This window comes from Caballeronia udeis, from assembly GCF_044909315.1.
GTDB lineage: Bacteria > Pseudomonadota > Gammaproteobacteria > Burkholderiales > Burkholderiaceae > Caballeronia > Caballeronia udeis_A.
Genome location: NZ_JBIYEB010000004.1, coordinates 1 through 57,671 on the forward strand (window position 1 = coordinate 1; position 57,671 = coordinate 57,671).

At 59.6% G+C, this 57,671-nt stretch carries 50 protein-coding genes and 3 pseudogenes (1 of these 53 running past the window's edge); 21 read left to right on the plus strand and 32 right to left on the minus strand.

Annotated features, from left to right (window positions below; genetic code table 11):
- A pseudogene (locus tag ABH944_RS07450) lies at positions 1-117 on the plus strand (IS701 family transposase); the annotation flags it as partial.
- 1,893 nt (positions 118-2,010) lie between these two features.
- On the opposite strand, the pseudogene ABH944_RS07455 reads toward ABH944_RS07450, so the two are convergent.
- Positions 2,011-2,157: pseudogene (locus tag ABH944_RS07455) on the minus strand (IS3 family transposase); the annotation flags it as partial.
- 584 nt (positions 2,158-2,741) lie between these two features.
- Between ABH944_RS07455 and speB the strand changes: the two are divergent.
- The 7 genes from speB (at position 2,742) to ABH944_RS07490 (ending at position 8,612) form a co-directional block, all read left to right on the plus strand.
- Positions 2,742-3,704 carry an agmatinase gene (gene speB, locus ABH944_RS07460; protein WP_404605985.1) on the plus strand — a complete coding sequence of 321 codons (963 nt, stop codon included), beginning with the start codon at positions 2,742-2,744 and terminating at the stop codon, positions 3,702-3,704.
- A 66-nt stretch (positions 3,705-3,770) separates the two neighbouring features.
- Positions 3,771-4,553, plus strand: a complete 783-nt coding sequence (locus ABH944_RS07465) for a transporter substrate-binding domain-containing protein (protein ID WP_404605984.1) — start codon at positions 3,771-3,773, stop codon at positions 4,551-4,553.
- Between the two features lie 91 nt (positions 4,554-4,644).
- Positions 4,645-5,334, plus strand: a complete 690-nt coding sequence (locus tag ABH944_RS07470) for an ABC transporter permease (protein WP_404605982.1) — start codon at positions 4,645-4,647, stop codon at positions 5,332-5,334.
- Between the two features lie 16 nt (positions 5,335-5,350).
- A complete protein-coding gene (locus ABH944_RS07475; protein ID WP_404605981.1) occupies positions 5,351-6,112 on the plus strand; it encodes an ABC transporter permease in 762 nt (253 codons plus the stop codon).
- Entirely contained in the window at positions 6,093-6,857 is a 765-nt protein-coding gene (locus tag ABH944_RS07480; protein ID WP_404605980.1) for an ABC transporter ATP-binding protein, read from the plus strand. Before ABH944_RS07475 ends, ABH944_RS07480 begins: the two co-directional genes overlap by 20 nt.
- 63 nt (positions 6,858-6,920) lie before the next feature.
- Entirely contained in the window at positions 6,921-7,619 is a 699-nt protein-coding gene (locus tag ABH944_RS07485; protein WP_404605978.1) for a DUF2848 domain-containing protein, read from the plus strand.
- A 60-nt stretch (positions 7,620-7,679) separates the two neighbouring features.
- A complete protein-coding gene (locus ABH944_RS07490; protein ID WP_404605976.1) occupies positions 7,680-8,612 on the plus strand; it encodes a 2-hydroxyacid dehydrogenase in 933 nt (310 codons plus the stop codon).
- 98 nt (positions 8,613-8,710) lie between these two features.
- On the opposite strand, the gene ABH944_RS07495 is transcribed toward ABH944_RS07490, so the two are convergent.
- From ABH944_RS07495 to ABH944_RS07505, 3 genes are all read right to left on the minus strand, one after another.
- On the minus strand, positions 8,711-9,631 hold the full coding sequence (locus tag ABH944_RS07495) for a LysR family transcriptional regulator (RefSeq protein ID WP_404605975.1): 921 nt from the start codon (positions 9,629-9,631) through the stop codon (positions 8,711-8,713).
- 663 nt (positions 9,632-10,294) lie between these two features.
- Complete coding sequence (locus tag ABH944_RS07500; RefSeq protein ID WP_404605974.1) at positions 10,295-11,386, minus strand: alkene reductase; 1,092 nt, start codon at positions 11,384-11,386, stop codon at positions 10,295-10,297.
- A gap of 568 nt (positions 11,387-11,954) precedes the next feature.
- Complete coding sequence (locus ABH944_RS07505) at positions 11,955-13,067, minus strand: NADH:flavin oxidoreductase/NADH oxidase (RefSeq protein ID WP_404605973.1); 1,113 nt, start codon at positions 13,065-13,067, stop codon at positions 11,955-11,957.
- A 1,012-nt stretch (positions 13,068-14,079) separates the two neighbouring features.
- Here ABH944_RS07505 and ABH944_RS07510 point away from each other — a divergent pair.
- Together ABH944_RS07510 and ABH944_RS07515 are read left to right on the plus strand one after the other, a co-directional pair.
- Entirely contained in the window at positions 14,080-15,219 is a 1,140-nt protein-coding gene (locus ABH944_RS07510; protein ID WP_404605971.1) for a hypothetical protein, read from the plus strand.
- 809 nt (positions 15,220-16,028) lie between these two features.
- On the plus strand, positions 16,029-20,096 hold the full coding sequence (locus ABH944_RS07515; RefSeq protein WP_404605969.1) for an autotransporter outer membrane beta-barrel domain-containing protein: 4,068 nt from the start codon (positions 16,029-16,031) through the stop codon (positions 20,094-20,096).
- A 530-nt stretch (positions 20,097-20,626) separates the two neighbouring features.
- Here ABH944_RS07515 and ABH944_RS07520 read toward each other — a convergent pair.
- Complete coding sequence (locus ABH944_RS07520) at positions 20,627-21,151, minus strand: hypothetical protein (RefSeq protein WP_404605968.1); 525 nt, start codon at positions 21,149-21,151, stop codon at positions 20,627-20,629.
- A 532-nt stretch (positions 21,152-21,683) separates the two neighbouring features.
- Between ABH944_RS07520 and ABH944_RS07525 the strand changes: the two genes are divergently transcribed.
- Positions 21,684-22,124 carry a transposase gene (locus ABH944_RS07525; protein ID WP_404605966.1) on the plus strand — a complete coding sequence of 147 codons (441 nt, stop codon included), beginning with the start codon at positions 21,684-21,686 and terminating at the stop codon, positions 22,122-22,124.
- A 532-nt stretch (positions 22,125-22,656) separates the two neighbouring features.
- Here ABH944_RS07525 and ABH944_RS07530 read toward each other — a convergent pair.
- Positions 22,657-23,580, minus strand: coding sequence for a class I SAM-dependent methyltransferase (locus ABH944_RS07530; protein ID WP_404605964.1), 924 nt, complete (start codon positions 23,578-23,580; stop codon positions 22,657-22,659).
- 468 nt (positions 23,581-24,048) lie between these two features.
- On the opposite strand from ABH944_RS07530, the gene ABH944_RS07535 reads away from it, so the two are divergent.
- Positions 24,049-25,332 (plus strand): sensor histidine kinase, encoded by a 1,284-nt coding sequence (locus ABH944_RS07535; protein WP_404659338.1) that lies wholly within the window; start codon positions 24,049-24,051, stop codon positions 25,330-25,332.
- A gap of 127 nt (positions 25,333-25,459) precedes the next feature.
- On the opposite strand, the gene ABH944_RS07540 is transcribed toward ABH944_RS07535, so the two are convergent.
- From ABH944_RS07540 to ABH944_RS07580, 9 genes and pseudogenes are all read right to left on the minus strand, one after another.
- The gene (locus tag ABH944_RS07540) at positions 25,460-26,185 is read right to left on the minus strand and encodes an MlaA family lipoprotein (RefSeq protein ID WP_404605960.1); all 726 of its coding nucleotides are present in this window, start codon (positions 26,183-26,185) and stop codon (positions 25,460-25,462) included.
- A gap of 314 nt (positions 26,186-26,499) precedes the next feature.
- On the minus strand, positions 26,500-27,816 hold the full coding sequence (locus ABH944_RS07545; RefSeq protein WP_404605958.1) for an ATP-binding protein: 1,317 nt from the start codon (positions 27,814-27,816) through the stop codon (positions 26,500-26,502).
- Complete coding sequence (locus ABH944_RS07550; protein ID WP_404605956.1) at positions 27,792-28,454, minus strand: response regulator transcription factor; 663 nt, start codon at positions 28,452-28,454, stop codon at positions 27,792-27,794. Before ABH944_RS07550 ends, ABH944_RS07545 begins: the two co-directional genes overlap by 25 nt.
- A 525-nt stretch (positions 28,455-28,979) precedes the next feature.
- The gene (locus ABH944_RS07555) at positions 28,980-29,408 is read right to left on the minus strand and encodes a hypothetical protein (protein WP_404605954.1); all 429 of its coding nucleotides are present in this window, start codon (positions 29,406-29,408) and stop codon (positions 28,980-28,982) included.
- 222 nt (positions 29,409-29,630) lie between these two features.
- Positions 29,631-32,741, minus strand: coding sequence for an efflux RND transporter permease subunit (locus ABH944_RS07560; protein ID WP_404605952.1), 3,111 nt, complete (start codon positions 32,739-32,741; stop codon positions 29,631-29,633).
- Positions 32,738-33,385, minus strand: coding sequence for an efflux RND transporter periplasmic adaptor subunit (locus ABH944_RS07565; RefSeq protein ID WP_404606011.1), 648 nt, complete (start codon positions 33,383-33,385; stop codon positions 32,738-32,740). The genes ABH944_RS07560 and ABH944_RS07565 overlap by 4 nt, the downstream gene beginning before the upstream one ends.
- Positions 33,386-33,462: 77 nt before the next feature.
- Positions 33,463-33,954: pseudogene (locus tag ABH944_RS44635) on the minus strand (efflux RND transporter periplasmic adaptor subunit); the annotation flags it as partial.
- On the minus strand, positions 33,951-35,450 hold the full coding sequence (locus ABH944_RS07575) for an efflux transporter outer membrane subunit (protein WP_404605951.1): 1,500 nt from the start codon (positions 35,448-35,450) through the stop codon (positions 33,951-33,953). The gene ABH944_RS07575 and the pseudogene ABH944_RS44635, both read right to left, overlap by 4 nt.
- Positions 35,451-35,532: 82 nt before the next feature.
- Positions 35,533-36,231, minus strand: coding sequence for a winged helix-turn-helix domain-containing protein (locus tag ABH944_RS07580; RefSeq protein WP_404605950.1), 699 nt, complete (start codon positions 36,229-36,231; stop codon positions 35,533-35,535).
- Between the two features lie 152 nt (positions 36,232-36,383).
- Between ABH944_RS07580 and ABH944_RS07585 the strand changes: the two genes are divergently transcribed.
- From ABH944_RS07585 to ABH944_RS07595, 3 genes are all read left to right on the plus strand, one after another.
- Positions 36,384-37,067 carry a response regulator transcription factor gene (locus tag ABH944_RS07585; RefSeq protein WP_404605948.1) on the plus strand — a complete coding sequence of 228 codons (684 nt, stop codon included), beginning with the start codon at positions 36,384-36,386 and terminating at the stop codon, positions 37,065-37,067.
- Positions 37,054-38,466, plus strand: a complete 1,413-nt coding sequence (locus ABH944_RS07590; protein WP_404605946.1) for a sensor histidine kinase — start codon at positions 37,054-37,056, stop codon at positions 38,464-38,466. The genes ABH944_RS07585 and ABH944_RS07590 overlap by 14 nt, the downstream gene beginning before the upstream one ends.
- A gap of 287 nt (positions 38,467-38,753) precedes the next feature.
- On the plus strand, positions 38,754-39,035 hold the full coding sequence (locus tag ABH944_RS07595; protein WP_404605944.1) for a hypothetical protein: 282 nt from the start codon (positions 38,754-38,756) through the stop codon (positions 39,033-39,035).
- A 205-nt stretch (positions 39,036-39,240) separates the two neighbouring features.
- On the opposite strand, the gene ABH944_RS07600 is transcribed toward ABH944_RS07595, so the two are convergent.
- Complete coding sequence (locus ABH944_RS07600) at positions 39,241-39,915, minus strand: COG4705 family protein (protein ID WP_404659340.1); 675 nt, start codon at positions 39,913-39,915, stop codon at positions 39,241-39,243.
- A 458-nt stretch (positions 39,916-40,373) separates the two neighbouring features.
- Between ABH944_RS07600 and ABH944_RS07605 the strand changes: the two genes are divergently transcribed.
- From ABH944_RS07605 to ABH944_RS07625, 5 genes are all read left to right on the plus strand, one after another.
- Positions 40,374-41,198 carry a MipA/OmpV family protein gene (locus ABH944_RS07605; RefSeq protein ID WP_404605940.1) on the plus strand — a complete coding sequence of 275 codons (825 nt, stop codon included), beginning with the start codon at positions 40,374-40,376 and terminating at the stop codon, positions 41,196-41,198.
- Positions 41,199-41,208: 10 nt separating this feature from the next.
- Positions 41,209-41,892: a response regulator transcription factor gene (locus ABH944_RS07610; RefSeq protein WP_404605938.1), complete on the plus strand. Its 684-nt coding sequence runs from the start codon at positions 41,209-41,211 to the stop codon at positions 41,890-41,892.
- A 41-nt stretch (positions 41,893-41,933) separates the two neighbouring features.
- Positions 41,934-42,188 carry a response regulator transcription factor gene (locus ABH944_RS07615; protein WP_404605936.1) on the plus strand — a complete coding sequence of 85 codons (255 nt, stop codon included), beginning with the start codon at positions 41,934-41,936 and terminating at the stop codon, positions 42,186-42,188.
- Between the two features lie 441 nt (positions 42,189-42,629).
- Entirely contained in the window at positions 42,630-43,265 is a 636-nt protein-coding gene (locus tag ABH944_RS07620) for a YbhB/YbcL family Raf kinase inhibitor-like protein (RefSeq protein ID WP_404605934.1), read from the plus strand.
- 22 nt (positions 43,266-43,287) lie between these two features.
- Positions 43,288-44,178 (plus strand): AraC family transcriptional regulator, encoded by an 891-nt coding sequence (locus ABH944_RS07625; protein WP_404605932.1) that lies wholly within the window; start codon positions 43,288-43,290, stop codon positions 44,176-44,178.
- Positions 44,179-44,199: 21 nt separating this feature from the next.
- On the opposite strand, the gene ABH944_RS07630 is transcribed toward ABH944_RS07625, so the two are convergent.
- From ABH944_RS07630 to ABH944_RS07685, 12 genes are all read right to left on the minus strand, one after another.
- Positions 44,200-44,334 (minus strand): hypothetical protein, encoded by a 135-nt coding sequence (locus ABH944_RS07630; protein WP_404605930.1) that lies wholly within the window; start codon positions 44,332-44,334, stop codon positions 44,200-44,202.
- A 96-nt stretch (positions 44,335-44,430) separates the two neighbouring features.
- Positions 44,431-44,790, minus strand: coding sequence for a hypothetical protein (locus tag ABH944_RS07635; protein WP_404605928.1), 360 nt, complete (start codon positions 44,788-44,790; stop codon positions 44,431-44,433).
- 38 nt (positions 44,791-44,828) lie between these two features.
- Positions 44,829-45,617, minus strand: coding sequence for a hypothetical protein (locus tag ABH944_RS07640; RefSeq protein WP_404605926.1), 789 nt, complete (start codon positions 45,615-45,617; stop codon positions 44,829-44,831).
- A gap of 45 nt (positions 45,618-45,662) precedes the next feature.
- Positions 45,663-46,367: a lytic transglycosylase domain-containing protein gene (locus tag ABH944_RS07645; RefSeq protein WP_404605924.1), complete on the minus strand. Its 705-nt coding sequence runs from the start codon at positions 46,365-46,367 to the stop codon at positions 45,663-45,665.
- A gap of 17 nt (positions 46,368-46,384) precedes the next feature.
- Positions 46,385-47,803 (minus strand): OmpA family protein, encoded by a 1,419-nt coding sequence (locus ABH944_RS07650; RefSeq protein WP_404605922.1) that lies wholly within the window; start codon positions 47,801-47,803, stop codon positions 46,385-46,387.
- A gap of 13 nt (positions 47,804-47,816) precedes the next feature.
- Complete coding sequence (locus ABH944_RS07655) at positions 47,817-48,263, minus strand: hypothetical protein (RefSeq protein WP_404605920.1); 447 nt, start codon at positions 48,261-48,263, stop codon at positions 47,817-47,819.
- A 51-nt stretch (positions 48,264-48,314) separates the two neighbouring features.
- Entirely contained in the window at positions 48,315-49,025 is a 711-nt protein-coding gene (locus ABH944_RS07660; RefSeq protein WP_404605918.1) for a TadE family protein, read from the minus strand.
- Complete coding sequence (locus tag ABH944_RS07665) at positions 49,022-49,363, minus strand: DUF192 domain-containing protein (RefSeq protein ID WP_404605916.1); 342 nt, start codon at positions 49,361-49,363, stop codon at positions 49,022-49,024. Before ABH944_RS07665 ends, ABH944_RS07660 begins: the two co-directional genes overlap by 4 nt.
- An 11-nt stretch (positions 49,364-49,374) precedes the next feature.
- A complete protein-coding gene (locus ABH944_RS07670) occupies positions 49,375-50,256 on the minus strand; it encodes a type II secretion system F family protein (RefSeq protein ID WP_404605914.1) in 882 nt (293 codons plus the stop codon).
- A gap of 4 nt (positions 50,257-50,260) precedes the next feature.
- Positions 50,261-51,109 (minus strand): type II secretion system F family protein, encoded by an 849-nt coding sequence (locus ABH944_RS07675; RefSeq protein ID WP_404605912.1) that lies wholly within the window; start codon positions 51,107-51,109, stop codon positions 50,261-50,263.
- Between the two features lie 16 nt (positions 51,110-51,125).
- Positions 51,126-53,066, minus strand: a complete 1,941-nt coding sequence (locus tag ABH944_RS07680) for a TadA family conjugal transfer-associated ATPase (protein ID WP_404605910.1) — start codon at positions 53,064-53,066, stop codon at positions 51,126-51,128.
- Positions 53,067-53,094: 28 nt separating this feature from the next.
- Positions 53,095-54,447 carry a type II and III secretion system protein family protein gene (locus ABH944_RS07685; RefSeq protein ID WP_404605908.1) on the minus strand — a complete coding sequence of 451 codons (1,353 nt, stop codon included), beginning with the start codon at positions 54,445-54,447 and terminating at the stop codon, positions 53,095-53,097.
- Here ABH944_RS07685 and ABH944_RS07690 point away from each other — a divergent pair.
- A complete protein-coding gene (locus ABH944_RS07690; protein WP_404605906.1) occupies positions 54,425-54,673 on the plus strand; it encodes a hypothetical protein in 249 nt (82 codons plus the stop codon). The two genes, ABH944_RS07685 and ABH944_RS07690, sit on opposite strands and share 23 nt — an antisense overlap.
- Positions 54,674-54,878: 205 nt before the next feature.
- Here the strand turns inward: ABH944_RS07690 and cpaB are convergent, their stop codons facing one another.
- The 4 genes in view from cpaB to ABH944_RS07710 are tightly spaced (at most 45 nt apart) and all read right to left on the minus strand, a layout consistent with a single transcriptional unit that may run on beyond the window.
- Positions 54,879-55,916: a Flp pilus assembly protein CpaB gene (gene cpaB / locus ABH944_RS07695; RefSeq protein WP_404605904.1), complete on the minus strand. Its 1,038-nt coding sequence runs from the start codon at positions 55,914-55,916 to the stop codon at positions 54,879-54,881.
- Positions 55,917-55,961: 45 nt separating this feature from the next.
- Positions 55,962-56,162, minus strand: coding sequence for a hypothetical protein (locus ABH944_RS07700; protein WP_404605902.1), 201 nt, complete (start codon positions 56,160-56,162; stop codon positions 55,962-55,964).
- Entirely contained in the window at positions 56,143-56,883 is a 741-nt protein-coding gene (locus ABH944_RS07705; protein WP_404605900.1) for a hypothetical protein, read from the minus strand. Before ABH944_RS07705 ends, ABH944_RS07700 begins: the two co-directional genes overlap by 20 nt.
- Positions 56,880-57,671 carry the 3' portion of a hypothetical protein gene (locus tag ABH944_RS07710; protein WP_404605898.1) on the minus strand. 42 nt of this gene lie beyond the right edge of the window, so only the last 792 of its 834 coding nucleotides appear in the window; its start codon lies beyond the right edge, outside the window; the stop codon is at positions 56,880-56,882. Before ABH944_RS07710 ends, ABH944_RS07705 begins: the two co-directional genes overlap by 4 nt.

Below are 57,671 nucleotides of genomic sequence, written 5' to 3' on the forward strand. Positions count from 1 at the left end.
GGTCTCGATCAGTATGAGGTGCGCCGGTGGCAGGGTTGGTACCGGCACATCACGCTGGCTTTGCTGGCTCACGCAGCGCTCGTCACCCTGCGGGTACAAGGCAAAAAAAACACCTGACGGTTCGGTGCCGCTAACCGTGCAGGAGATCCGCCGACTGCTTTGCCGCTTGTTATGGCGTGGTGCTCATTCAATCGAGTACGTGCTGTCGTGGTCCACATGGCGGCGCAGGCATCAGTACCGCGCCCAGCAATACCATTACCGGCGCCGCGGTTGCGTACCACCAGGTTCTTTGCATCTACGGCTGTAGTACTAAGAGTTCGGCATGGAAAACGTCGAGCAACCAAGAGATGATGGAGCCAAGTGGATTCTCATCGGCCTTAGCTAAAGAGTCGAAGCGTTCTACGAAATGAACGAAACGATCACGTTTTCTTTCACGCCCATGTGCCGTCGGAGGCGGCGCCCAGCTGTTTGGTGCGATGCCAGTTGGGTCGAACGGTCCACGAGCGTGGCCGTCTCAGGTTTAGGCATCCATCCAGCACAGCGCCACGAAGCTGATCCCGTGCGAAAGACGATGAAGACACGAGGAACGTCTGTCTCACCCAACTAACATCGCTGCCCTGCACGTCGAGCGAGTTGAAACATTGGCATATGTAGTATTCCTTAGTGAAATATCACTAGGATAACTCTCGTGGCCCCATTTTGTCTCGGATGCTCATTCGCATCACAATTAGTAGTTCATGAGCATCCCCTACATCGGAAAGGTGACCGCTATACCCGCCGCTTTGCGGGCGAGGAGGAGGGTCGTTGGAATGGTAGCAAGGCGATGTGACCGGTTGTTCGACTCACGAACCCGAGCGCCTTACCGCCGATGTATTCGGTCAACAAACATCGATCTGAATCGAGGTACGGCTCCCCCGCGCCCATTTCCGATGCGAGCCAGTTCCGATACTCCTCTGTGGCGTGGCTCTTTAACGTCTCGTCAGCGGCCTTCCTCTCGTCTCAGCCCGCTGTATTGCCGCGAGGCCCCCTATCATCGCAGAACCCCATTCTCTCGGCATATTGCGATGGTCCTTAGATAGCATATGGAAATTCTGGCGCAACGCACGAATGTTCTCATAGACGTAAGCAACGTCCTTCGCTGATTGCGGACCCAATAGACCGATCTTCCCGGCGTTCTCGTTAAAGAGCGGACTCGGAGGAATCGACCATTCGGTCAGGTCCAACCCCTTATCGGCAGTGACTGGAATCAGTTTCTCAAGGCCACGCTTTAGAAAATCGAACGAGAGAAGGGGCGCACGAAAATCAAATAGGAAGGGAAGTCCGGCGCATGCGGCCGGGGGTTGATTTACATGCCGGTTGTTCGGAAATGCGATCGACACATCACGGCCCGTTGCTGACGCTCGCTCATACTCGTCGTGCGGATTGCCCAACATCGAGCGAGCGCCGCTTACCAAGCGTTATATTGTTCATCGTCACGATCGACAGCTTTACGCAGAATTCATACGGCGTACAAGTTTTACCATCGGCCAGACATTCGAATTCCAATGCATGCAGTTGACGGGCTCTGTTCTTGTCCTTGGGCATTTGCGGCAGGATCCGCTTCGTATGGGGGCAATCAGTCAGTAGCGCAATGCGACCCTAGTCCTTGTTGGAACGCAAGCTCTCCGTGGCAACGGCTGGCGCCCATATAGGAGCGGATCAAACGCTGGCATTTCTTGGACGGACATTTACGTCGAGATGGATGCATTCTTTTACATGTCAGTAGTTTTACTGCAAACTGCTCGGTTCGGGATCATCTGAACGCGGCCAGTCGGACGTAATTGTCCTCTTCGGCGCAAGTCACAAATTGCCACATCATATCCGGTTCCCCGGCTCGCACTTAGGCCTCGCGTTATAAACAATGCTTCGAACTCGGGGATGACGCCCTCAGATTCTGGGCACGGTCTGCCGAACCCCTGAGCGGACTTTTAGGTTCGAGAACTGGGGGTGCGGCGGAATTCTTGGAATTGTTTATGCTTCGCTACCGAGACGTTCTCGGTATTCTGTGGGACTGAGTGAGCCAAGCGATATCTTGATTCGCTTGTCGTTGTACCAGCGTATATACGAGCCGACCACTTCGATGAATTGCTCAATAGTCGTCGCTTGCCAGGTTCGAGGACCGGGCGCCCGGCGTGCATGCTGCTGGTGTTATTGAGCACGGAGCAAATGAAATTGGAAACATATAGTCGATAAATTTATATTTAGGATTACTTCTTTCATACGACTCTCGAGTTTTTCCTTGAGTTCATCATTGATGACAGCGCACAGGACTTGAGCATTCAGATGCGCTTGGTGCTGCGATCAACGCATTTGTGGTCTTTTGCACCTACGCTGATTCAACATCTCATTCACCGCCGAGTCCGCGCTCGCGGTCGAAATGGCCTTCCAGTGACGATGCCATTCGCCACGGTTGACGGCTGACCCACCCACGAAAACCGACTTCTACGCCCCTCTTCGAGTTCGGCGTGACGGGCCACCTCCGCGTAGACCAGTAAGGATATGTATCTGGTCCCGCCGGCGGCTGTGAATAGTCACGTCTGGAACAGAAACCAATAGGAGTAAGCCTTTCAAGACAATTAAATACATAACCATAAGCTGATGCAAACGTTTTAACATAGGTATTGGAATGCGTTTTTGTCCGGTGACACTAGCTCTAACGCCGCTTTAGACGGCCCCCCGAGGCACAAACAAAGGACAGGTTCATGAACAGCTTCAGCGAGACTAACTTCCAGCCGCTTAGTGGAAACGAGATGCCCCGGTTCGGTGGCATCGCAACAATGATGCGCCTTCCCCAGGTCGGGTCGACTGAGAATCTCGACGCATGCTTCGTGGGCGTTCCGTTTGATTTGGGAACGGGTAATCGCAATGGAACGCGATATGGCCCGCGTCAAATCCGCAGTGAAAGTGTCCTTCTGCGCCCCCACAACATGGCGACTTGCGCTGCGCCCTTCGACTCCATGCGCATCGCCGACATTGGCGATGTAGCGACCAATCCGTACAACATCTTTGATTCCATCAGCCGAATCGAGACAGCCTACGACCAGATCATTGCGACCGGTTGCCGGCCTGTCACGCTTGGCGGTGACCACACCATTGCCCTACCCATCCTGCGCGCGATGTACCGCAAGTATGGAAAGGTCGCAGTCGTGCATGTCGACGCTCACGCGGACGTCAACGACACCATGTTCGGCGAAAAAATCGCACATGGCACACCGTTCCGGCGCGCTGTTGAGGAAGGGCTGCTCGATTGCAGTCGAGTCACTCAAATCGGGCTGCGAGGCACTGGCTATGCGGCTGACGATTTTGACTGGTGCAGGGATCAAGGCTTTCGCGTGGTGCAAGCGGAGGCGTGCTGGGGAAAGTCTCTCGTACCGCTCATGCAGGAGGTCCGCGAGTGCATCGGGTCCGCGCCGCTGTATCTCAGCTTTGACGTAGATGGTCTTGACCCTTCGTTTGCACCAGGCACCGGAACACCAGAGATCGGTGGCCTCACAGTGATGCAAGGACTCGAAATCATTCGCAGTTTGCGCGGGTTGAATCTGGTCGGTGCGGACATGGTCGAGGTGTCGCCCCCCTATGACCCGCTAGGCAACACTGCCCTCCTGGCTGCCAACCTTGCTTTTGAGATGTTGTGCGTGATGCCCGGAGTCAAGTACCGGAAATAGTCGCCGACGGCCCCAAATTTCCACGAAAAGTCGCAGCTAACCCACTACTCGCTACAGGGAAAAATCATGAAAATCAAAGCCATCGTCGCCGCTTCGGCGCTTGTTTGTTCAGCGTCGTATGCCGCCTTGCCCGAAACGGTCACAGTCGGAACCGACGGGTCGTATGTGCCGTTCGCCCAAGTCAACGCTGACGGTTCTATCGGCGGCTTCGAGATTGATGTTGTGAGAAATCTCTGCGAACGCGTGAAAGTCAAATGCGTCTTTGCCAACCAGAGTTTCGACTCGCTCATCCCTTCCCTGCAGAGCCATAAGATTGACATCATCTCGGGATGGTTGTTGAAGACGCCCACTCGCGAGCGAGTCGTAGCATTCTCTGACACGTATGCGATCGTCAACAACCGCTTCATCGCGAAGAAAGGGTCGAACATCACGATTAGCCCGGAAGGCCTGAAGGGCAAGACGATCGCAATCGAGGGCGGCAGCGCGCAGGACAGCTTCCTCACCAAGACCTACGGAAGCACCGCAAACATCAAGAGGTACACCGGTCAAGGCGATCCATTCCTCGATTTGAAGAACGGACGTGTCGATCTCACTTTCGGATACACGGTGCAAACCGACGAGGCGTTCCTGAAGCTTGCCGATAACAGCAAGAACTTTCAATACATCGGTCCCTCCTTCACAGGCTCCAGCGACCCGGCGCTCGGCGCTGGCGTAGGCCTCGGCTTCCGCAAGGACGATAGCGAACTGCGAGAGGCTTTCAATCGCGCAATCGCCGCAGCCAAGGTCGATGGAACCTTCACCAGGATCAGCATGAAGTATTTTGGACACGACATTACGGCGGCTCAGTAGAGCGCATCGACGTCGTTCATGCGTGAGGAAGTCGAGGCCCGAATCGGGCCTCCCGCCCTGCTAATCTGTCGAAACTCGAAACGAGGCAACCATGTTCTCTGACTACGTTGCGATGGTGCTAAACGGAGCCTGGTTGACACTAGGCCTTGCCGGGAGCGCTCTTTCCTGTTCCATTGCCTTCGGTCTGATAGCAACAATCTTCAAGGTGTCCAACTCTCGCGCTCTCCACCGGGTCGTGGACGGTTACACACAGGTCGTGCGAGGCATCCCGGACCTGGTGCTGATGCTGATCGTTTTCTATGGCATACCAGACATCTTCACCACGCTCGGCTCGCTGTTCGGGAAAAGCTGGCAACTGAACATTCCACCCTTTGTCGCGGGCTCCTTGACGCTCGGTTTCATCTTCGGCGCCTACATGGCCGAAACCTTCCGAGGCGCTTTACTCGCCATTCCGGTGGGTCAGATCGAGGCCGCCTACGCATTTGGCATGACGCCCACGCAGGTCTGGACTCAGGTTCGGCTGCCTCAAATGGTCCGCTATGCGTTGCCAGGCTTCACAAACAATTGGCTGACGCTCGTCAAGGGGACGGCGGTTGTATCGGTCATCGGCCTGCAAGACGTCATTTTCCGGGCGAAATACGCTGCTCAGGCAACGCACGAAGACTTTGCTTTCTACATCGTCTCCCTACTGGTGTACCTGGCTCTTTCGGCCGTGTCACTCCTGGGATTGAGGCGCGTCTCCAACCGATACCGCGTTGGCGCCGCCAGCGGCGCTCGATAATCGGCGGGAAGCAACCATGAACTGGCAAATCGTCGCTGAAAATTGGCAGATGTTCGCCTCCGGACTAGTCACCACAGTTCTTCTACTGTCGGGGTCCATTTTGATTGGGCTTCTTGCTGCCATTCCCCTCTCCTTGATGCGGGTCTCAAAAAATCGCTGGCTGTCCTGGCCGGTCGCGTCCCTGACCTTCGTCATTCGAGGAGCACCTGTGGTGGTCCTGCTCTATGTCGTCTATTTCGGCTTGGGCCAAATCGAAGTCGTGCAAGAGAGCTTCCTGGGACCTGTTCTCGCAAACGCCACCCTCTGCGCGGTCATTGCGCTCGGTATCAGCACGGCTGGCTACACTGCGGAGATCTTCGCGGGGTGCATTCAGGACCTGCCCCATGGAGAAATTGAGGCGGCCGTGGGCTTTGGTATGCCTCGCATGAAGATATACCGGTACGTTCTGATACCGGCAATGTTCCGTCGCGCCCTACCGCAATACGCGAACGAAATTATTTTGCTTCTGCACGCGACCTCGCTCGTCAGTCTTATCACCGTCATTGACCTCACAGGCGCTGCCCGAGCGGTAAGTTCGCTTTTCTATATTTCCTTCGAACCCTATCTCACGATTGGCGCGATTTATCTCGTGCTTTCGATGGCCACGCAGCGCGTCTTCAAGAGCCTCGAACGTCGATTCCTGCGCCACCTCCGCCCGCATGAGTCACAACAGGCTGCAGCATTACCTCCAATCCCCACTAACGTAAGAGAGAGCACCCATGAGCAAACTCTCGGTTGAAAATCTTCACAAGAAGTACGGGACGCACGAGGTCTTGAAGGGCATCTCTCTCGAAGCCAGGACGGGCGATGTCATTAGCCTCATCGGCTCGAGCGGGTCTGGAAAGAGCACTCTTCTGCGCTGCATGAACCTGCTGGAAGCACCCACAGAGGGGCGCATCTTCTCCAGTCGCGAAGAACTCAAACTTGGCCGCGGCACGGGCGGAAACCTGGTCGCAAAGGACCTCCGTCAGCTCGAGCGGATTCGTTCGAAGCTGGCGATGGTGTTCCAGAGCTTCAATCTGTGGGCCCATATGACCGTTTTGCAGAACGTGATGCTGGCGCCCATGCATGTTCAAGGCCTGTCGAAGGAAGAAGCCAAAGGGCGTGCCGAGCAGTATCTCCAGCAAGTCGGCCTGTACGAACGTCGAGACTACTACCCGGCGCATCTATCTGGGGGCCAGCAGCAGCGTGCCGCCATCGCCCGTGCGCTTGCCGTCGAGCCAGACGTGATGCTCTTCGATGAGCCAACGTCCGCGCTCGACCCCGAGCTGGTTGGCGAGGTGCTGCGCGTGATGCAAAAGCTTGCGACCGACGGGCGCACGATGATCGTCGTGACACACGAAATGGGCTTCGCACGGCATGTTTCGAATCACACAATCTTCCTGCACCAAGGACGCATTGAGGAGGAAGGTAACCCCGCTGAAGTCCTCGAGCGGCCGACGAGCCCTCGCCTTCAACAATTTCTGGCCGGCTGCCTCAAGTGAGCGGCGGCCGCGATTTCACAGCTTTCACTGTACTAACCAAAATTAATTTCCAAAGGAGATGTGATGTCTGCAGAGAAGCAATTGTCTTTTGAGGTCGTTCGCGAGGGAACAAGCGAAACCATCGATGTTCTCGTCAAACGTCTGGTGGTCGCAGGATGGACTGGTCGTGACCAGGCTGCCGTGCGTCACCACATTGAGGAGCTCGCCGAACGGGGCGTGAAGGCTCCCGGGACCACACCGGTTTTTTACCGCGTTTCAGCGGCCAGACTCACGCGCGCCGAGATAATCGACGTGCCTGGTCAGGGAAATTCCGGTGAGGTCGAGTTTGTGCTTTTCCAGCACGACGGAGAGTTGTATGTCTCCGTCGGGTCCGACCATACCGAAAACGACGTCGAGGCCTACGGGGTAACGGTTGCAAAGCAGATGTGCGAAAAACCGGTGGCGACCAGGGCCTGGCCCTTCACCGAGGTCGCGCCTCACTGGGACCAGATTCATCTGCGTGCGTGGGTCATTGAAAACGGTGAGCGCACGTTGTATCAGCAGGGACAGGTTTCGGCCATGCTCGACCCTGCTGCACTTCTCGACGGACTGGCTGAGGTCGAAGAGGCGTTCTGCGACGGCACCTTGATGTACAACGGTACCTTCGACGTGATCGGGCCGCTCCGATTTGCGCGGCGGCTGGAGGTCGAGATGATTGACCCCGTTCTTGAGCGCTCAATCACACACGGATATAACATCGAAATCCTGCCGCTCAGAGGCTAAGCGACACAAGCCTGAACCTCATTCACGTTGCAACGTCTTGCGTTTCCAAGTGAGCCAATAATGAAGCCACACATCTATTTCAACAGCAATATTGATTCTCCGGACGAGTGGAAGGCCGCACTCTCTCAACACTTTCCGGACATGAAGTATTCGGTAGGCGAGGTCTGCGAAGACCCGGAGTCAGTGGACGTCGCACTGGTCTGGAAGCTTCCGAACCGCGGACTGTCCGATTTCAAGAACCTGAAGGCAGTCCTCTCGCTTGGTGCCGGAATCAATCAGCTCGACCCCGAGAAGCTGCCCAGGAACGTTCCGCTGGCACGGCTTGTAGATGACTCGCTCACCCAGACCATGATTGAGTATGCGAAAGCCGCGACGTTCCGCTACCACCGGAAATTCCACCTTTTTGAGCGCCAATCAAGGGAAGCACAGTGGACTTTCCTCCCGGCGACACTCGCCCGGGATACGGTTGTCGGTGTTCTGGGTCTCGGCGAGCTTGGCGGAGCAATTGCAAAATCCCTTGCAGAGGAGGGATTCGATGTGGCCGGCTGGAGTCGAACGCCTAAACACGTCGACGCAATTGCAACCTACTCCGGCAAAGACGGTCTGTCCGACATGCTGGCATGCACGGACATTGTCATCAACGTGCTTCCGTTGACGGACGACACCCGTTCGATTCTCAATCTGGAGTTTTTCGTTCAGTGCAAGCGTGGTGCCTGCATCATAAACATGGGACGCGGCCATCATCTCGTAGATGCAGACCTCCTTGCCGCGATCGACGCCGGCCAGATTCAGGCTGCGACTCTGGACGTCGCCACGGTAGAGCCGCTCCCCCCTGCTCATCCGTTCTGGGGACATCCCGCCATTCTGGTGACCCCGCACGTGGCGGGAATATCCACGCCGGAAACCGCCGCTATCACTGTCGCGCAGAATATCCGGCGCGCGCTCAACGGCGAGGAACTCGCGCAGCAAGTAGACATCTCTCGCGGCTACTGAACCGGAGCCTGGACGGTCACCTTGATCAAAAGTAGCGTCGGGCCATGTGGAGGCGGCATTGAGCCGGCGACGCCAATGCCGCCTCTGCTTCAGAGCGCTCAAGCGTTGATTTCTGACTCTGCGAGATATACAGCTCGCAAATCCTCCACGATCGCCTGAGCCACATCCGTACGGCGAGGCGCCTTGCGGGTCACCATGTGGAACATCACGTCGTGGGAAAGCAGTTTCTTGCTAGGAGCGTGAAGCAAACCCTGCTTGACATAAGGTTCCGCATAGTGATTCGGCAGGTAGCCAATATACTTCCCGGACATGATCAGAAGCGCCGCCGCTTCCATATTTTCTGCCACTGGCCCAGCCATCACTCCCGTGTTGCTCGTGAGATAGTTCGCTTCAGGAACCGGGTATCTTCGATGAACCCATACCAGGTCGGTAAGCTCGGCTTCCGTCGCATTACATCGTCCGAACAAGGGATGACCGCTACCGCAGAACGCCGTCTGCTTCTCCATGAATAGCGGTACATAATCCAGCAACGGAGCGCGGTGCCAAAAGTATCCGACTGCCACGTCGATGGCTCCGGAAAACACCTCCTGTTCGATCTCGCCGGGTGACCTGACGATCACTGATAGATGGACAGCCTGGTCGCGCCCAAGAAATCGCTGAATCGCCTGACTCAAGAGTGCGTTCTGCCTCAGATCAGCATGCCCAATGATGCATATCGTCAGGTTACCCACCAGTTTTTTGTCGAGATTTCGTGACTCGATTGAAAAGTTGTCGATTGCATCAAGGAGCTTACGGGCCGATTCTGCAAAGCGCTCACCACGGCCGGTCAGTGCAAACCCACTGCGCCCACGCTCGCAGAGGCGAAACCCCAATCGAGTTTCCAAGGTGGTCAGTTGAGAACTGATTGCCGGCTGACTAACATTCAACGTAACTTGCGCAGCGGTTACGCCACGCGCGTCCACGACGGCCAGGAAGGTTCGAATCAGGCGAAGGTCGAGGTCCGAGACGTTCGATATCATGGTTGTAATTTCGGGGTTACCTGTACTTTGGTCTGTCGGCGATTCGAGACAGGTACGACTGCAGACGACACATGAATCCTCCAGGCGATACCGTACTTGTTAAGCGCGGACTTAACGTACATCCTCCTTTAAAACTCGCTCTTTCTACATCCACGCCCCTTCTTCTCTAATCTATCTCGCCAAAAAAGAGGCCGTCTACGCTCACCGATTTCTCATCCACTCGTTACGGTCCCCATAGACCCTCAACCTGCCAACAAGATGACAGCACCCTCGACCGAGGACATTGCTGCGCCCCTCGATTCGAAGATTGTTCTATTCAATCTATACGATATCCTAATTATTAATGTAAATCCGGGCTGTGTCATATTCGCCCCAGATCCCGATTTACCATGCTGCATCTTAAGGGGCAGTGGTCGCGTTGCTGCTAGCCGCCTTCCGGCGCATATCGGCGTTCATCTGGGCCGCATAGGTACGAAAGACTAGTGGAATTGTCGGCCCCACTGCCTGCACCAGGGCGGGAGATCGTTAGCTTGCAAACGGAGCACATTGCTCTCCCATTCCTTGCATGATTGCGGTGGGCCGGCTACCTGGAACCAGACCACGTTCGTTCTTCCGCTGCTCCCGGACCGCTTGATGAACCGGACGCGGCAGTCTCACGAGTCACTACGATTCATAGACCGGATAGTCGGCGTAACCTTTGTCGCCACCATAGTAAAAGGTGGTGCGATCATAGGCATTGAGCGGAAGGCTGCGACGCAGTCTCTCGGGAAAATCGGGATTCGCGAGAAAATGCCGACCGAACGCGACAAGGTCCGCGTCACCCTTTTCCAGAATGCTTTCGGCGCCAGCGCCATCGAAACCGCCTGCGGCGATAACGGGTCCCCCGAACAGCGGACGCAGCAAGCCAGCCGCTACGGGCGGCTTGTCGTCATCCGAAACATTACCCGTGACCCGTGGCTCAATGACATGCAGATAGGCCAGCCCAAAAGGCGCGAGCGCTCGGGCCACATAGGGAAACGTTACCTCCGGTGCGCTGTCTCCCATACCGCCGAACCTGTTGCCTGGACCCACGCGAACACCGACCCGGTCACTGCCCCACACCGATTTCACCCCTTCAACCACGTCAAGAAGAAAACGGGCCCGATTTTCAACAGAACCACCATACGCATCTTCACGCCGATTGGAGTTGTCCTGGAGAAACTGATCGATCAGGTAGCCGTTGGCGCCGTGTATCTCGACACCATCGAAGCCGGCCTCTTTCGCGCGTTCCGCTGCCCTGCGGTATTCACCAACGAGGCCCGGTATTTCCGACAACTCAATCTCCCTCGGCATCGAGCCCGTCGCGGGACCACCCGGCAGCAGCGCGCGAACATCAGCTTGAATGGCAGAGGGCGCAACGGGAGCCTGGCCGTTCGGCTGGAGGTCGACGTGCGACTGCCGGCCGACGTGCCAAAGCTGGAGCATGATGCTGGCACCTTTCGCATGCACCGCGTCTACGACTTTCCGCCATCCTGCGACCTGTGCGTCGGTGACGATGCCTGGCGAAGCGTATCCACCGTTTCCGGTCGCCGATATGAAGGTCGCCTCGGTAATCAATAGCCCGCCCTCTGACGCACGCTGTCCGTAATACGTCGCCATCAGGTCATTGGGCGCATTACCTGGCAGGGCCGCGCGCATGCGCGTGAGCGGCGCCAGAACGACACGGTGGGAAAGATCAATTGCGCCGATCCGTATGGGTGAAAATAGTTTCGACATTTAAGCACCTGTAGTGACTGCATTTACTGATTAAATTGCTCGTGATTCGTACTCCGAATTTCAGCGACAGCGATCTCTCGCGAGACATCCACGGTGGGTTGTCGGATATCATTGAGAACGTCGGTGACTGTGACAACCGTGACACTCAAATCCGGTCCTCACGGACAATCTCCCAAAGACTTCTAACCAGGGCGCCATTCCGTCTGTAAGCAATGCTGGCTAGATCTTTGACTGAAGTCTAAGTGAGGCTGGCGTGCAGGAAAAAGACTTTGCAAGCATTGGAGGCATGCTCAACAGGCATGAACAAACCCTATGAAGCTTCGGTAGTCACTACTTCGTCGCGGTCGCCGAGCGATCATCGTCTCGCCGCCGGGGATGAAGTTGATCCTCTGCCGTTTGCCGGAGGGACATTCATCAGTGTCTCGCTTACGGCGCTCACTCTAATAATCGAAGTCTGCTCGATGACGCTGCCGATCCTCAGCGTTGCCGGAAACTTAACTGAACCACCGGTCCGCAAATGCACCCCGGCAAGGTTTGATTCCCACCGCGACACAACCCTCGATCACAATTACCGCGCGCCTTGCACGATTTTTCCAAAGACATCGGCGTGCTCGCGGGGAGGTGCACGCCAGTATTGCGGCGGCGCATCCACCGTTGCTCCGAGTTCTGCCGCTGCGTGCCCGCCCCAACGCGGGTCGTACAGCATCGCTCGCGCAATGGCGACGAAGTCCGCCTGGCCATTTTTTATGATTTCATCTGCCTGTCCAGCTTCGGTGATAAGGCCTACCGCCGTTGTATTAACGCCTGTGGCTTTCTTGATTGCTGCTGCAAATGGGACCTGATAACCCGGGGCGGGAGAGATATTCTGAAGGGGTGAAATGCCACCCGATGATGCGACGATCCAGTCGACGTCCCGCTTCTTGAGTTCGCGGGCGAGAGCAATAGTCTGCTCAATGTCCCAGCCACCCTCCACCCAATCGGATGCGGATACCTTGATGCCTACCGGCTTGTCTGCCGGAAACACTGCCCGGACGGCATCGAAGATCTCAAGCGGATACCGCTGACGATTCTGGAGGGATCCGCCATATTCATCTGTGCGTTGATTCGAGACAGGTGACATGAACTGGTGTAGCAGGTACCCATGGCCTCCATGAAGTTCGATGCCGTCGAGCCCGAGGCGGGCAGCCCTTTTTGCGGCCGCAACGAATGCATCGCGAATGCGCTCCAAACCTGCCAGGTCCAGTTCGATCGGTGCAGCCTCTCCCTCCTTTTGCGGGACAGCAGAAGGCGCAAATGTTTTCCATCCCCCTTCCGAAGGAGGAATTAAGTGCCCGTTGTGCCAGGGCTTGTGGCTTGAAGCCTTTCGACCCGCGTGCGCGAGCTGGAGAGTAATAAAAATATTTGAATGCGCCCGGACTGTATCAAGCACTGTCTTGAGCGCCGCCTCTGTCGCGTCATTCCAGAGACCCAGATCTCCCGGGGTGATTCGTCCTTCCGGTTCGACCGCCGTGGATTCGATGCAGAGCATTGCGGCTCCCGACAAGGCAAGTGTTGCGAGATGAACTTCGTGCCATTTGTTGGCCAGTCCGTCTTCGGCAGAATACTGGCACATTGGAGAGACGATGATGCGGTTAGGTAGCGAAGCGCGACGAAGCATGATGGGCGAGAACAGTGCGCTCATAGGATATTCCCTGCATATAGATTAGTAGTATGACTAAAAATATATGAATTTCAATCAGTTGATGAACTTTCAGATGTTTGTACTGACCGTATCCGGTCTGGTTGGATCGCCAATCCCTGAGATCCGTCCCTTTCAGGACATCAACATAAACTGGTGACATTTCCACTCGAAGATCCCCTGCTCGACGCCTCCGCACCTGCTCTGGCCGACTCGGTAGTGCAGCTGGGCAACCATCAGCGAGGGAGCCACATGGCTCTTCTCGCACCTTTGGGAACCAGGAGTAGCCAAGGGTCCGACTCTATGCCTCGAGTACGAAGATGACCAAGACTTTCGAGGACTCGCCCCATGCTTCGCAGGTATGTGGTCGTGGTGCATTCGTCGCCACCGAGTGGCTCTGGCGTACCGACGCGACTGGTCGCAGCGGACTGAATAGTCACCGCCGCGAAGCGCTATGGGCTGGCAGCTGGCATAACCGCGTCACCCGAGCCGCCGGCCTTTGGGGATCAGCTAAGAACGCCGATATTTGCGAAGCGAGGTGGCAGCGCAAACTATTACGCTAAACGACGCTCGGACTGGATGGCAAAGGCGCAGCCAGACATCTGTCTGGATCAAGCAGGTGCGATACCGGCCGCATCTGCCCTGGCAGCGCAGGCCGCCGGGGAAAACCGTCGATTCCGGACTGTGCCCCGTGGCGAGACACAAGCCATGGCGACACCTTCCCGGTGTTTCCCTTGGTAAGCCGTCACGATTTACACTATCTCAGGAGGCTGCGCTCGTAATGGACCGTAACCGTTGCGGGCTGCGCGGTTAGCGCGGAGCAAGACGCGTGAAACTACACTACCGGCTGTCCAACCGGTCGTTTTCCCGATATCCGCGCTCGCACTTTCTATCGTCGTTGACAGTGCCCCCCATAGCAGCGTGTAGATTCCGCGTGAACGGGGACTAGAAGCAATGGGCGATGCCGACGCCGCACACATGAACCAACCTTCCCTCTGGACTCTGGAGAAAGCCAATGACGCAGCAATCTGGAATTGCCCCGGGCGCCGCCGGCGATAACGGACACACATCCATAAAACCTGCCGTTCAGGATGCCGTCGTGCAGGAGAAAGGACAGTCACGCGGTATTTTCCTGCACACCGGCTGGAGAAGCGCGGGAACCTGGGTGTGGTCTCGCTTTCGGGTGTTGCAGACCGTGACCGCATTCTACGAGCCGCTTCATCCCATACTCGGTGATCTGAGAGCAGCCGATATCCCTGCCCTGGAGCCGACCTGGACCTCAGGTCACCCGACACTCTCGGCGCCGTACTTCACCGAATATCGGCCGTTCATCCAGGACAACTTGCACGGTGTGACCGGATATCGGAAGAGCTTTAGTACGGATCGCTTCGGGCCCGTGCCGGACACCGGCTTTCCAGCATTGCAGGCCTACTTGAAAAATCTCTGTGACCAGACGACGAATCAGGGCAAGACACCTGTCTTCAAATTTTGTCGTTCCCTCGGCCGCTTGACGTGGTTCAAGGGTGCCTTTCCTGAGGTAATGCATGCGGTCGTTCTGCGAAATCCCGCATCGCAGTTCGCCTCCGGATGGTTGCTCCATCAGCAATGGAGCAACCCATTCTTTGTTGCTGCTCCATTCCGCGTCTTGGGCCTCAATCAGGCCGAGCCCATCGTCAGGCAGGTCATTGATATATGCGGCGTTCGCTTGTCGCCTGCTCCCGTTACCGCGATCGACGAGTATGCGGCGGCCTGCGAGCAGTATGTGCGTACGGTCGAAGGCGACAATGCCTACCGGGCATTTTTAGCGTTGTGGATTCTCTGCGCGTTGCGCTCGGCCGACGACGCGGATCTGCTGATCGATCTCGATCGGCTCGGGCAGTCTCCCGAATACGCCTCGGAATTGCGCGCGCAAGTTCGAGCGCAGGCCGGTATAACGCCGGGCTTTAACGGTGCCAGAGATCTGGTGGCAGAGACGAGGCGCAATGCTGCGCGAATGAAGGGAATCGACGGGCGCCTGCTCCGGCCCATCAACGCCTCGGCATTGAACTTCATTGCGTCACAGAAGGGTTCGACGAGATCAAGGACCGACTTCATCGAGATCATTAAAGAGAAGCTCGCGCTTGCCAGCGAGCTATCGGAACAGTGGCGCTACTAAGTTGCAGGTCAAGCGTAACGGCACAAACGAGCGCGATGGTAAATGGATCTGTCAACCCATAAGCCAGCTCGCGTTCGGCCAATACCCATGCCAGAGCCCAGCGACTCTACTTCCCAGACTATCCAAATTTCCGACGCCATCTCGCTCTCCTGAAGTCGGCCAACGCTACCTGCCAGCGCCCCAATAAGGCCGGATTCATTGCTGTCGGTCATGCGTGGGTTTATATAAACAGATGATTCATTTTTTCTGCCAGACCGCACGTTTGCCCGCGCGTTAATTCCGTCCTTCGCAGCCGCATTGCCGCTCTCCGCGCTATTGGAATCGGTCCCATAGCGGTCGATTACCCAAAAGCAGGCTGGGAACCCACTCGAAAATCACTGAAATCGATATAAGAACTACGCACGAGGTTCATGCGATACGTTTCGAATGGTGAGAATTACACCTTCTAATCATTATAAAAATATTTGTACTATCAGCATTTATTTCGTATCCTTTCAAAAAATTACAAATCGAGACCGAATCGAACGGGGCTCTGAAACCTTAGCTTTACCGGGGGTGACAAAGCATGCGTATTGATTTTCACCCTATTCAGTCTTGGCCGCGCGAACGTCTCCGTGCAGTCTGGCGCACTGGTGCAGAACAGCGCCCGAACGGCAGGCGGTCCGTACGGCACGGGCGCCAACACGATCGATTTCCCCAACAGCGGCTCGCCGAAGCAAGGCGGCTCTAATACACAAGATTTTTCACGACGATATCGCAAGGCATTACCGGTTTGCGTACGACATATTTCCATTAACAGGACAATACCCATGAACAAGAACAAGACGTTCGGCATTGGCATTGGTGGAGTCGCACTGTTATCCGAGATTTTTACGCCTTCCGCAATCGCGGCATGCAGCAATACCGCTCCCACGAGCGGCACCACCGTAACGTGCACCGGGACTGGCATCGTCCCGGTAAATGCGGTGGCAGGCAGCACTAATGTCACCATTAATGCCGATTCGACCGTTTCCGGCAATTTCTTGCGCACCACCAATCCGGTGGTATTCAGCGTCGATACTTCCAGCAGCATTAACAGCAGCGGCAATCTCTCGCTGACCGGCGGTGGCGGCACCGGTGGTGCGCGTGGTGCCGTGCTGCTCGGAACCGGCAATAACAATCAGCTGACCAATGGTGCCGCCGGCACCATCAATACGACAGGCGCTTTCAACGACGGCATGGCTGCCAATGGCAGCGGCAATACGCTGACCAACAACGGAACGATTACGACAAGCGGCCCCAATGCGTATGGGATATCCGCCGCCTGGGGACAAACCAATCTCGGCCAGTCGGGCAACAACCTGGTGAACAACGGCTCCGTTTCGACTTCCGGCAGCAATGCGCGGGCAGCGTCGATCCTCGGCGGCAGCGGCACGATCACCAACAACGGCTCGCTGTCGACGACCGGCGCTGCGGGCCAGACCGTCTATATGCAGGGCAACAACGATCATCTGATCAACACCGGCACGATCACGGCGAGCGGCGCCGTCGCGGGCGGCGTCTCGCCCGATGCCGTGTTTTCGAACACGGCGGGTTCGAGCTTCACGGCCCTGATCGAGAACCGCGCGGGCGGCAAGATCATCAGCCAGAACGGCTCCGGCATCCGCACGCTCAACGGCAACACCACGATCATCAATGCGGGACTCGTGCAAAGCGGAGTAGGCACCGCCATTACGATGGGCAATGGCAACGACTCGCTGATCCTGCAAACCGGTTCGGTCATCAACGGCACCGCGGACGGCGGTGCCGGCTCGAACACGGTGACGCTGCAAGGCTCGGGCACGGCCTCGAATGCCTTCACCAACTTCCAGACGCTGCTGATGCAGGGCGATCTCTGGAACTGGACCGGCAGCGGCACCTTCACGCTTGCCCACGTTCAAACCGGTACGCTGAACCTGAGCGGTACGCTCGGCGTATCGGCGTCGGCCATTGTCGACAGTGGCGCAACCCTGCATGCCAACGCGCAGAATCTGCCGCAAAGCGTGACGGACAACGGTCTCGTGCGCTTGGCTCAGGACAATGCGGGCACCTATGCAGGACTGATATCGGGCACCGGCGCAGTCGAAAAAACCGGCGCCGGCGTGTTGACCCTCGCGCCGGCAGCAGCGGGCGGAAACACATACTCCGGCGGCACGACCATCACCCAAGGGACAGTGGCAATTGCGGCCGACAACGCGCTGGGCGCCGCGAGCGGCGGCCTGACTTTCAACGGCGGTACCCTGCAACTCAATCAAGCCTTGAATCTTGCCGGTACGCGGGCGATGTCGATCACTGCGTCAGGCGGCACCATCGATACACAAGCTTTTTCGACGGCGATATCGCAGGGTATTACCGGTGCAGGAGCATTGACCAAGGCCGGAACCGGCACGCTTGTGACGAAGGGCACAAACACGTACGCCGGCGGAACGACTATTGCAAACGGCACGTTGCAGCTTGGCAGCGGTGGTGCGAGCGGCAGCCTGGTTGGCAATGTCGCGAACAACGGCTCGCTCGTCTTCAATCGCTCCGACGCGGTGGTATTTCCCGGCACGATCTCCGGCAGCGGATCAGTCACGCAGGCAGGCGCCGGCACAACGGTCCTTACCTCGAACAACACCTACACCGGCGGAACAACCCTTTCTGCCGGCACCCTGCAATTAGGCAACGGTGGAACCTCGGGAAGCATCGTCGGCAATATCACCAACAACAGTGCGCTCGTGTTCAACCGGTCGGATGTTGCGACTTATGGCGGAGCGATTTCAGGTTCGGGCAGCGTAACGCAAGCCGGCAGCGGTACAACCGTGCTGACCGGAAGCAGCACGTACACCGGTGGCACGTCCATTACGGCAGGTACGCTGCAACTGGGCGACGGTGGAACCAGTGGCAGCATCGTGGGCAATGTCGCGAACAACGGCTTGCTCGTCTTCAATCGCTCCGATAACGTCACTTTCCCGGGCATCGTTTCCGGCTCGGGGGCGCTCACACAAGCGGGCGCCGGCACTACCCTGCTCACCGCCAACAATCCGTACACGGGTGCTACCACCGTCGCGGCGGGAACACTCGCTATCGGCGATGCACAACACGCGAATGCAGCACTTTCCGGCGGCGGTGCCGTAGGTGTCGCCAGCGGAGCCACGCTTGGTGGTTATGGCAGCGTCACGGGTAATGTTACGAACGACGGCACGATCGCAGTCGCGGACGCGCTTCCCGCTTTTGCGAGTTCGGGTAGCGGCACGTTCACGATCAACGGCACGTTGACCAACGCAGGCCTGGCCGCAATCGGCGGCGCTGGTGTCGGCAACCGGCTGAACGTCGCGGGCAGCTACGTCGGAAACAACAGCACCATCGCGTTGAATACGGTTGTGGCCGGCGATAATGCCGCGTCGGACAAGCTGGTGATCAGCGGCTCCACGTCGACCGCAACCGGCACTTCGGCACTGAAGATCACCAACGTTGGCGGCTTGGGCGCGGCAACGCTGGCGAACGGTATTCAGGTGATCGAAGCGAACAACGGAGCGACCACCGATCTGAGCGCATTCCGGCTCGCGAGCCCGGTCGAGGCCGGTGCTTATTCATACTATCTCGCGAAGGGTGGTGTCTCGAATGGCACCGCTCAGAACTGGTATTTGCGCAACACGGTTCCTGTTGCGGCAACGCCAAACCCTGCTCCTCCGTCAACGCCTGTTCCGCCGACAACCCCAACACCTCCTACCACGCCCTCGCCGCCTCCAACCCAGTCGCTACCGGTTAATCCATCGTTACCGCCATCCGCCGATAACCCGATCGTTCCCGCGGATATGCCGATTGCAGCGCCCGGCACGCAACCGGAGGTGATCACGGCGCTGGCTCAAGCGGCTAATGCCCCGAGCGCATCCCTATCCGCGTCTGCGCCGGCACCTGCGCCTGTGTATCGGCCGGAAGCACCGGTATACGCTGCGATTCCGATGGTCGCGCGGCAGATCAACATCCAGCAGATCGATACGTTCCACGATCGTCAGGGAGAACAATCGCTGCTTGACGAAAGCGGCACCTTGCCGGCTGCGTGGGGCCGAGTGTGGGGCGGCCACACGGTGCAGAGCCAGGACGGTGCGCTGAATCCGGAGTTCGACGGGTCGATCTATGGCGCGCAGGCCGGGCATGATGTCTATGCCGATTCGACGCCGGGCGGCCATCGGAATCACTATGGTTTCTTCGTCGGCTTTACGCGAGTGACTGGCGATGTCAATGGTTACGCGCTCGCTACGCCCAACCTCGACGTCGGCCATCTTGCGATCAACGGGTACAGTCTCGGCGCGTACTGGACGCACGTCGGGCGAGGCGGCTGGTACACCGACGCCGTGTTGATGGGCACCTCCCTGACCATCGATCCTCTATCCAATAACGGTGTTGGTGCGACCACTCATGGCCGCGCGGTCAGCGGCTCTGTTGAGGCCGGCTTGCCGATACCGCTGGCGCATGGTTTGTCGATCGAACCGCAGGCGCAGCTGATCTGGCAGAACCTCTCCATCAACGACCTGAACGACGGCGTATCGACCGTATCGTTCAAACATGGCAATACGTTCCTCGGGCGGCTGGGCGTACGGCTGGAAGGCACATACACGAATTCTGTCGCCACCTGGCAACCGTATCTGCGCTTGTCGGTGCTGCGCAACTTCGGGGCGCGCGACGACGTCACGTTCGGGGGCGCAACGACGCTGCCCGGATCGGTCGGGCAGACGGCCGGGCAGATCGGGGCAGGTCTGGTGGCGAAGGTCGGCAAGTCGAGCAGCGCGTATGCGACGCTCAGCTATTTGAGCAATCTCGGCGGCTCACATCAGCGCACGATAACCGGAAATGCGGGTGTTCGGTGGTCGTGGTAAATGACAGGGCAGTGGCATCGCACGGGCTTTGTCAGGTTGATGGGGAGGCGTGTCATTGCCGCATCCGATAAAGTTATCTAATAAGGATAACTACTATTAATACATACGGGTCGTCTGCGCCCGTCAATTTGACAGAGCCTGCCCGGGCTATTGGCGTTCAGGCAGGATTCCGGTGCGGTTAGGTGCTCTAGGATCCGGACTCTCGGTTGTTCTCGTGCCATTACTTCGCATACTGCTGATTATGCCGTCTGTGCCTTTTGTGAGGCCGGCGCTGGCTCGCACGTCATCGCCGGTAGCCGCGGCGCCCGGTGGCGCTGTGCCCGCGCCATTGGCGCCTTGAACGAGCGCCGCGCTCCCGACGCCGGTCACGCCGCTCCCTTCTTGTGCGTAGCTCCCGTCCGACATGGCGATAACCAGCATTAAAAAACAGATCTTCTTTGTCGCGACTTTCATTTTCAACCTCCAAAAACCTTATAGCTTGCGCATCGGGTGCATGCACAAGAGGAGAGCCAGGCGCATGCACCCAGGGGCTACCGGTGCCCCCCGCCGCCGCCGTGAAAACCGCCTCCTCCAAAGAAGGCGTTTCCTCCGTGAAAGCCGCCGCCTCCATGAAAACCGCCTGCTCCATGAAAGCCTCCACGGAAGCCTCCACGCGGTCCGACGTGGACATGATCCATATGATGGAAGTGATGAAACCGATCGACGAAGACAAACGAAGCGCCGAAGCCGAACGCCACAGGTGGCCCATAAAACCACGGGTCGTAATAGGGATAGTACGGATACGGGGGCGGCGGGTAAACGTCACCCATATCGACGCCCGCGTCCTGCTGCTGAATCTGCCAGGTGCCGTCGGGCTGCTTGCATGCAAGGCCCGATATGTTCTGCGTGGTGCCATCGATATCCGCCGTGCCGTTGACCATGCGGCACGTGGGCGACACGGCCGATGTGGTCGTCGTGTCATTCAGCGGACCAGCCTGGCCGGGCAGCGACGCCATCGGCGTCGCGCACGCGACACAACTGCAAAGCACCACTCCAAGTCCAATAAAGTTGCGCATGAATCCGTCCTGGTCGACGGTCCGGTACCACGACGCGGACCGCGGCGTCGACACCGTGAAGACCCCATCGGTTCGCCTCGCAGAGCGCGTTGCCGGAGCATGTGAATTCACATGTGACGATGTGCACGACGACGCGGACCTACTGAATATAAAACGCGCCGCCGGCTGACGATATTCCACTTTCTGGCCCTAGTTGCGACATCGGTTTGTTACGTCGTGTTTCATATCCGGGAGCGCTTCGCGTTGTCCGGACATCAGACTCGGGTTGTTGCGTCACTTGCCCGAAGCATTCTTGAGTTGCCACACCAGGTTGGCGAACGGCAGACGCTCCCTAAGTCTGTCCTAAGGGACTTGTTCTACTAATGAACAGTACGGATTCTGCACGCTCTCGCTGACCGCACAGTAAGCAAACTGCATCACTAGTTGCGAACATAGCCGCTATGACTTGAGAGCGCGCGCCAAACTGACCTTTCAGTTAAGTTACTCACATCAAATCGTTATTTAAAAGCAGACCGGGTTCTGGATTTCTGCCATGGGAACTATGTTTGAAGATCTGATAGACGATGATTTCTGGGCTCTTGTTGAACCATTGATTCCTACGCGATCGGTGTCCGAGCGCCGCGGCGCAGGGCGCCCCCGGGCACCGGACCGCGCAGTATTTTGTGGCATTGTGTTTGTGCTGCGATCGGGTATCTCGTGGCCCCTGCTTCCTAAAAACCTCGGCTATGGAACTGGCCAGATTTGCTGCCGGCGGCTGGTCGAGTGGCAGGAGGAAGGCGTGTGGCCAAGTCTTCAAAGAGTGCTCGTGGACGAATTGCAGCGTCGCGGCAATGCTGATGTGGCGAACGCGATCGTGGACAGTTTGTCGGTCCGTGCCGTGTTGTCAGGAAACAAATCTCCGGGGACTCTAAGAGCTGGCAACCTTGCCGGCAAAACGAGCGCCGACAGAAAACGAGCAGCGCTCCGAGTTTGATAAGCGATTAAAAGGCCCACTGATTTTCGTCATGGAGCCAGACTTACCTATCTCTATTGCTGAGCCAAAAGCAGCTCTGCGGTTCGAGCACAGGCGTGGGTGAAAACCACAGGTCGATCGCACGCCCTCCACGACCCACATAGTTAACAACCGAAAGCACTCAAGCTTCGTTCGTTGACATCGTCACCCTTCGTTCGTTGACATCGTCACCAAGACGTAGAGCAAGAAAAGGATCCGCTCATTGCTAACCACTACCGCCGATATGACCGGTTCCCAGGTATTCACGCGCCAGGCCTTCAACCACGAAGTGGTGGTCCTCCGATTATGTGTCGACGGCCCCGTTCTTTTTTAGTCAGGAATTGTTTGTACCTTTGCCAGTAATGTTTCGCCAGTCGAGTCGAAACACCGTTCGAGGATTTCGCACAAATCTGAACGCGCGGAACGCCAAACGTATTGCTTAGGATATCAAACCTCGTGCAACAGGAGTTCTGACGTACGAAAGTCCGGGATATATTGACACCACGGGTTCCAATTACGAAGGCGGCTTCCGAGCCGTGAGATACGCTATCCGGTCCGCGGTAACGAACTGCCGCGCCTCTACCCTTGGACGAAAGATCGCCTCGAACAATTCACGCTCCTCCGTGGAGAAGCGTTCCGCGAGAATGCGGCCGAGTGGCAGTGCCCAGGGGTGAGGCGAACTGCCCAGAAATACCTCCCAGGAGTGCACGGTCGACGGGACGACATCAACGTGAAACTCCATGTGGATATCAATGAACCCGACGTCCAGCGCAAAGCGAGCCAAATCGCGTTCACTAAAATTCGTGAGGGGATTGCTGGAAATTCTTTCTTCCGTGTCGGGAAACTGTGCGCCTTTCCAACGGCTGAGAAGAGGAAAGAAGCGATCTTCCAATGCCGGAGGCTGAGCGTCGACCAACTGTTTTAATGAGGCAGCTTCAAACGCATCGTCTCGAAGGATGGGTTCGCCAATCGACAGTCGCCCTCCAGGCTTAAGAACACGGAGGAACTCACGAAGTGCTTCCACCTTATCTGGAACGTAGGCAAGCACCGCGCGCGTGGTAAGAACGTCGACGGACACGTCGTGGATATCCTTCAACGCACCCGCCGAACATTCAATAAATCTACACTGGCTCTGAACATTCCTTTGAATCGCCAGCGCTTCGACATGACGCAGTAACGGTGCCGATATATCAGTGAGGATAACGCGAAGCGATGGGCCGATTGTGTCTATCGCCCGAAAAGCTATCAGTCCGTCGCCCGTCCCTATGTCGACTAGTGTCATCCCGGCAGAAAGTCGGGCACCGTCCAAAACTCGATCCGCAATCGGGTCAATCGCGGCGCGCAAAATCTGTTCGTGCTCGGGATCGTTGCCAAAGCGCGTGTGCAAGAGCCATTCAGACCAGACATCCGTTTGAGATTCGTTTGGCTCGGTGTTCATTTATGGCAGACATCTCAGCGCAGAAATTGGAGTCGAGCTGCCAGCGGTAAGGTTGCGCCGAGGTTGGAGCAACACGCGCGGCTCGAATCAGAAACTTCTGCGGATCCAATCACGCAGTAAGCAAACAGACGATAAGGCCAGTCTCTTAGCTGACGCTTAGGGACGCGCTGTCTCGACCACCTATGCGTTAATGGGACTTGTTTCATTGCCGCTTTGACCCTGCATTTTTATCGCGAGAAAACCAAACCTCCACCATTTCTCCTTCTTTTGTTCACTCTCGGTGCGCATTGATCGACTACGATCTGAGTGTACTGACCGTGATCATCCAACCCGATCTATCAGCGGTCAGCCACTCCAGACCGCGCTCACAGCGTTTGCAGTCGCCCCCTATACGACATGCTTGATCACTGGATTCGAAGTTTGTCCGCACGCCTGTGGGTTACCAGCGTTGCTGCGCTCGCGGTCTGCATGAGTCTGCTGGCCGCCCTGGTCATCTACGCATTCAGCCACTTTCCCGAGCGGACGATTGGGCGACATGAACAGATAGAAAGAGCTGAGGATATCGTGAAGGGGCTTGGCTTTGACAACGCTGGACGTCCAGTCTCGGTGCAGCCTTCCGATCAAACGGCGTGGCTGTTCAAGGTGGTGTCCAGTGAACTGAAGTATCGTGTACTCGACCAGCAGGGAAGCGTGTTGCTCGCATCGAGTGACGCACAGGACCGTACCCCCTGGATTGCCGGGGATCCTTTTCAAGCCGCCGGCAAGATCGAGCAGGTCGCGATCGGCAGTAGATCGTTTGATGTCGTAACGCTTCAGGTTCCGCACGGACATGACGTGTTCTATGCCCAATCCGCAATGAGCACGCGTTTGATCGACGCCATGATTGGCGCAAAGGTCAAACAGATTCCGGCGATCGTCAAGATTACGATCCTGGCTGCAACAATCATCTTTGGGTTGACGCTGACCGTGACCCTGCATCGGGCACTCAGGCCGCTCAGGGAGGCATCGGGCGCCGCTGCGCTGATCACACCGCACAACTTGACCGCCCGCCTTTCGCCCAAGGGCGTTCCCAGTGAGATCAAGCCGCTCCTCAATGCCTTCAACGAAGCGCTTGGCAGACTTGAAAACGGTTTCTCTGTCCAGCAACAATTTCTTGCGTCAGCCGCACACGAACTTCAAACGCCACTCACATTGATCCGCGGTCAGATCGAACTGGAGCCTGAAATCAAGCATAGGGAACTGCTATTTCGCGAGGTCGATCTAATGGCCCGGCAGGTTCGGCAGTTGTTGCATCTCGCCGAAGTCAGCGAACCGCAGAACCTCAGCTTTGGCGAGGTCGATAGCGCTGACGTTGCGCGAGATGTCGTGGCGTATCTGTCACGCAAGGCCGACCGGGAGCAAGTGAAAATCCAGCTTCAGGTTCCGGTTGCTGCGGCGTCGATCTGGGCAGACGGGAGCGCGCTGTTTATCTTGCTCAAGAATATTGTCGAGAATGCGATTAATGCTTCACCACCCAATAGCGTTGTATCGCTGATCGTCGACAATGCCTCGATTCAGGTTCAGGACCAGGGGCCTGGCATCAACCAGGACCACCTTCCGTTCCTTTTCAAGCGGTACTGGCGCGCTCCGGATAGCAGTCACGACGGTGCGGGACTAGGACTGGCTATCTGCAAGGAAATCGCTACTGCTCACGAATGGCAGCTGACAGTGAGCAGCCTGATTTCGGGAACCAGATTTACTGTATGGCTTTAAATACGCGTAACGCTATCGATGTACCGAGTTTCATGGCATCCGTTCCCGCCATCCGTTGAACACAAGGTCATGTTCAACGCACCCGACTTACCCGTTACTTATCCGCCCGAGGTTTTTAAAGGCACTGCTATGGAGCGGCATCCGTGTAGACGGGAAGCTTTTCAGCATCGTCCGGCCTCGGGGAGGAAAGCGCCTTGCGTCGGCGCAGATAAAGATCACGTGTGAACGAATACTGGTCGAGGGCGGCTTGCGAGAGCAAGTTGGTGGCGCCCAACAAATCGGCGCGCTCGCTCACGAAATGCACACCGCTCACAGATGCCTGCACCGCGAACGGCGCTGCCGAGAACGGGGTGAGCACGCTTGAGACCGCGACATTGCTGACGTCACGCACGCTGCTCGGGCCAAACAGCGGCAGCACGAGGTAAGGACCAATCGGCACGCCATAGTGCGCGAGCGTGAGACCGAAATCCTGATGGTGCTTAGGCAGGCCTGCCGGGGTTGCAAAGTCGATGAACCCGGCAATACCAAACGTCGAGTTGAACGCGAAGCGCATCAGGTCTTCGGTGGCGTCGGTTGGTTTCAGTTGCAGCGTGTCGTTAGCGAAGTTGCCGATGTCGCCCAGGTTCGAAAAGAAATTGCGAACGGAAGTTCGGACAGGCGACGGCACGACCTTCAGATAAGCAGTCGCCGCGGGCTTGGCGACGTACTTGTCGAGCTTGCCATTGAAGGAGTAGATCGTACGGTTCATTGGCTCGAGCGGATCGCCGGCCGTGCGCAGTGAGCCGGTCGCGCATCCACAAAGCAGGATCGACGCAGCGATCGTCGCGAGCGCGCTGCTGCAGCGGTAGTTCATGGGGAACTCCTGGAAGACGTTAACGAAGACAGGACGCGATGACGCCGGTGAGTGGAACTCCAGCATCGAAATCATCATCGGCTGCGGCGACTTACTGGTTACTTACCGGGATGTCGAAAGACCAGGCCCTCTCGCACCCGGTGAGGCCGTTGCAAACTGCAAGTACTGGAGACGCGGACATCATGGCCGAGCTGTCGTTTGGTTTTTCTATCGCCATGATGTGCCGGGCGTGTCGCTCTCTTGAACGATTCGACGACCGGTGAAGTATTTCGGGTTCGCGCTCGTCAATCCAGCGTTAATCGCCGCACGATTGTTCAAAAGGTCACGGTCACGCGCAGGCCGGTTTGACCGGCGGTGGCCAATGCTATTCTCGCGCCCACCTTCGTCGCGATTGATTGCACGATCGACAATCCAAGGCCGGACCCGCTTTGATCGGTACCGAGCACACGATAAAACCGGTCAAACACGCGCTCTCGTTCGCTTTCCGGTATGCCTGGCCCCGTATCATCGACTTGAATCTCCGTCGCTCCCCGATCCGTTATAACTTTCAAATCAACCTGTCCCCCTGCTGGTGTGTATCGGATCGCGTTGTCGACAAAATTCTTGACCAGCGTCACCAGGTCCATCTCGCCGGCCGAAACGAAGGCATCGTGATCTCCCTCTACGCCGAGGTCCGCCCCCTTTTGCTCAGCCAGTGGCAACAGGTCTTCAATAACCTGCCTGAATACTTTCCTTATCGAAGTTTTTGTCGAAAATTGATCACCGCCGTCCTGAACTCGAGCTAATGTCAGGAGCTGTTCCTGGAGTGCTCGCGTACGTGCTAGTCCACCGCGCAGCGTGTCAAGGCGTTCACGTGCCTGCTGCGGCATCTCCGACGCGCTCAGTCGTTCCGCCTGCAGGGATAACGCAGTAAGGGGAGAACGGAGTTCGTGGGTGGCATCTGCAACGAAGCGCCTTTGTAACGCGGCGGACTCTGAAACACGAAGGAGCAATCCGTCAATTGCCTTGACGAACGGCAGGATCTCGGCAGGTATATTCCCTTTGAACGGATAGACGAGCGCGGAGATGTCGTGCTCTGAGCGCTCATCGAGTTCGGCCGATAGTTGGATCAACGGCCTGAACGTGCGTCTCATCAAAAAAGCGACTATTGCGAGCAACACGGGAACCAGAACCGCGAAAGGGATCAGGGTGGAGAGCGCATTGTTGCGAGCGATCTCGGTCCGGTCCGCGGTCTCTTGTGCAACCACAATCCGTGTAGTCGAGTTGAGTGGCCTCACCAAAAGCCTCCAGAGCTCGTTCCCGACGCTGATTGTGTGGAGACCATCTGGTATTGACCTGGGAACGCTGAAAGGGTCTTGTTCAGCAGTCAAGGTCTTCACGACGATTTTTGCACGAGGTTCACTGTCGGGGAGGTACCCCTGCGATCCGGCCTCTATCGCTGGCAGGTTACTCGCGGTGGTCAGGGAAGCGACCTGCTTCAGCTGGCTGTCCTGCAGTTGATTTGCTTCGTGCAATGCCAGGCTATAGGACAAGCAGGCACCGAGAACGGCGAGGATGACAATCGCAATGGCGAGCCAGACCGACAGCCGAACGCGCAGTGACTGGCTTAGTGCTCCTTGGAAACCAACCATCCTACGCCTCTGACATTTTTGATCGCGTCGGCACCTAGCTTTTTGCGGATCGAATGGATAATGAATTCAACAACGTTGCTTTCGACTTCTTTGTTCCAGCCATATAGACGCTCTTCTATTTCCGAGCGTGACAGGATCGCGCCGGGCCGCATCATAAGCGCGTGCAACAAGGCGAATTCCTTGCCTGATAACCGCGTGTGCAGGTCGCCCCGGCTTGCTTCGCGAGTGGCCGGGTCGAGACTGATGACCCCATTTGTCATGACGGGGGTTGCGAAACCGCCGCGCCGGCGCACCGCCGCTCGAATCCTCGCCAACACTTCAGCCATCTCAAAGGGCTTCAGTATGTAGTCGTCCGCGCCTTCGTCAAGTCCTTCGACGCGATCATCGACAGCATCGCGCGCGGTCACGATCAAGACGGGTACCTGAGTGTTCCGTACGCGGATCTCGCGCAAAACGGCAATCCCGCTTTTTTTGGGCAAACCTAGGTCCAGCAGTACCAGGTCGTAGGTGTGGGTTCGAAATCCAGATAGCGCGGCCTCGCCATCGAGCGCCCAGTCAACGCCGTAACCAGCATCTCTAAGAACCGCCTGCATGGATTCCCCTATCATCCTGTCGTCCTCGACAAGCAGCACTCTCATGTGTTTACGTCCCTGGATGTGGCAACTGATGTTCAAGAACCGACGCCCGTTGCACTGCTTTTTTCGACCGGTGAGAACGGGAAAGCAGTCTGCGAAGGTACGGCGCGTGTAAGAAGGAATCGTCCAGCGTTGCAAGGACGTCTACTTCCCGATATTGACTTCACGCCAGGTCTGAGCAAAGGCGACGACACTCGCAAAAAGGCGCGAATGAGAACGGTAGGCATGAGTGGACATGAGAGGCTCAACCGCTGCTACGGTTTGGTAAGCTATGACAGGTATGGACCAGGTCCCGCATGCCGGTGCAACCGATTCCAGAAAATTGCTTCGCGGGCGCGACTGCGTAAGCACCAAGCATTCGTCCACCCGGAAACGGGGTGGACGAATGTTTCTTACGTGCGATTGGTTTGAGTCTGCCAAAAACCTGTTCGCCAACGAGCTTGCCATACAAGACTTAGGAAACACTTAGAGCCGCGATGCTGACCCTATTGACCCGCGGTTGCTCTTCGCTTGCCGTTAACGGCCCACTTACTCTCCAACGAAGATCAATCCATGCGGCGTTTCCATACCGGTGAACACCGGCGTCATCGCTCCCGTCGACGTGTTCACCTGCAAGACCGTGCCTTGGCCTGCGCTGTAAGCGGTGCCGGCGGTGAAGCCAGGGGTTGCGTCGATGCGATAAATCAACTGCGCCTGATTGTCCGCCAGCAACATGAACGAATTGCCTGACGGCGCCCAGCGCGTGTCATCGACCGGCCACCCGTTGCCGTACAGCGCCAGCGGCAAGACGCTGACCCATTGATTCGCACCTGGGTTCGCGATGAACACCAGCTCCGAATCCTGCTGGCTATCCACAACCAGATCGCCGCTCGGATCGATCGCCATCGAATCCGGGTCGGTCATGTTGAGCGTCACTTGCGTATTGGTGGGGATATTCGTCGCCGTTGCGTTGCCCATCAGCGCAGGCGTAGATGGAATGGGTGACCTGGCACGTTGAAGGTCCGGACGATACTCCCGTTCATATCGTATTCGATCACTTCGCTTTGCGGCGAGGTCCCGGCAACGGCTGTGCCATCCGGATTGTTATTGTTGTCCTGAGCAATGGCGAAGATGTTGCCGCCGTGCAGGAGAAGGTACCCTACCCGGTCACTGACAAGCTCGAGGGGCGTAACACATCCCCTATTGAACCGGCGTACGCTCCGTCGCCACCCCGCTCTCGCGCTTCCGGTCGATCCAGTGAGCGAGCCGATCGAACCAGAGGTGTACTACCGGCGTGGTGAACAGTGTGAGCATTTGCGAGAGGATCAAGCCGCCGACAATTGCAATGCCGAGCGGCACTCGAAATTCCGCGCCCGCACCATGCCCCAGCGCCAACGGCAAAGCACCGAACAACGCAGCCAGCGTCGTCATCATGATCGGGCGGAACCGCAGCACGCACGCTTGGCGGATCGCGTCGTGGGGAGACAAACCCTGCTCCCGTTCAGCGACTAGCGCAAAATCAATCATCATGATCGCGTTCTTCTTCACGATCCCGATCAGCAGGATGATGCCGATCATGCCCATGATCGACAGATCCTGACCACATAACATAAGTGCGAGCAACGCGCCCACGCCCGCGGACGGCAACGTCGAGATGATGGTCAGCGGATGAATTGCGCTTTCGTACAAAATCCCAAGTATCAGGTACACCACCACGAGCGCGGCAGCGACCAGGTAAGGCTCGCTTTTCAGCGACGCCTGGAACGCCTGCGCTGTTCCCTGGAACGTGCTGGTAAGCGAATCCGGCTTGGCCGCCGCCACTTCCGCACGATGAATCGCGTTCACGGCATTGCCCAGCGACTGCCCCGAAGCGAGATTGAACGAGATGGTCACCGAGGGAAACAAGCCTTGGTGGTTGACCGAAATCGGCGACACGTTGTTCTCGACTTTCGCGAGCGTATTTAGAGGCACCAGCGCATTGGTGAGCGGAGAACGCACGTATAGATGAGCGAGCGCATCGGCCGTCAACTGGAACTTCGGATCCACTTCTTCTATGACGTGATACTGGTTGAGCTGCGTGAATAGCGTTGCGATCTGACGCTGGCCGAAGGCGTCGTAGAGCGTGTCGTCAATAGCTTGCGCGGTAATGCCGAAACGCGATGCCGTGCTGCGATCGATCAACAGGGTGGCACTGGTCGCCGACGCCTGCTGGTCCGAGGTAACATCGGTCAGTTCGGGCAACGCCGACAACCGCTGGGTCATCACCTGTGCCCAATGATTCAATGCGCCGACATCGGGTGTCTGCAGCGTGTATTGGTATTGCGCCGCGCTGATCCGGCCGCCCACCTGGATATCCTGACGCACCTGCATGGCGAGCGAAATGCCGACTACGGCGGCAAGCTTCGGTTTCAACCGGTTCAGGACTTTGCCGGCACTGTCCGTGCGCTGCCCGAACGGCTTGAGGTTGATCATCACGCGGCCCTGGCTGATGGTCGGGTTCGGACCGATCCAGTAGTAGACGTTGTCGACTGCCGGATCGGACTCGATAATATGTCCAAGCTGCTGCATCCTGGCCGCCATCGACTGCGGCGAGATATCAGGCGCTGCCTGGGCCACGCCCATGATCAACCCGGAATCCTCCTGTGGGAAAAAACCCTTCGGGATGGCGATGAACAACCCGGCAGTTGCGATGACCGTTGCAACCGTTACGCCGAGCATGATCTTCTGGTGGCGAAGCACCCAGTCAAGCCCGCGTTCATAGCGCCGCTCGGTCCATGTGAATCCCCGCTCGAGCCACGCTTCCAGTTTGCGTGCCCGGCCACCGTCCGTGCCTGGAGCGCGGATAAGCCAGCCGCACAGCATTGGCGTGACCGTCAGCGACACCACCGCCGACATCAGGATCGCCGCACTCACCGTCACGGCAAACTCGCGAAACAGGCGCCCGACAATCCCGCCCATCAGCAGGATGGGGATGAACACGGCGATCAGCGAGATCGTCATCGAAATGATGGTGAAGCGGACCTCGCGTGCACCCAGCAAGGCAGCCTGCATTCTAGGCAAGCCTTCCTCGATGTGACGCATCACGTTTTCAATCACGACAATCGCATCGTCAACCACAAAGCCCACCGCGATGGTCAGCCCCATCAGCGAAAGATTGTCGAGGCTATAGCCAAGCACGTACATCACCGCGAAGGTCGCGACCAGCGAGAGCGGTATTGTCAGGCTCGGAATGACGGTCGCCCAGAGATTGCGCAGGAACGAGAAGATCACCATTACTACGAGCGCGACCGTCAGCATCAGCGTGAATTGCACGTCATGCACGGACGCGTTGATGGTCTGGGTCCGGTCGCCCACCACGTGCAGATGTGCGGCAGCCGGCAACGTCGCCTCAAGCGCGGGCAACGCCGCGTTGATGTTGGCAATGGTCTGGACCACGTTGTATCCGGGCTGCTTGTGCACGTCCAGGATGATCGCGCGTTCATGCTGCAGCCACGCGGCCTGTTGCGTGTCTTCGGACGCGCTTATGACCGTGCCCAGGTCCTGCACGCGAACAGGCGCGCCGTTCTTGTAAGCCACTACGAGGTCACGGTATCCATCGACGGTGGTGAGCTGGTCCGTCGCGTTGAACACGACCGAGCGGTTAGGACCATTGAGGCTCCCCTTGGGCGCGTTGACTGTCTGCAGACCCACGATCGAACGCACGTCTTCCAGCGTGAGGCCGCGTGCTGCGAGCTTGTCAGGGTCCAGCCGGATACGCACGGCCGGACGCTGCTGTCCATGGAAGTCGACGAGACCGACACCGGGCATCTGCGAGATCTGCTGCGCCAGATAATCTTCCGCGTAGCCGTCGAGCTGGGTGAGCGTCAGCGAAGGTGACGTCAACGCGAGCGACAGCAAGGTGAAGTCAGCCGGGTTGACCTTCTCGTACGTAGGCGGGTTCGGCAGGTTCTTCGGCAGCGTGCCGCCGGCCGCATTGATCGCCGTCTGCACGTCTTGCGCTGCCCCGTTGATGTCGCGGCTCAGATCGAACTGGACGGCAATATTCGTCGTGCCGAGCGAACTCGACGAGGTCATCTGCGTGATGCCGGCAATCAGCGACAGTTGCCTTTCAAGCGGCGTCGCTACCGACGTCGCCATGGTCTCCGCGCTCGCGCCCGGCAACTTCGCGACAATCTGGATGGTCGGGAAGTCGACCTGCGGCAACGGCGCGACCGGCAACAGGAAGTAGGCGACCGCGCCGACAAGCAGCACCGCGATAGCCAGGAAACTCGTCGCAATGCGGCGCTGGATGAAGCGTTCGAGAAGGCTCATGACGGATCGCCCACGGTGCCGGTGTTGGCGGCGTCAGCGGCCGTGTCCGGCGTCGCGGTTACCAACTTCGCCGCTACCGGCGCGCCGGGATTCAGGCGGCTCTGGCCATCGAAGACGATCAGGTCTGCCGCCGTGGCACCACTGCGAATTTCCGTCATGCCGTCCACGCTGACGCCGACCTGCACCGGCCGTAGCTGCGCCCGTCCGTCCGGACCTACGGTGTAGAGCTGCGAACCGTTTTGTGTATTCACCACTGCGCGGCTGGGCACGGCCAGGCGTTGTTTATCCGTGCGGATCAGCACGCGCGCGTTGACCAGTTCGCCCGGCCAAAGCTTGCGGTCCTGGTTCGTGAACGACGCCTTGAGCTTGATCTGGCCCGTGGTGATATCGACCAGACTATCGATGAAAACCAGTGAGCCCGAAGCGAGCGCCGTGCTTCCCGAACGCGTGCTGACATCGACGGGTAGGGGGGCCTTCGCCTGGCCCGCGAGCAAGTCGGACAAGCCGTCCTGAGGCAAGGAGAACAGTACCTCGATCGGTTCCATCTGCGTGACGGTGACGATGCCGGTCGTATCTGCCGGATGCACGATCGCACCAAGGTCGGCCTCACGCGCGCCGACGCGGCCCGTGAACGGCGCGTACAGCGTCGTGAAGCCGAGTGTTGCAGACGGTCGCTCTGGACCAGCGCGGCATCGGCTGCGACGCTCGCCGCGAACGACTCGACCTGCGACTTCGCGGTGTCCACGCTCTGTGTTGTCGCCGCCCCGATGCCCACCAGCTTCGAGAAGCGCGCGAGATCCAGGCGAGCGTTGTCGAGGCTCGCCTGATCCTTGCGCTGCGCGGCTTCAGCCTGCCGCAATTGCGCGGTGAGCGGGCCCTGGTCCAGTTGCGCGAGGAGCTGCCCCGCCTTCACATCCTGCCCTTCCGTGAACGCGACGCGCGCGAGTTGCCCGTCGACCCGCACTTTCACATCGACTGTGTTGAGCGCCTGGACCGTTCCCACCGCGGCGAGGCGAATCGGGAAGTCGAGTAAGGTGGCGTGACCGGCGTTGACCGGAACAGCGGCAGCCGGCGCGCTGACCGGATGTTTCGGCCATAGCCACCAGCCGAGTAGCGCGAGAAGGACAAGTATCGCCACGATAAACGGTGCATGCATGGACCGTTTATCGTGGCGACGAGGCACGGGCTGAAGAGGAATGTGTTCTTGTTTCATGAGTTGCCAGGATTCGATTGAGGACTTGATGGGGACGCCTCGCGTGCGGAATCGGTGACGCCAAAACCGCCGCCGAAAGCACGGAACAAACCCACCGACGCTTGCAGCCGTAAGAGCCGTGCCTGCACCAGCGTGTCCTCTGCCTGGTACAGCGTGCGCTGTGCATCGAGTACGGTCAGGAAGTCGACCGTGCCGTACTTGTACTGCGCCTCGGCGAGCGTCGCGGCCTGGCGCGCTGCGGCGGCGGCGGTTTGGTCGAAGGTTTCCGCAAGCTGCTGTTGCTGCGCGGCCGTCAACGAATCTTCAACGTCCTGCAGCGCGGTCACGATCGTCTGCCGGTAGTCCGCCACGCCTTTGGTCACGGCCGCCTGGTTCGCATGAAGCTGGCCATGCAACGCGCCGCCATCGAAGATTGGTGCAGCAAGGGCGGTCGCGATGCTGGCAAACGGGCTCGTCAGGAAATGCGACAGCGAACCGCTGCTCAAACCGCCATCGGCCGTGAGCAGGAGGGTCGGAAAGTACGCCGCGCGTGCCGCGCCGACGCTGTAGTTCGCGGACTGCAGGGTCGCTTCCTTCGAGCGGATATCGGAGCGTGCTTCCAGCAAGCTCGACGGCAAGTCGGGCCGCACCGCCGGGATTGGAATGGCGCTCAGCTGCACCTCGGCCACGTTCATTTGCTCGGGCGCACTGCCTGTGAGCACAGCCAGCAAATGCAGGCTTTGATCGAGTTGCTGCTGCAGGACCGGCACGTTCGCCTGGAACGTGGCCAGCGCATTGCGCTGCTGCTGGATCTGCAACTCCGTCGCCACGCCGGCACCCTTCTGCGCGATGAGCAACTGAAGAATGTGTTCGGCGTCGGTGGAAATGGTGCGTGCGAGCATCACCCGGCGCCGCAGGGACTGGATCTGGAAGTACGTGTTCGCAACCGATGCGGTCAGCGTCAGTGCGACCGTATCGCGATCGAATTCCGATGCCCGCGCGAGCAGCATCGCGGCGTTGGCATTCGCCGCGTTAAGTCCCCAGAAATCGACTTCATAGCTGGCCTCGAGAAAGACGCTCTGGCTCTTTCCTGTCGAGCCCTTTTGGCCGCCGGTGCCGCCCTGATGGCTGCGGTCGTAGGTTGCCCCAAACGTCAACGACGGATACAGCGGCGCGCCGGCTTTCTCTGCATTGCCGCGCGCTTCCTCGACGGTCGCCACCGCCGACGCCAGGGAGAAGTTGTTCCGCAGGCTCCGCTCGACCAGCGCGTTAAGCGCAGGATCTTGATACGCACGCCACCATTCGCTGCGAACCGGCGTGGTGCCGGCGAGCGAGGCTGACGCGGCGCCGTCGAAGCGCTGGGCAAGCGGTGCATCGGGGCGCTTGTACGCGGGCACGAGCGAACAGCCGGAAAACAGCAGCGCCAGTGCCAGTACCAGTACGGCCGCGCAGGCCGGACGCACCGGTTCGGCGCGGCAAAATGCGGGCAACAGCGCCGAACGAGGCGGTTCGGACATGGAGTAGTGTCTCTCGCAACAATGAAGTTGCAAGCGTAGTGAGACCGTCCTGTCAGCTCTTTCGCGCGATGATTAAAAAACTTTAATGCGGCGACGAGTGCGAAGGAAAATCAGCCCCCAGAACGTAGCCAGCGCCTGCTACGGTGCGAATCAGCGGTGTCGGGAAGTCGCGGTCCACCTTGGCGCGCAGCCGGTGCATATGCATGTCGATAATATTTCCGCGCGGCTCGAAGTCATAGTTCCACGCCGCCTCGAGCAACATGCTCCTCGTCACGACCTGCCCCGCATGGCGCATCAGGCATTCGAGCAACAGGAATTCGCGATGCTGCAAGTTCAGGTTTCGTCCCGCCCGGGAAGCGGATCTGGCCCGTGTATCGAGAGAAAGGTCCGCGCACGACCACACGTGTCCCGTGCGCCCGCGATTGCTCCGGCGCACGAGCGCCTCGACCCGCGCCAACAGTTCCGCGAACGCGTAAGGCTTGACCAGATAGTCGTCGCAGCCGGCCCGGATGCCCTCTACCCGATCCTTCAGGGTGCCGAGCGCCGACAACATCAACACCGGCATGAGGTCCCCGCCCGCGCGCAATTGCCGTACCAATGCCACGCCGTCCAGAGCAGGTAGCAACCGGTCAGTGACCAGCAGGTCGTATATCCCTTCGCGCGCGAGCACGAGGCCCGTGGCGCCGTCCTCCGCGGCATCGACTATGTGGCCGCTCTCTGTCAGCCCGCGGGCCAGGAACAGCCTGCCGCGGGCATCGTCTTCGATCACCAGAATCCGCATACGGGACTATCCTCGCGCGCTTGCATTAAAATTTTTTCATGTTGAGGCGAAATGCCCGACCGGTTCGGCGCGGCATACTGCCATGGCAAAGGGTAGTTTACAGGCGGTGCGCGGTGGATGTTCCGCCGGGGGCACTCGCAACAGGAGACAACATGCCGAACGTACTCGTTATCGAGGACGACGCCCAAACGCTCGACGAGATCGTCGAGGCGCTGACCGACCACGGCTGCGTGGTCGACGCCGGGCAGACTGGCCGCGAGGGGTTGATGCTCGCGATCGCCAACGCCTACGACGCAATCGTGCTCGACCGCATGCTGCCTGGCGGACTGGAAGGCCTCGGCGTGCTGGCATCGCTGCGCAGCGCGGGCGTGGTCACGCCGGTGCTGATCCTGAGTGCGTTGTCCGCGGTTGACGAGCGGGTGCGTGGCCTGCGCGCGGGCGGTGACGACTATCTGACGAAACCCTTTGAGTTCATCGAACTGACGGCGCGGCTGGACGCGCTGATGCGCCGCCGCGACGCGCCGCCGAGCGTGCAGGAATATCGCGCAGGTCCGTTGCAACTCGACTTGCTCAAGCGCGAAGTCACCTGCGCCGGGCGGCCCGTAGCCTTGCTGCCGCGCGAGTACCGGCTGCTGGAGTACCTGATGCGCAACCAGGGCCAGGTGGTCAGCCGCACGATGCTCTTCGAGGCGGTCTGGGATTATCGGCTCGATGAACGGACCAACGTGATCGACGTGCATATCAGCCGTCTCAGGAAGAAGCTCGACCCCGCCGGGTCGATGCCCATGATTCATACCGTGCGCGGTTCGGGATACCTGCTCCGTGCGCCTGACTGAACTCCATCGAACGACAAGTTTCCGGCTCGCGACGCTGTTCCTCGCGATGTTCGGCTTCGCCTCCATCCTCCTGTTCGGTTATCTGTATGTGGAGATCACCGGTTTCGAGACGGAGCGGGCGGATGAGTGGCTGCGTCGCGAGCACGCAGAGTTGATTCGCGACAAGCCGGACGATCTCGTCGCCCGCTTCGAAAATCAGAACAGGTACGATCCGCACACGCAACGTCCGTTCGGTCTTTTCGACGCCGGCGGGCATCATCTGGCGGGTGGATATCCTGGTGAGCGCCCGGTTATTCCAGCCTTCGACACGCCGTTCACGCTGCGCCTGCATGGTCTGCAACATAACCCCCCGGGCCGTTGCATTGCCGCGGGTTTCCCGGACGGCCGAGTCGCGATTCAATGCCAGAACACGCGCGAACTCGACCACTTCGATGAAGAACTGCTGCACGCCCTGCTCTCCGCCGCGGTGCTCACGCTGGTGATCGGTCTGCTGGGCGCGGCGCTGATCGGGGTGGGGTCGGTGCGCCGCCTGGACGCAGTCACCGCGAGCATCAAGGAAATCGTCGCGGGCAACCTGAGCCAGCGTCTGCCCATGCGTTCGAAGCAGGACGATCTCGACCGGCTGGTGCGCGTGGTGAACGGCATGCTCGACGAAATCGAGCGTCTGATGCGCGAGGTCAAGGGTGTATGCGACGCTATTGCACACGACCTGCGCACACCGCTCACGCGCCTGATCGCCGGCCTCGAGCGAGCGCAACGGCGCGCGCAGACGAAAGAGGAATATCGCGCCGCGCTCGAAAATACGCTTGCCGAGGCGGGCGGCATGTTACGCACCTTTAATGCGCTTTTGCGCATCTCCGAGATTGAAAGCGGCGTTCGGCGCGAGAGTTTCGAGCCGGTGGATCTTGCGGCGGTGGCAATGGATGCCCTCGAACTGTATGAGCCGGCAGCAGAGGACAAGGACATCTCGCTCGTTTTGGAACGGTCATCTCCCAAGCCTTATCCGATGCTTGGAGACCCCAGCCTGCTGTTCGAGGCACTCGCCAATCTCGTGGAAAACGCGATCAAGTTCGCGCCGCCGCAAGGCCATGTTTGCGTGCGCCTGTTCAGCGATGCAAGCGACTTCGGCGTGTCGATCCGCGACGACGGCCCCGGCATCTCCGTCAAGGAACGTCAAGCCGTGCTGGGACGTTTCTATCGCGGTGAAGCGAGCCGGCATACACCCGGCAACGGACTGGGGCTGAGCCTGGCGAATGCGGTAGCCGCGATGCACGGCATGGAAATCCGCTTCGCGGACGTTCAGGCAGGGTGCGAAGTCCAGTTGGCCAAACCCCGCGAATCACCCGACGCCCGCAACTGCAGCCGCGAAGCAGCCAGCGCATCAAGCGCCTCTGGTTGACGGTACCCGCGGTCTTCCGCTCTTCTGCGTTCCAGCCGGACTATTGTTCTCCGGGAAAGCTTAAGGTTTGCTTAAGCCAATTATCGATTGATTTTTTTTTCATGACAATCGATCCGTCATCCTAACGACTTCATTTTTCTGGATTGCACTAGCACATCGGCCGTGATGTTTGCTTAAGGATGGCTTAGGGAAAGTCAATAATAAAAAAATATACAGCTCAATACGATGCCGAAACCGCCGATAGACCGTATGCATTACCGCAACTTACCAACCTGGAGAATAGCTAAATGAACGTCAGTCCACTCAGCCAACCCCCGTCGCAGCCGGCAACTGCCGCTGTTTCAACGGCGTCCGCACCCGCGGCCCCCTTAAAGACCGAAGCGAGCAAGACCCCCGCAGCTGGCACGGCGGCTCCGCCGGCGTCGTCAACGGTCAGCATCAGCAACGCGGGACGCGCTGCACTTGCGGAAGCAACTGAATCAGCCGCCACCACAGCGAAAGAAGCGGGCAGCGGCGATCGGCAAGCGCAAAGATTGCTGGCCAAGGAGGCCGCGAGCAAGATCGGCTAGGTCGCGGCAGGCGCTTTCGAGGCTGCGGGAGAGTGGCCTCGTTTTGAAAACGCTGATCTCCAGCCCGTGGCGGCGAGCGCGGGCAGCGGCACGACAAGAAACAGCGCCACGGCTCAATCCCTTGCCGAAGCGTTCGCCCGTCCTGTCAACGCGGCAGCGATCAGGAATACGTGAAGGGAGTCCAGAAGCTTTATTGATAGCGTGATCACGTTTCCTGACCGCGAGACGAACGCGCCAGATCCGTTGATCCGGTCGGGGATGCGCGCCAGGTGAGCAATAGAATCGCGAGCGCCGATCCGGTTATTGAAGCGCTGGGGACCAGTGACAGAAGAAAAGCCAGGACATCGCCAACGTTGGTGCCCCACCACCTCACGCCGACGACAGCCACCCAGTAGCTTGTTGCACCGGGCCAATCCATGCGCGTTCTTGCGATCCAGATAAGAAGCAGAGCTAGCGTTGCGATAGAAGCGGATATCGGAACGCCCATTTGGACTGAGTTGAACGAGTGACCGAGTGCGTCGCCGATCACCGTTCCAAGAGACCCCGCTAACAGCATTGTCAGCCAATAAAAGCCGCACGCTGGCGGCAAGGCGCCCTTGATCTGCTTCGACTTTGATCGATGTTGCAGTACCAGGATTCCACCAAGAAGCAAAACTAACGCGGCAATGACGTTTAAGTACGTGAGATGGGCCTGGTCTATCGAGTAATCAGCGATATTGGTTGCCGCCGCTCGCACAACGAGGATTGCGATCCAATAGAATGCTTCGCTTCCTCGGGAAGTTGCGCGTTCGGCGGACATCAAGAGCGCAAACATAAACGCCAGCATGATAAGGCCCGAGAGCGCGCTCACTTTAAGAACGTCAGGAATGGTATCGCCCATGTTTGTTCCGCACATGCTTGCGACCAGGATTGCCGCCCAGTATCTGGGGCCAACTTTTGGGGTTACCTTCAGGCGCATCAGGCGCTCCTATTGGTTGTTCGACGAGACAGGATCTATTTCGGCCGCGGCGGACGCCCGAGTCCCGGTCACGCCGGTGTTGGGGATTTGTCCACCGATGTCCGCTTTGGCTAACACCGCGAGAGTGGCGAAGACAACGGCCGGACGCCGATACTAAAGGGGGCACACCCACGTCCAGCAATTCCATAATCGTTCGGATCGACTTACGCGGCACTTACGTGCTGGTCGTTCATCGACGGTGTTGAGCTTGCAATAAGCGCGGTTTCGCGTCATCAGCCCAGATATTTTTGTACGCAGCAATCCGGTCGGGGAGTAAGTGAGCAGTAAGTCAGCGAGCCTTAAAGTCGGGTCCGTCATTCCCCCTCTTCAAAGGCACAACTGTGAGAAAACTTCTTCACCGCAGGACCCAATTGCTGCTCACCGTCGTATCGGTCATGCTGCATTCGGGGGCGGTTTGGGCAGCAGACGGCCTCACAAAAGATCCGTCCGATACAACAGACGACACGGGATTCACCGTCCTCAGCAATGCAACCAACGTCACGCATTGGGGTCTCGGTGCCGGTGTTGGCCTTGAGGGCGCGCCTTACAAGGGATACGGGTCGAAGGTCACGCCCCTCCCGCTGATCTACTTCGACGACAAGTGGATACACGCGCTCGGCACCACGCTCGACCTGAAGATTGGCAAGTGGAGCAGCGTGCTGTTCACACTGCGCGGCCAATACGCGATCGGCGATGGGTACAAGGGCTCGGATGCACCGATCCTGAATGGCATGCAAAACCGCAACGGCGCGTTCTGGTTCGGCCCGGCGCTTGCCTGGCGCACCGGCTATGGCACGCTGTCGGGCGACTTCCTGACGGGCGGTAACAAGGGACAGAAAGCAAGCATCGAGTTTGCGAAGGCCCTGGAATACGGCAGCTTTTCAGTCGAACCGCATGTAGGCGCCGAATGGCTCAGCAGCAAATACGTCGACTACTACTATGGCGTGACGTCGTCGGAAGTGCGGGTGGGACGGCCCGCTTACACCGGGAAAGCGGCTTACAATGTGTCCATCGGTACCAAGGTTGACTATCGATTCACACCCCATCAGCTCGTGTTCTTCGACGTTGGCGTAACGCACCTGAGCACCGGGATCACCGACAGTCCGCTGGTTGGCAAGCGATTTGTCCCCGAGGTCAGGCTCGGCTACCTCTATCAATTCAAGTGAGCACCGCTCCATGTCGCGAGTCGCACTGGTCGAAGACCACGCACGTTTGGCGGGGATGATCCGGCAGGCGTTGTCAGGCGCGGGAATCGAGACCGATATCTTCAGCAATCTATCGGAAGCCCATTACGGCATCAGCGAGGCGAACTATGCGGTCCTGATCCTCGACCGTGGATTGCCCGACGGCGACGGGCTCGCATTTCTGCGCAGGTCGCGTGAAGCCGGAAGGATGATGCCGTGCCTGATGTTGACAGCGCGGGACGCTTTGCATGACCGGATCGACGGCCTGGAAACCGGTGCGGACGACTACGTCACCAAACCGTTCGCCATGAGTGAACTGGTCGCGCGCGTGCGCACGCTGATGCGGCGGCCGGTCGAACTCACAACGCTGATTCAGAGTTTCGCGGACATCGCAGCCGATCCGCAACAACATGCCCTACGCTGCGGCGGCCAGTCGATCATGCTTTCGCCAACCGAGCTGCAGATCATGTTGACCTTGCTCAAGGCAGCTGGCCAGACCGTCAGGCATTCGGCACTGGAACACGCTGCCTGGGGATTAGGGGAAGCGGTCACGCCGAACGCACTTGAGGTGACCATTCACCGCTTGCGCAAGAAGCTGCTGGCGATCAATGCCACCACGCGTCTTGCCAACGTCCGGGGCGCGGGCTTTGCGCTGCAAAAGCTGGACTCTGACTGATTTGCACGCGTGAGCTCCCTGAGCCGCGACGTGTGGACTCCATGAAGCAACTTATCCTTGTGGTCGACGGTGACGCGAGTTGTCGCGGCGCGCTGCGTACGACCTTACAGGCGAGCGGCTACGACGTCGCGGTCTTATACAACGCCAGCAAAGTCGTCCGGCGCGTCGAGGCTGAGCGGCCCACCCTGATGGTCATGGCCGGTGGTGCATCCAGTGGCGAGGCGCAGTCTCACTTTTCATGGAGAACCGGTCCCGCTTGCGCAGAACGAGTACGCAATCCTCGCGCTGAACCTTAGAAAACATGAAGATGGCCCAACGGGTCGCAGCGGGGTTGAGCTTCGACGAATCCGGCCGACCGATGTCGGTCAAGGTCGACGAGCGCACCACATGGCTTTTCAATGCAGCGCTGACCGAGCTTTTATATCGGGGGCTCGAAAAGTCGGCCGTAGTTGCCGACTGCCGCAAAAGACTGACGGATAAACACACGCGCAATTCGGATCGCACCTGCCTGCGACTACCGTGTCGAGCCGAAACACCCTCGCTAGGGCAGCACCCTACCGTGACCTGTCGCCAAATATTCCCAGATACAGTCAAATACCCGAGAATGATCGGAAATTTGATCGGATAAGGAGACGACGGCATGCCTTGCGTCCCTACAATGCACCCAGCATCCCGATGGGCACGCTTCCGTCACCCCATGCCCAATTTCCCTATCCACGCGCAGGACACACGTCACCATGCAACTCATCAGTCAGAGCTTTAAAGACGGCGAAAAAATTCCCGGAGAATTCGCGTTTGCGGTTATCGATCCGGTGTCGCACGTAGCGTTATCGTCGAATCGCAATCCGCATCTGGCGTGGACCCAAGTGCCTGAAGGCACGCAATCATTCGTCGTGGTCTGCCATGACCCGGATGTGCCGAGCCGCGGCGACGACGTCAACCAGGCCGATCGCGAAGTCCCGGCCTCGCTGCCTCGCGTCGACTTCTTCCACTGGCTGCTGCTCGACATTCCGGCCACCACCACCGAAATCGAGGCCGGCGCGCATGCAGAAGGTGTGACGCCGCGAGGCAAGGCAGGTCCCGCAGCGCTCAATGACTGGCGTCACGGCATTAACGACTACACGGGCTGGTTTGCGAACGACGAGCAAATGAAGGGGGAATACTATGGCTACGATGGTCCCTGCCCGCCGTGGAACGACGCCATTGTTCACCGTTATATCTTTACGGTTTACGCGCTCGCCACCCCGTCGCTGGACATCAAGGGTCCACTGACCGGAGCGAGCGTGCGCGCCGCACTTGCCTCGGCACCCGTACTCGGCCAAGCCAGCCTGACCGGCTTGTACAGCCTGAACCCCAAGGTTCAGGGTAACTAAACACCTCGTCCGCAATCTGACCATGTCCTCGTCACACGCTGCGCTTGACGCCCCGCTACGGTTCCCCGGCATGACGGAGCCGGTGGATACAACCAGCGGGCATCCAGCTTCGGGGATGCCCGTATCAAGGCGCAACCTGTGTGGCCTGGCCCGGCCTTGCTTGCGGCATCCTCAGAAAACGCAACGCTTTCGCTTCTTCGAGGCGACGCTGCTGTTCGTGGCGTCTGGTCGTATAACGCTCGACGACGGCGCGGTCAAGCTGACCGCTGACGCACCGTCGGGGTTGATTCTCATCGACCAGCACGCTTGCGCGGATGTGCTGAAGGAACCGGGCGGCGGCGATCAGCGCTTCCGTTCGATCTTCCTGACCTTCTCTGCCGGGCTGCTCGCCGAATTTCATCGCCAGCACGCACCGACGCACACAATCGGGAATCGGTCGACACCATTCAAGCAGGTTCCGCTTGATGACGATCTGGCGTCGACGCTCCAGCATTGCGTACAGAGCATTGAAGCACGCCAGATCAGCGATCAGCGGCTCCGGCATCGCCTGATGGATCTATTGGAGGCGCTTTCGGAGCGAAGTCATTTGTTCGCCTACGACACGCTGCAGTCCAGTACATCCGAACGCTTGCGTAGCCTGGTCAGCGAGGCGCCAGAACGTCACTGGACGGCGCGGGAAGCAAGTCGTGAACTCGCCATGAGCGAAGCAACGTTACGACGGCGTCTGGCCGGTGAGCAGACGCGCTTCGAAGATCTATTGGTCGACGTGCGCATGCATCACGCCATGATGCTGATGCAGACCACAGCATGGACTATCCCTCATATCGCCCACGCCTGCGGGTACAAATCCCGCATCCGGTTTGCCGAGCGGTTCAAGGAGCGGTTTGGCTGTTTGCCCACCATCGTTCGCTGAACCGGAGGGTCCATGTGGTCGTCATGACACATTGCCCCGATGTTTGTCGAGGTGGTCGACCAGCATGCGCGCGGGAAGCGGCAACGTTTCAAAATTGCGCGTGATCGTCAGCAGCGGGCGCGACGCCCACGGCTCAGCACGAGCTATAGAAGCCATGATCGAAGAGCTGCTCAAGCCCTGGCGTGCCGCTAAGCGACCCGGTATCAGCCGGCGTCACGAACGCGCGCAGCAACGCTTGAGTTGCTGCCGACGTTACGGTTTCATATCTTCCGCGATACCACTGCATGTATCGGACTTCGTTTGTTCGAAATCTTGCGCATTGGTCGATTTCAGCTTCGTGTAGTTCGCCACGCTGACCTGCCCTTGCTGCCAGCCGGTGTTCCAGTCCGACTCGAAGTTCTTGTCGGCAGCGAAGGCCTGCTTCTGCGCAGCCTTGTAGGACTCCACCCGCTTTTTGTCGAACTGGCAGAGATCAGCCGCGACCCGCGCGTTGGAGCCCGATGCGATCACACCCGTCGCCGTGGCCTTCTGCAACTGATCGGCGGTCTGTGCATGAACCGCAGCACAACCAAACGCCAAGCCCAGGAAAATGAGACTTCTTTTGACCAGCATGTATGACGCTCCTCCAAAATGAAACGATAAACAATAGGTTATTTGAGTGCGGTAACGACCTGCGACGCCTGCTTGCCGTTGGTCGTCATGTCCTTGCGCATCACCAATCCTGTAGATGGGCAAAAGTGATCGACGACCCGCGTCACGCTATTGATGGTATTGGTCTTGCCCATCATGGTCACGGTGCCGGACTGCGTCTTGTCGTAACTCACAGGCCAGCACGCGAGTTTGCCCACAACGGTGTCGAGTTGTTCCTGCTTGCCGACCTGCCGCACGCTGGTGCTCACGACCATCTTCGGCGCGGCAAACTGGCCGCCTGCGCCGCCGGCCTGCGATAGCGTCCCGCTTGCCGAACCATCCATTCGCGTGACAGGGAACTGCTGCCCTTCACCCGTGATCTCGCCCACGTAGGAAAGCAACCCGGAGGTCTCCGTGGTGCTGTTCGCCGACATGAGGCCGCCCATCGACATGCTATGCAGCGAGCCTTTCGCGTTCTCGGATTGCACGCTCGCCCGGCCGTCCGCGATTTGCAGGGTCATGACACTTTCGCTTTTCGCCGCCTGGCCGCCCATGCTCATGGCAGCCGTGGTGCGAACCTTGCCCGTGCAGTGCTCGCCGTCTTTTTTATCGAAGGCGAGGACGTCGAATTGCGTGACCGTATGCGAAGGCGTAGACGTCAACGTGAACGATCCATTCGGATGCATCCACGGCGCATCGCAAGCGGCGCTTGCGTGGGCCTTCGGCATTGTTATGGTCATGACCAGTGCCACTACGGTGAACGGCACGGCCACGCGGCGCGGCTTAAAAATGAATGGCCTGTCAGTCATGAAATCCTCATCCTGAAAGGCGGCGAACCGCCGACATTTAAACAATTACTTGAACTTGACCAGCGCGAGATGCGGATCGGTCATACTGCCTTTCGACATCGACTGGTACAGCGCGTACCGCGACAGCACTTCCGGCACGTAAGCCTGTGTCTCGCGAAACGGCGGAATGCCGCCATACAGGTTCACGGCGCCCTCGCCCGCATTGTAAGCAGCAATCGCCTTCGGGAGGTCACCGGAGAATTGCGCGATGAGCTGCCCAAGATAACGCGTGCCGGCAGACAAATTCTGCACGGGATCCGCCGTATCCGACACGCCGAATCGCAGCGCGGTCGCGGGCATCAGCTGCATGAGCCCGCGCGCGCCGCGAGGCGAGATCGCATCAACATGAAAGCGCGACTCCACGTCGATGACCGCGGCGACCAGCGCGGGATCGACCGCCGCGCTCGCGGCCGCTGCCTGGATGGCTGGCGCCCAGTCCGCATAGCGGCACGCAACGCACGCCGCGCCGGCATCCGGCTTGAAGGTTCCCCACGACATCCGCTGCAGTGCCGGACCCGCGAGGACCGCGCCATGGGCACGCGCCTGGGCGTTCAGCGGCTCGACGGCGGGCTCCGGCATTGTGCGCGTGCCGCCCACCACGAAGCTCACATTGCGCATGGAGGACACGTGCGACGAACCGCCGATAACGTACGCAATGCCGCTCGCGTGCGCGCCGATCGGGCAAGCCGCCAGCGCGAATACGATTGTCATGCGACGCGGCGTGATCGTCATTGCGACTTGACCAGTTCGACGCGCCGGTTCTGCGCGCGCCCCGTTTCGGTATCGTTTGGCATGATGGGCCGCGAGGCGCCGTAACCCTTCGCGCTCAACTGCGCCGCGACCGCGCCGTGATGGCTCAGGTAATCCGCGACCGCCGCCGCGCGTGCCTGCGACAAGACCAGGTTGTGGCTGTCGACGCCGGTTGAATCCGTATGCCCCTGCACTTCGATCTTCCAGTCCCCATGCGCTTTCAGCATGGCGGCAGTGCGGTCGAGCACGGGCAATGCATCGGCCCGCAAGGTCGCACGGTCGAAGTCGAAATTGACGCCATACAGCTGCACGTGACCGCTCGATTGCAACTGGCTCGCGACCGGGTCAGGCGCCGGGCCATCGGCTGCCTTGCAGGCAAGAGAACTCGGACCCAGGCGTTCGCCGCCGGCTTCGTCGACCGTGCCGAACGCGTGCGCGTCGCCACTGAACAGCGCGGCAAAGGCCTGCTTGCCGTCCGGGCTGAATGCCATCATGCCAGGCGTACTCCGCGAGGTCTCGAGATCGTTGCGCGTGAAATGCAGCACACTGCCCTGTTCAATCCCCCCGCTGATCGTCCCCAGCACCTTGCCAACCCCGACCTCCGTGCCATTGTGGGTGGACTCGAAGTAACAACCGTCCACGCCGGCGCCGTCCTGCTTCAGCAGGACGAAACCATCGCTACCGAACTGCAGCGGGAAGCGGTAGAGGCCGTCCACGCGCCTCACCACCTGAACACCGGCTGTATCGACGGTTCCATAGGCCCCGAACTGCGCAAGTCCGATACCGTAGGGCGCGGCATCCGGAGGCGAGGACAACGTCAGCCGCAGCCATTTTGCGGGCACGGGCTGAGGGAGTTTGACATCACTGGAAAACTGGCGGGTCGCAGTCGCCGCGTCGGGCATCTCGCCTTCGTAAGCCAGCGTCCATGGACCCGCGGAACCTTGCGTGGATGCTTCCACCTTGACATGATGCGGCGTGACTTTCGCGAGCGGCTGGCTGAGAAAACTCAGCGCATCGAGATGTGCGGGCGAAGCCAGTGCGATCGTCAGGACATAAGGATTGTCGTTGACCTGAATACCGCTTGAATCGGGAATATCGTCCAGCAGGCGAAACCACTCGGTGCCTGAAGCATCAACGGCAAACGCGCCTGCGCTCAAACCCGCGAGGTTGATCCGGGGCGCGGCGGGCGCAGCCGCAGAGGCGGCGCTGGCCGTACCTGCCGTACTTGCCGGGACGGAGACGGGTTCACTGGCCAGATCCGGAGCCGCGGCAGCCGATGCGGCAGTGACCGCGCCCTCCGCCACTTTCCGATGACACCCGCTGCTCGCCAATACGGCGACCAACGCGACACTCACGCAGGCAATGCGCTTTCCATGCTGTCCAATCGATAACTTCACTGACCACATTCTCCTAAGGTTCCTGGCTGCGCGCGAGCGCATCGATCACGTCGAGGTTCGCCTGGATGCGAGCCTGAAGCTGGCCGAGTTCGGCACGGGACGCGCCGCGCCGGCGTGCGGTATCGAAAGCCTTCAGGTTGTCCTTCAGCTCGGCTTGCACCTTGCTTTGCTGCGCCCGCACGAGTTTATGCGCGGCGTTGTCGGCTTCGCCGTTCGGCGTGCCGTCGGCAGTGAGCTGGTTCGCACGCAAGCGGTAATCGCCACGTATGGCCTGCGCAAACGGATCTGCAGGCCCCGCACGTCGAGCCGCACTCGCGGCCGGCGCGGGTGCGGGTGCTGCTGCCGAAGCTGAAATCGAAGCCAAGGCAGCCGGCTTGACGGGACTCTTCGACGTAATGATTTCCACGCCATCTTGCCGATACTCGGTGACCTCCGCATGCACCGTTGCAAAAGATTGCATCAGTAACGAAGCCAGCAACACTCTTGTCCATCCGCCTGCAGGCCGCAAATCCTACCCTCCCCGATACGGTGTCTGCATCCGCACAATTGACTCCGCCTCAAGCGGAATGCGCAGACTCCCGCTCAACGACGAGTACGCGTAACAAGCGTTCATTTTCACCGGCAGCCCCAGGCCGCCGGAAGCGGTCCCTGTCGAATAGACGTTACTGATGCCGTTGACCAGCGAGAAGATCACGTGATTGATGAACGGGACATACAGTTCATAGCAGTAAGTCACACTGATCTTCAGCAGGTTGGCATCCTGGATCGACATGCCCGAGCTTCCCCCAGGCGTGCTGTTGCGATACATCAGCGTGTCGTTCGGAATCTCCGTGACGCTCTTGCCCGCATAGTACTGCGAGCGGCCGAAATCCGACATTGCCGCCGGCGTGGGGTTCAGCACCCGCAACTGGGTGATACCGGGATTACGCGCCTCTATTTGCGCGCTGAGCAGCGCGGCCTGCTGCGTAGCCAGTCCGGACGAATGCGCAAACAGCGGCGAGAGGCCCCGCGAGAATCCGGTCAGCATTGCGCTCTTGCTGCCGTTGTTGACCGCGCCTTCGCGCGCCGCCATCAAGGCCGCATAGTTGACCGTGCTCTTCGCCTGGTACAGCAGCCCGAACTGGATCAGGCCAAGGCAGAGCATCAGCAACACGGGAAGCGCGACCAGAAATTCTGTCGCCGACTGGCCCTTCTGCCGGACCCGTGACAATGGCTGCGTCATGGCGCTGCCGGCGCGGAGAGGCGCAACGTCAAGCCGGGCTCGATCCCAAGTTCCAGCGCGCGTCCCGCGCACAGTTCGAGCGCGGCGGCGGCTCGCCAGTGGCCCCGCATGCGACCGGCCGCCACGCGTGCGTGCACCGCCAGCACGCGGCCGACGCGGTCGAGAAATACAACATCAATAGGATGCCGCATTAAAAACGTATGCACCGAATTGCATGGCTGGATCAGCAGCGCGTCTCGCGGAGCAATGTTGCTGCGGCCCATCCAACCTTTCATCCGTTCCAGTGGGCTGGTAGCCACATCGACATCGAGCAGCAATGGCCCCCACGGAGCGAGCATCGACGCCGTCCTCACAGCAGGCCCTCCTGCAGGAACTTCATCACGATAGGGAATCCGAGCACGATGAAGGTCATCGGGAAGATGAAGACAACCAGCGGGAAGATCAGTTTGACCGGCGCTTCCATCGCCTGCTTTTCGGCGCGCTGAAACCGCTCGCTGCGCCTTTGCTCGGACTGGAAGCGCAAGGTGGCGGACAAACCTCCGCCCATGCGCTCCGCCTGCACCACCGCGCTCACAAAATTGGTGACCTCCTTGACCTGCAATCGCTCGTCCATGCGCCGCAACGCTTCGGAGCGCGTGAGCCCCGACTTGAGATCGCGAAGCACGTGTTCGAACTCACGCCTGAGCGGGCCCGCCGGCCCCTTGGTCACCGCCTGCGCAAGCGCGCCATTCATGTTCAGGCCGGCTTCCATGCTGAGCGTAAGAAAGTCCAGGTAGACCGGCAGGTGCTTGTTGACGAGCTTCACGTTGCGCGTGCGTATGTCGCGCAGCCAGATCTTCGGCAGGAAGAAACCGACCGCGCCGCTGATCGCCGGCAACAGCAGACTCCCGCTATGGAGCGTATTGCGGATCAGGCAACCAATGGAGATCGCAATGGCCATCGACACAATGGAGAGCGATATGAACTGCGTCGGCGACATCAGGAAACGGCGGCCTGTCAGTTGCAACTGCGCATCCACGCGCTTGACCAGCGGGGCCGGGTAGAACCGGCTGAAGTGGAACTCGATGAAACGCACGAGCGGCCACAGGATGCGCAGGTACCGCGAGAGCGGGTCGAGAAACTCCCGGTCTTCGGTCGGCACACGGCGGGTCAGCATGCGCAGCGACATGATCATCAGCCCGATGAACAACACGAGCCCGAGCGACATCAGAAAGGCGATAGCGAGTGACATGGCGTTAGACGTCGATGTTGGTGATTTTCTTGATGGCTTTGTAACCCAGGAATTCCATGACGAATATCACGGCAAGCGTGGCCCATCCCACCGGGGCGTTGAACAGCGGCGCCATGGCCACCGGCTCCATGAAACTGAGCACCGCCATCAGGAAAACCGGCAACAGCGTCATCACCCAGCCTTGCGCCTTGCCTTGCGCGGTGAGGGAGCGGATCTTTCCTTCCATCTGCTGCTTCTCGCGCAAGGTGCGCGCAACGGTTTCCAGCGTCTCCGCGAGATTGCCGCCGACCTCCCGCGAGATCGAGATGGCGGCCGTCGCCATCAACATGTCCGGGACGGGAATGCGCATTTCCATGTGATTGAGCGCCACGGCCATATCCACGCCGAGGCGCACCTCGCGAATCAGCAAGGCCAGCTCCTGGGCAATCGGCGGACGCGCTTCCTGCGCGGCGCTTTCGAGCGCGACCGGAAAACTCGCCCCGGCGCGTAGCGCGCTCGAGATCATCAGCAATGCATCCGGGAGCTGTTTCTCGATCTGGATCAGACGCTTGTTCTGCATGCGCTTCACGGCAATGCGAGGCGCAAGCAAGCTCAGCGGCACGGCCACCGCAGTGAGAACGGGATTCTGGCTGACGAGAAACACGATCAGCGGAATGACCAGGACAGCGAGCGCGCTCAGGCCTGCCACACGCTGCGTACTGACAAAGATGAACAGGTCGGCAAGGTTCGACCCGACTTCGTCGGAGACACGTTCCGAGCGGCGCACGAACCATGCCTTACCCTGGAAGACCACGACCCATGAGATTAGGGAAAGAACAAAAAACGACGAGATCAGTACAACGACGGTGTTCATATCGGATTCCTGCGCGTCAGGTTGAAAAGATGGACGTATCCACGCCAATGCCGCGCCTGATCAGGTCCTGGTAGAAGTCCGGCACATATCCCGTCGACCGGAACTCGCCTCGAATGCGCCCGTCTTCTCCATAACCCGTCTGCTTGAACACGAAGATGTCCTGCAACTGCACCGTGCCCGCTTCTATGCCGCTCACCTCCGTAATGTGCGTGACGCGGCGCGACCCGCACGAGAAACGGGTCTGCTGCACGATCAGGTGAACCGCGGACACCACCTGCTCCCGGATCGCCGTGATCGGCAGGTCGAGCCCGGCCATCAGCGTCATCACCTCGAGACGCGAAAGACAGTCCCGCGGCGAATTCGCATGCGCCGTGGTGAGCGAGCCGTCATGCCCGGTGTTCATTGCCTGCAGCATGTCGAGCGCCTCGCCGCCGCGGCACTCGCCTACGACAATGCGGTCCGGCCGCATGCGCAAGGTGTTCTTGACAAGGTCACGGATCGACACCGCGCCCCGGCCTTCGGCATTCGCGGGGCGCGCTTCGAGCGACACCAGGTTGCCTTGCGATAGTTGCAGTTCAGCCGCGTCCTCGACCGTCACAATGCGTTCGTGGTCGGGAATGAAGTTCGACAGCACGTTGAGCAGCGTCGTCTTGCCCGATCCGGTGCCACCCGAGATCACGATGTTCGCCCGCAGTTCGACCGCGACCTTCAGGAAGTCCGCCATCTGTTGCGACAACGATCCGAAGCGGACCAGATCCTCGCTCTGGAGTTTGCGCCGCGAGAACTTCCGGATCGTGATGTTCGGGCCTTTCAACGCGAGCGGCGGCACCACGGCATTGACCCGCGAGCCGTCTTTCAGGCGCGCATCGACCATGGGCGAGCTTTCATCTATCCGGCGTCCCAGCGGCGCCACGATCCGCTCGATCGCACCCATGACCGCCTTGTCGTCGGTAAAGAAGGTGTCCGAGCGCGACAGTTGCCCCGCTCGCTCGATAAAGATTTCGTTGTACCGGTTCACCATGATCTCGGTGATCGAATCGTCGGCGAGAAGCGATTCCAGCGGACCGAGTCCAATGACTTCGTCGAACACGCTCTTGAACAGATCGTCGGCGGAAATGCCCGACGATTCGAACACCGGGTCGCCGGCCAGAACCCCGCGCAGCAGGCCGCCAACGGTATCGGACAACTCCTGCTCGCTCATGCTCGCCACGTTGACGCGGCGCAGGTCCATGGCCGCGATCAGGCGGCTGTGCGCCGTCTTGCGCAGCTCGATGCCCGCGGGCGTGTTGATCGCCGACAACGCGTGCGGCGCGTCCGCAGACGCGTGTGCGCCGGCTGGTTCGACTGCTGGTTCGCTGACCACCACGGCGGCCGTCGGCATGATCGTGGAAGCGCCATGGGAGACCAGCGTGTGCGGCCGCGGCATGGCGGGCGCCCCCGCTTCCACGAGACGCCCGGATATCGCGCCGTGCTGGGCCGGTGCGCTACCTGCCACCGCAATGCGGTGCCGCGCTTCATTCGCGGCTTCCGCTACCGTCAGCGCGACCTCGGCGACCGCCTCCTGACCGATGGACGCGAGCCGCTCCGCTGGTGCTGTCTCGAACGCTTGCACCAAGGCTGCGGAAGATGCATCGCCCGGGCCGGTGGCCGGTATGTCACCCGACACCGTCAGCGTGAACGAACCAATTTCGATGACGTCGGTTTCGGTCAACGGCCCATACTGCGTCACTGGATTGCCGTTGACGAGCGTGGACGCGAGCCCGCCCTTGTCCTCCAGATACCAATGATCCTTGCGCTGTTCGATGCTCGCTTGCACCTTGCCGATCAGCATGCCCTTCAGCACGATGTCGCAATCCGCACCCTTGCCGATCGTGCCGCGCGAAGTCACGGTGAACGCCTGCGACTGGCCGTTGCGACCGCGCACGGACACCTGCACTGTCTTGACGTTATTCACCACGCGCTCGCTCCCACCCAAAAGTATTGATTCAATGACCACTGCCCGGGAACGGATTGGCGCTCCTTGTGTCCCGCGGCTGGGCGTCTTCTTCCTCACGCTTCAAGGCGTCGCTACGCCGCTCGTTGGCTTCCGGCAGCGGACTCGGATTGCCGAATTCCTGCGTGTAATCCGCATTGATGTCAGACGCGCGATTCAGCAGGTCCGCGTTCTGGGCCGTACCGGTATCCATGATGTAAGGCGTGACGAAGACCACGAGGTCGCTCTTGTTGTTGCGAAAATCCGTCGACTTGAAGAGGTGGCCGAGAATCGGGATGTCGCCAAGACCCGGCACCTTGTCGATGGCATTCGACGCATCCGCATTCACCAGGCCGGCAATCGCCAGGGTCTCACCGGGGCGCAGCGACAACTGCGACGTCGTGCGCCGCGTGAGAAACGCCGGATACCCCTGCACCTGAAGCTGCGGGTCGATCTGGCTGATCTCCGTGAAGAAGTCTGTTGAAATCACATTGCTTGCGTCTACATTTGGCGCGACCTCGAGCCGGATGCCGTACTCCTTGTAGATCACGTCCTGCGCGCCAAAGCCGGCCGAGACCGGGATCGGGACCTCGCCGCCGGAGAGGAAGGTGGCCTTGCCGCCGCTGCGCGTATTGAGTTCGGGCTCGGCCAGGATGTAGGCGTCGCCGTCGTTGGCAAGAATGTTGATCTTCGAGGTGATGGTGGTCGCGAGCCCCAGGAACGCGCCGCCCACAGAGCCGCCGGCTTGACTGGGCGCGTTGTCGAAGCTGGCGGTGCCGGTGTCGGGAAACGGCCGGTAGCGTCCTGTGCGCACGGCGTTACCCGCGAGCGACGCTTGCGGTCCGTTGATCTGCTGGTCCCACGCAATGCCAAGATTGCGTTCGGCCGTCTTCGAGATCTCGACGATTTCAAGCTTGAAGTGAACGGTTTTTTTCAGCGACGAACCGTCGTCGGTCTCGATCAGGTTGACGACATCGGTCATGCCATCCAAGGCGTTCTGTATCAGGTCGTGTTGCTCGGGGTGCACCTTGCCACGAACCACGAAGCGGCCCCCGCTTGCATCGATAGTCAGGTCCTGCACGAAGCCAAGCGAGCGCTGCAGCCGTGCGAGCGTGGTCACCCGATCGTTCGCGGACACCGTAAGCTTGGTGCGCAGCACGATGCCCGAGTCGTTCCAGACAACCAGCGAGGTTTCGCCGGGCGCCTGTGCGAGCAGCAGCAACTGGTGATCGACCACGGAAGCATTGACCAGGTCGCCATTGCCCACGGCCACGCGCTTGACCTTACCCGCAATGGGAATGACCTTCACCTCGCCCTTGAACATGTACGTGGTGGCGGGACCCGTGTCCACGTTTGTGTCGACCACGACGTCCTCGTCAACGGGCGCTGACACGACCACGCGCGGCCTGCTGCGACGGACACGAACTGGCGACACGACGCCCGACGCCGCGCTCGCAGGAGTCGCGGGAATCGCAGGATTGGCCGCCACCGTGCTGAGCGCCGCGCCGCTCGCGACTGCGGGGACGGCAGCAGGACCTGCCGATGAAGACGACGATGCCGCCGCCGGCGACTGCGCGCTCGTCGCTGCATGAGAATGCAGGGCCAGCGCCGTCGCGGCCAGTCCACACGACAACCTCGCTGTACGGAGCATGCCGCGAACGCGGGTATCGGGTCGAATCAATGCGCAGCGTCTGCTTTTGATTTTCATGTTCTGACTTATTTGTTTTAAATCGGTCCAGGTGAGAACCCGGGCAAGGTCATGCAGGGTCAGCGGCAAGGCACGGCGTCGCGCGGCAATTACTGCGCGTGGTGCCCCGCCATCGCGTTCGAAATCTGTGCCAGCGCTCGCGTCTGGGCGTCGCTCAGCGCCGCCGTCTGCGGCTGTGCGGTTTTGGCTGCCGGCGTATTGACGGCAACGGCGTGGATCGCCGCGCCAAGATCCGGCCGCATCGACACCTCCGCGTTCTTGCTGCCGCCGACGATGTACTGCACGCCCCCGTTAGCCGCGTTTTCATCGAACAGCGAAGCCTCCATGACGGTGACATCGGGTGTCTTGAGGGTGTCCGCACGATTGCGCAGCACGGCGCGCAGGCTGCCCACCTTCTGGGCCAGCGCAATCTTCCCGGCCTGTTCAGGCGTGACTTGCAGCGTGAGGCTGTCGTAGCCGCCGCGTTGCTGCGAACCGTCGCCGTCCTGCTGCGACATCGCTTCTCCGTAGTCCCGCGGCCGCACGTCCTGGCCGGTGGCGAGCACGCTCAGGTCCGAGAGCAGCAGGTGGGCCGTCTGTCCCTGACTACTGCTGTCGTTGTCGTTGCTCGTGCTCTTGTCGCCCGGCTGGTTCGCAATCAGGAACAGGTCAATGTGGTTGCCCGGCTTCAACATGTTGTCAGCGGAATTCGTCGTGTCGATGTCAATGGTCAACGCGCGGTGGCCTGCCGTCAGCATGTCGCTGAAATCGCGTGCCTGCATGGCCGAGATGTCCGCGCGCCGCAGCGGCGTCCCGCGCGCGACTGGCCGAACGATGGTCAGGTTAGCTAATGAATCGAACTCGCTCGCCCGGATCGTATCGTCGTACACGAAGTCGGTGGGGACGTCGCGAGCGGCAAACTGGTCCGAGTTGATCACCGCACCGGCCTTGAGGTCCGTGCGCGGCACGACCACCGAGACCTGCTTCTGCGCGTTCATGGACTGGAGCAGCGACTCGCGCATTGCCGCCTCCCGGCCGGAAAGGAACTGGTAGATCCACCATGTGAGCAACGCGGCGGCAATCAATGCAATACCGAACAACACCCACGGGTTGTTCACCAAGGCCTGCGTTTTGATCCGTTTGAACATGAGTTTGGTCTTGTCAGTTTTATTCGATTAGCGCCTCGCAGGCGCTTACGGCAAGGAAAGAGCGTAGGAATACGCTCCGTAAAACGATTTGAACGCGGCGAGCAATTGCGCCATCACCGAACTCCTGCCCGCGATCAGCACTACAACCACGAGCAGCACAATGACCACGTACTCGGCATAGGCCTGGCCGCGCTGCGACCGGCGCGATGCGTGGCGTGTGCGAGGCTTAACTGTGCGCCGAGACATTGATCACCGCCGTTGTCGAGCCATCCTGCCGCGAGAAGGCAGCATCCATGCGCAAGCCGCCCTTCTGCATCGCAAGCGCATAACCGCTTGCGGCGGCGCTGCGTGGTTGCATGGCAGACCCCTGCACGACTTCGCGCCAACCTTGTTGAACCAGCCGCTGCGCGTAGGACTGGGCGGCGCGCTCGGGCGAACTGTCGTGCAGTTTCATTTGTACGGTGCGGGCGTCAGAGCCTGAGTCGTGACTCACCATGTCCAGCACGGTCTCGCCTTCCGGCAGCGGGTACGCGGACGGCTGCAACGCTCGCGGCAGCGCAGGCGTGTCGTTGCTCAGGCGCGCCGCGCTGAACAATCCGGTCACCGGTGAATTGGCGTGCACAGGTACGTTGAGCGTATAGCTGCACGTCTTGTCGATAGCGCTCAGCAGCAGTTCATGACCCGTATCGATCGCGCGCGCCGCTGCGCCCTCCTTCTGCCAAAACGCGCGGAACTGGCTGGAAATGGTGTCGGTGGATGCATCGAAGGTCATCATCGCGGCGTCCGTCTGCATGCCGTTGATGACGAGATCCCGGCCGAGCCACTCGGCTTTTTCAGGCGTCACCGGAATCTTGCCGCAGGCCTCATCGGCGAACGCCGGCATCGCGTTGAGCAGCATCGCGGCAAGCAGCGCAAGCCGCCATTGAAAGCGCCATTCAAGTCGCCATTGATAAAGATGTCGCATCATTTCGTTCCCAGACGGTCTGCCGGCACGACGTCGGGCTGGATGCGGCCCAGGTCGAGCGACGTGATGTCCGGCGCGAACGGCGCGAGACCATCGAGCGCCAATCCGATCAGGGACCCCTTCGCGGTCGGGACCGCGTTTGCGACCATTGCGCGGGTCTTGACGTTGCCGTCGGGTGTCCAGGCGTTGGTCAGGATCGAACCGTGGTCGCTGAAGGTCAACCCGTTCCATGATGGCCACAGGGCTGTAAGCGACGGGTTGTTGTACGCGAGATGCAGCGAAACACTTGCCGTTTCCTGGTTCTTGAACGAGAGGTCCACTCCTGCGCCCACGCCGCTCAGCGTGTCGAGTGCGGCCATGGATTTATCGGCGATAGTCCCGGTGTTCGCCGCCACGTGGCTGACATTCAGGTCGCCGTATTGCCCGAGAAGCGACTTGCCGGCCACGTCGGTCCACATGGGAACGGCGGACGTCGGCAGCGCATTGCGGCTCGAATCCGTGGCTGCGACGAGCGTGTTGTGGCCGAGCACCCGCTGCGCGACTTCGCTGCGGATCTGCTGGTCGCTTTTGCTCACCGCGCTGCCATAGTTTGCCGTCCAGTGGCTGTCGTCGAACCACACGCTGCGCTCCCACGACGCGTAACGCGACGCCGTCAGTGACCGGTCCCGGGCATCGTTCAGATTGCCCAGCATGCCTAACGATATGTACGCGACAATCAATACCCCGCCAGTGATCACGATCATCTCGGCGAGCGCCTGACCCGACTGCGACGCTCGCGGCGAACGCAGCGG

Bases quoted from the DNA above. Each gene is read 5' to 3' on its own strand.
- speB (WP_404605985.1), top strand. From the start codon at position 2,742: ATGAACAGCTTCAGCGAGACTAACTTCCAGCCGCTTAGTGGAAACGAG.
- ABH944_RS07465 (WP_404605984.1), top strand. From the start codon at position 3,771: ATGAAAATCAAAGCCATCGTCGCCGCTTCGGCGCTTGTTTGTTCAGCG.
- ABH944_RS07470 (WP_404605982.1), top strand. From the start codon at position 4,645: ATGTTCTCTGACTACGTTGCGATGGTGCTAAACGGAGCCTGGTTGACA.
- ABH944_RS07475 (WP_404605981.1), top strand. From the start codon at position 5,351: ATGAACTGGCAAATCGTCGCTGAAAATTGGCAGATGTTCGCCTCCGGA.
- ABH944_RS07480 (WP_404605980.1), top strand. From the start codon at position 6,093: ATGAGCAAACTCTCGGTTGAAAATCTTCACAAGAAGTACGGGACGCAC.
- ABH944_RS07485 (WP_404605978.1), top strand. From the start codon at position 6,921: ATGTCTGCAGAGAAGCAATTGTCTTTTGAGGTCGTTCGCGAGGGAACA.
- ABH944_RS07490 (WP_404605976.1), top strand. From the start codon at position 7,680: ATGAAGCCACACATCTATTTCAACAGCAATATTGATTCTCCGGACGAG.
- ABH944_RS07495 (WP_404605975.1), bottom strand. From the start codon at position 9,631: ATGATATCGAACGTCTCGGACCTCGACCTTCGCCTGATTCGAACCTTC.
- ABH944_RS07500 (WP_404605974.1), bottom strand. From the start codon at position 11,386: ATGTCGAAACTATTTTCACCCATACGGATCGGCGCAATTGATCTTTCC.
- ABH944_RS07505 (WP_404605973.1), bottom strand. From the start codon at position 13,067: ATGAGCGCACTGTTCTCGCCCATCATGCTTCGTCGCGCTTCGCTACCT.
- ABH944_RS07510 (WP_404605971.1), top strand. From the start codon at position 14,080: ATGACGCAGCAATCTGGAATTGCCCCGGGCGCCGCCGGCGATAACGGA.
- ABH944_RS07515 (WP_404605969.1), top strand. From the start codon at position 16,029: ATGAACAAGAACAAGACGTTCGGCATTGGCATTGGTGGAGTCGCACTG.
- ABH944_RS07520 (WP_404605968.1), bottom strand. From the start codon at position 21,151: ATGCGCAACTTTATTGGACTTGGAGTGGTGCTTTGCAGTTGTGTCGCG.
- ABH944_RS07525 (WP_404605966.1), top strand. From the start codon at position 21,684: ATGGGAACTATGTTTGAAGATCTGATAGACGATGATTTCTGGGCTCTT.
- ABH944_RS07530 (WP_404605964.1), bottom strand. From the start codon at position 23,580: ATGAACACCGAGCCAAACGAATCTCAAACGGATGTCTGGTCTGAATGG.
- ABH944_RS07535 (WP_404659338.1), top strand. From the start codon at position 24,049: ATGAGTCTGCTGGCCGCCCTGGTCATCTACGCATTCAGCCACTTTCCC.
- ABH944_RS07540 (WP_404605960.1), bottom strand. From the start codon at position 26,185: ATGAACTACCGCTGCAGCAGCGCGCTCGCGACGATCGCTGCGTCGATC.
- ABH944_RS07545 (WP_404605958.1), bottom strand. From the start codon at position 27,816: ATGGTTGGTTTCCAAGGAGCACTAAGCCAGTCACTGCGCGTTCGGCTG.
- ABH944_RS07550 (WP_404605956.1), bottom strand. From the start codon at position 28,454: ATGAGAGTGCTGCTTGTCGAGGACGACAGGATGATAGGGGAATCCATG.
- ABH944_RS07555 (WP_404605954.1), bottom strand. From the start codon at position 29,408: ATGGGCAACGCAACGGCGACGAATATCCCCACCAATACGCAAGTGACG.
- ABH944_RS07560 (WP_404605952.1), bottom strand. From the start codon at position 32,741: ATGAGCCTTCTCGAACGCTTCATCCAGCGCCGCATTGCGACGAGTTTC.
- ABH944_RS07575 (WP_404605951.1), bottom strand. From the start codon at position 35,450: ATGTCCGAACCGCCTCGTTCGGCGCTGTTGCCCGCATTTTGCCGCGCC.
- ABH944_RS07580 (WP_404605950.1), bottom strand. From the start codon at position 36,231: ATGCGGATTCTGGTGATCGAAGACGATGCCCGCGGCAGGCTGTTCCTG.
- ABH944_RS07585 (WP_404605948.1), top strand. From the start codon at position 36,384: ATGCCGAACGTACTCGTTATCGAGGACGACGCCCAAACGCTCGACGAG.
- ABH944_RS07595 (WP_404605944.1), top strand. From the start codon at position 38,754: ATGAACGTCAGTCCACTCAGCCAACCCCCGTCGCAGCCGGCAACTGCC.
- ABH944_RS07600 (WP_404659340.1), bottom strand. From the start codon at position 39,915: ATGGGCGATACCATTCCTGACGTTCTTAAAGTGAGCGCGCTCTCGGGC.
- ABH944_RS07610 (WP_404605938.1), top strand. From the start codon at position 41,209: ATGTCGCGAGTCGCACTGGTCGAAGACCACGCACGTTTGGCGGGGATG.
- ABH944_RS07615 (WP_404605936.1), top strand. From the start codon at position 41,934: ATGAAGCAACTTATCCTTGTGGTCGACGGTGACGCGAGTTGTCGCGGC.
- ABH944_RS07620 (WP_404605934.1), top strand. From the start codon at position 42,630: ATGCAACTCATCAGTCAGAGCTTTAAAGACGGCGAAAAAATTCCCGGA.
- ABH944_RS07625 (WP_404605932.1), top strand. From the start codon at position 43,288: ATGTCCTCGTCACACGCTGCGCTTGACGCCCCGCTACGGTTCCCCGGC.
- ABH944_RS07630 (WP_404605930.1), bottom strand. From the start codon at position 44,334: ATGGCTTCTATAGCTCGTGCTGAGCCGTGGGCGTCGCGCCCGCTGCTG.
- ABH944_RS07635 (WP_404605928.1), bottom strand. From the start codon at position 44,790: ATGCTGGTCAAAAGAAGTCTCATTTTCCTGGGCTTGGCGTTTGGTTGT.
- ABH944_RS07640 (WP_404605926.1), bottom strand. From the start codon at position 45,617: ATGACTGACAGGCCATTCATTTTTAAGCCGCGCCGCGTGGCCGTGCCG.
- ABH944_RS07645 (WP_404605924.1), bottom strand. From the start codon at position 46,367: ATGACAATCGTATTCGCGCTGGCGGCTTGCCCGATCGGCGCGCACGCG.
- ABH944_RS07655 (WP_404605920.1), bottom strand. From the start codon at position 48,263: ATGCAATCTTTTGCAACGGTGCATGCGGAGGTCACCGAGTATCGGCAA.
- ABH944_RS07660 (WP_404605918.1), bottom strand. From the start codon at position 49,025: ATGACGCAGCCATTGTCACGGGTCCGGCAGAAGGGCCAGTCGGCGACA.
- ABH944_RS07665 (WP_404605916.1), bottom strand. From the start codon at position 49,363: ATGCTCGCTCCGTGGGGGCCATTGCTGCTCGATGTCGATGTGGCTACC.
- ABH944_RS07670 (WP_404605914.1), bottom strand. From the start codon at position 50,256: ATGTCACTCGCTATCGCCTTTCTGATGTCGCTCGGGCTCGTGTTGTTC.
- ABH944_RS07675 (WP_404605912.1), bottom strand. From the start codon at position 51,109: ATGAACACCGTCGTTGTACTGATCTCGTCGTTTTTTGTTCTTTCCCTA.
- cpaB (WP_404605904.1), bottom strand. From the start codon at position 55,916: ATGTTCAAACGGATCAAAACGCAGGCCTTGGTGAACAACCCGTGGGTG.
- ABH944_RS07700 (WP_404605902.1), bottom strand. From the start codon at position 56,162: ATGTCTCGGCGCACAGTTAAGCCTCGCACACGCCACGCATCGCGCCGG.
- ABH944_RS07705 (WP_404605900.1), bottom strand. From the start codon at position 56,883: ATGATGCGACATCTTTATCAATGGCGACTTGAATGGCGCTTTCAATGG.